Source organism: Pedobacter sp. WC2423 (assembly GCF_040822065.1).
GTDB lineage: Bacteria > Bacteroidota > Bacteroidia > Sphingobacteriales > Sphingobacteriaceae > Pedobacter.
In genome coordinates this window covers 1,153,433-1,211,103 of record NZ_CP162005.1, presented here as the reverse complement: position 1 = coordinate 1,211,103, position 57,671 = coordinate 1,153,433, and the positions used below count along the sequence as shown (strand labels likewise).

Here is a 57,671-nt window from a genome sequence, read left to right as displayed (position 1 = left end):
AATCAGAACCGATTTTCTGATTGATCCAAAAGAATACATCATTATGAATTAAAAATAAATATCCTTTTTTATCAGTCAGGTCAATTTTAATATTCTGGTATGGGTAAATGACGACGGCCTGATGGCAAAGCATTTCAAAATCAGTAAAGTCAATACTAAAAGTGATATTTCCTTCGATCTCCGTACTCCATAGCAGTTGATGGAAATTAAACCGCTGATAATGATCGAAAGTACCAGCACATAATTCCTCTAACCTAAATACCTCTATAAATGGGAATTGTGTTATAGGCTTATTTAAAATGTCATTTCTCAAACTACGCGATAGATTAATCGAGATAAATATAAGGTATTAGATAATAGCCCGCGCTGATATTATTATTAATATGTGATTACAATTAATGTAAGCACAATTGTTAATCAATTATTACATCATTTTCAATCCACTAAAAAAGCTTAAAAGTGGTATCGGGGGGGCCGACTGAAGCCTCCCCCAAAAGGGATCAGCGAGAGTAACGAGCTAATCCCCTCTTGGAGGATAAATCCTTGTAAACCTCCTTCCTGCAAATCTTAAATCAGAGTTCTTTTGTTTAATTCAAACCCAAATTACTCAGTAATAATTAATTATTTGCACGCTTTATGCAGCCATCTATATAACCAGAAACGCAATTTATTAAATAGAGTGATTAATCACTCCATCCCTTAATATCCCATTTCCTGGTATTGCTGTTGTAGGATTCTCTATTGAATTCGTCCATCAAATATTCTATTTCATATTCCTGAAATGTACTATCTGTCAAATAGGTTAGGCCACTTAATTCTATCTTGTTATTCAATTTACCCAAATTCGATGGATATGCTCCGTATTTACCTTTAAACTGCTCCAGACTTTCTGTAATTGATAATGCCTGCCGGTGTTTGTAAGCTCTAATACTGCCAGAGTAGCTTATAGCAACAATTATTGGTACTATAGGAATCAAATACCACATTTTAAACTTTCTATTAAATAAGCTAATTATCAGAAGTGTAACTGTAACTAGAATAAGTACAATTGACAAAATCATAAATAGAATAGCAGTAATCGGATTAGTATATTGAAAGTAAACCCCCAGGAGAATGGCAAGTAATAGCAATACTAACTGTTTGGTTTTAGATTTCATGCAACTTTACTCCGTTTATTTTGCATGCAAAGCTAACTTTTGAGGGTGATTTTTTTAACAGTTTATAAAAGAATAAGTCTGCAACCTTCCACCCTCGTCAAAATATAATGGAAATAGATGAGCTTATTATATGAAAAATAAGTCTGAACAATATAAGTGTACTTATTATATTTGCAATTATTATATGTAGCTATGTGGACAAAATCTTATTCTATCGTAACTAAGGAAGTTACAAAAGAACAAATGTGGAAACTTTTTGCTGACGTGAACAATTGGCACACTTGGGATAACGGAATTGAATTTGCTAAAATGGAAGGTAAATTTGAAAAAGGAAATCATTTTATTTTAAAGCCAAAAGGGGGACCAAATGTAAAAGTAAAACTACTTGAAACCATTGAAAACAAGCGTTTTCTTGATGTTACACATTTCCCGTTGGCCAAAATGTTTGATGAACACCTGTTTGAAGAGTCTGCAGATGGATTAAGAATAACCAATACGATAACGGTTAAAGGTTTTTTGGGCTTCCTTTGGATAAAAATAGTTGCTCAGAAAATTGTCGATCGATTGCCAGATGATATGCAGGATCAAATTAAAGCTGCTTCAAAATTATGAACACGGCAAAATATTGGATAGTAGTCATTTCAAAAGAACACACGCAGCTCGCTGTAAATGGAAACTTTATGCAAGCTTGCCACGGCAAGCAAGCACCCCTAAAAAGAATGAAAAAAGGCGATTATGTGATCATCTACTCTTCAAAATTTACAATGGATGGAAATGAAAAACTACAAGCATTTACTGCTTTTGGACAAGTTGCTGATAATGAAATATATCAATTTCAAATGACAGAGAATTTTAAACCGTTTAGACGCAATATTGAATTTTTAAAATCAGTGGAATGCTTTATTGCTCCATTAATCAATGACCTTGAATTTATACCAAACAAAAAAAAATGGGGTTATCCTTTTCGGTTTGGCTTCCTGGAAATCACAGAAAATGATTTCAATTTGATTACTTCTAAAATGCTGCAAAATGAATCCATCGGACAATACCTTTTGTTTTGATAAACCAGAAGAAAGTACTGGCTTTTTGTTATGGCAGGTTACTAATCTATGGCAGCGGGAGATAAAAAAAGCATTGATGCCCTACGATATCACCCATTCGCAGTTTGTACTTATGGCCAGCATACATTGGCTAACTCTGGAAAAACAGGAAGTGACACAAATTATTTTATCAGTGCATACTAAAATAGATCCTATGACTACCTCGACTGTACTAAGAACATTGCTGCAAAAGAATATGGTAAGCAGACAGGAACACCACACTGATACAAGAGCAAAAACTGTATCATTGACAGAAAATGGAAAAAAGATAATTAAAGATGCTGTTATCGCAGTTGAACAGTTTGACCATAATTTCTTTTCCACACTTGAAAACAAATTGACTGGATTTAATCAGAACCTATTGAAACTACTTACCTTAAAATAATAATAGGTTACAGAGCCAGGATTTTGAATTGTTAACTGTTTTTTAGTGCCCGGTTATTCATCTTTTTATCGAATAATTCTCAAACCGATATTTTCTACCCTATCATAACAATAACCTCTAATTTGGGGGAACTTAGGAGAATCAAAACCATTTAAATCCTGCAAATCGTAAGATTTCAGGGTATTAAATGGTTTTAATCTAGACATCTAATTCTCATTAAATCCCAGAAGAATGGAAGAGCGATTCTATGAGTAAATATATAGCCCAATTAACGCTTTAGTAAATGAGAGCATTAATTTAGATGAGCGGAAATGGTCGGATTGATCATTTCCGCTTTATTGTATAAAGATTCTTTGTTATTATCTTGAGACAAATAAAGGCTCAAAGAATGACAAAATTTCAGTTTTGCAACTAACATCTCAAAAAAATACCGGGATATAACCGTATTTACCTTTGAAATACGAATGTTCACATACAGAATACCTGCATTCACGTAATAAATAAAGCTAAATTATTAAGATAAATTAATAACATTTAATTTTAGATATAATAAATTTTATTAATTATTTGTATTTAAGTCAATTTAAGGTTGAATTTTATTTATTATGTTAATCTGGCCTCATTTATCAAGGCCAAATAAAAAATAAAATAAGTCTTCTTGATGATAATTCAAAAATTTATGAAAGAAGGCCTAATATGATTTATTAAAATCCCGATACTATAAGCCATAAGCAAGAGAAATCTGACCAATTTCATAATAGAAACAAGCTTCTATAGGTAAAATATTTACGCTTAAGCAATAATAGAGTACACTATAACAAATACATATTTTTCATACTATTCTTTAGTTTTTTAAATTATTTAAAAATCATCTAGGTTAATTATAAGCATATTATTACATAAAATGAAGAAACGCCTCCTCCTATTACCTTTTATTTTTCTGACAACAACATCTGCATTTGCCCAACAACTTCTAAAGGGAAAGGTTATCAATCAGGATAAGAACCCTGTATTATATATCAAGGCAATCCTATTAAAAAATGATACAACAATACTACAGCAAACCACTACAGATAGCTTAGGTCTATTCTCTATGAAGACGGAAAACGGCAATTATACCCTCCTGCTCAAACAATTCGGAACAACGTTGTTGAAGAAAGAGATTGCAGTTAATCAAAATACTGATCTCGGAGAAATCATCATTAACGAACCCATAACATTAGAAGGAGTAGTTATAACAGCAGATAAAAGAGTAATTGAACAAGTTGGAGATAAACTATATTTTAATGTGGAGAACAGCCCAATAGCCAAAGGAAACAACGGATTAGATGTTTTGCAAAAAAGTCCAAAACTCAACGTAAACTCTGATGGGGATGTATTGCTCAAGAACAAAAGTACATCAGTGCTGATCAATGGAAGAAAAGCTAATCTTACAGGAGCAAATTTAAGTTCTTATCTCTCATCACTGCATTCGGAAGACATTAAAAGAGTAGAAATACAGGATGTGGCTTCAGCTGATCAGGATGCTACTACTGATGGTGGGGTAGTTAACATTATTTTAAAGAAAAACACAATCGGGCTTAGAACTATTGCGTCTACAAATTACATATACCGAAAAGATAAATATGGAAGTTATAACGGAAACTTAAACCTAAATTATGGAACCAATGTATGGAATATGTATGCTAATATAGCTTATACCGAGAATAATGATCTTGGCATATACAACGGAAGCATAAACTATTTCACTGGCCAAAAAAACGTCAGGACAGGATCTTTCGACCAATTCAATAACAATTTATCATTTAGATTAGGAAGTAATGTTCAGATAAATAACAGGAATGAAATAGGAATTGAAGGATATCTGGACAAAAGCAAACTAAACTTTGATGATAATGGAGATTTCAACATCTTAACCAATAATAGTTCCTCTACCAGGCATAGCATAAATCATTCCCAGGCAAAAACTAAAGATAACTTATGGTATACTACTATTAATTACAATTTTAAAACAGACGATAAAGGTAGTCAGCTGAAATTTATCGGAGATGCAGGGGAAAAAGACTCGAAACCATTCAATGATGTTTTTTCACAGTATCCTGATGATAGTTCCCTTAACAGTAATTATTTATATAATACCAAAGCGCATTCAAAATATTATACTTTACAGTTAGATTTTATTCAAAAATTTGAAAATGATTGGGAGCTGAATGCTGGTGTCAAGTTCGGTGATGTAAAAAGAGATAATTTATTATTTGTTCAATATCTGCGGGACAATCAATGGATTGACGATTTGAATCAAAATCAAGATTTTAATAACAGAGAAAAAATATTGGCTGGATATGCCACTGTGAGCAAAAAAGCAGGTAAAAGCTATATTAAAGCAGGATTTAGAGTAGAGCAGACTGATATCAAAGGAATCAACCAAATAAATAATCAGGATCTATCACAAAATTACGGAAAAATTTTCCCTTCACTTTATTACCGGTATGACTTAGCAAAAGAAAAAAGTCTTGCATTTATGTATAAACGTAGTATTCTAAGACCTTTCTTCTCTGACCTTAATCCTTTTGTCGTGAAGCAAAATGACTATTTGTACCTGATTGGCAATCCAAATTTACAACCTTCATATATAGACCGGATTGAATTAAATTTTGACTACAAAAAAAGCTCATTCTCATTCTTTGGTAAGAAAACGAGTAATACTATCCAAGGAGCCTATACCGTAGATGAAAATCTGGTAAACTATTTTCAGCCCAAAAATTTTGGAAGGTTATACGATGCAGGACTTGATTATTCTTATAATACAAGGCTTACGAAATGGTTATATGGTAACCTCGGTACGGGAATTTTCTATAGCTATTTTGAGGCCGTTGATGGAATTACAACTAAGGGGACTTCCTTTTACAATAATATTTATTTACAGGTAAAGCTTCCAGATAATTGGCTGATTGAGTTAACTAACAATTACCAGCACCGGTATTATAGTAAAAATCTTCGTGGGGAACCTAAGTACAAAACAGATATTTCGGCAAGAAAATCTTTTGATAAAGGCAGATTGCTCGCCACGATGAAGGTGACAGATATTTTCAATACCAGGATAGATCAGAATCTTTCTTTTTATAAAGAATTCGAATCCGATTTTCGTCGAAAAATGCTGACCAGAGGTATAATGCTACAAATCCAATATACTCTTGATAGTAAACAAAAAATAAAATCCAATACTGTGAAATCAGAAAATGATAGCAGAGGCAGATTATAAAAGAAACGTTGCAACGGAGGAGAAAGCTGAAAATCCTTTAAAGAGTAGGCCTGAACAATAAAACTTTACAACATGAAAACTACAAAAAACATCATTTCAGAAGACAAAAAGTTGATTCCTTTAACTCAATCAGAAAAAGGAAAACTAAAAGGTGGTTTCTCTAAATTTTCAGCTGGTGAGAAACTTGAACCAATTACAAACGTGAATGTAGATGTTGCAAGTGAGCACACTTGTGCTTGCGCTTGTTAAGAGTATAGGATCTTTGTACTAAAACAAACAATTTTCACTAACCATTAAAATCCTAAGGCTGTTTTCAATATTGAAAACAGCCTTTTAAATCAAGCGCCATGAAATTGAGTAAATTTAATACAGAAGTAAATTATGATGATAGTATAATTTACCATAATTCCTTTACCAATAAATTTCTATTACTTGATCCTTTTTTATATGATTTAGTTCATAGTATTAAAGATCAGAGCGATGTTGAAATGCTATATGAAATTCATGAGGACTTTTACAATGCACTTCTTGAATTTGGCTTTTTATTAGAGGATGATGTAGATGAGATGCAAAATGTAAGAAACCTTATAGATTCTATTGACAATCAGGATACTTATTATCATTTGATCATAAACCCTACAATGAATTGCAATTTCAGTTGTTGGTATTGTTATGAAACGCATGAGAAAAAGTCTCAGATAACAGAGGAAACAATTGATAAAATTGACAGGCTTATCAAAAATATTTTCCAATCTAACCCGCAAATGAATACAATTGTTCTTTCATTTTTTGGAGGTGAGCCTTTGCTTTTCTACAACAGAATGAGTGAAATCATGAAGAAGACAAAGCTGATTACAGAATCATTAAATAAACGTTTGGAAATAGCAATAACTTCAAATGGTTTGTTAATTAATGAAAATGTAATTGAAGAATTAAAAACTTATAATATAGCGGGTTTCCAAATCACTCTTGACGGAAACAAAGAGAAACATGATCTGGTAAGATTTATATCTAAATCTAAGGGTTCCTATGAGCCAATCATGCAGAATATTAAAAATTTAGCAAGAAATGGTATTTCTATAACACTCAGAATCAACTTTACAAAGTTAAATCTTGTTGGTCTGGAAGAAGTCATAGATGATTTACAGGATTTAAGTGAGGAAGAAAAAAAATGTATTGAATTATCAATGCAGAAAGTATTCCAGGAAAAGCATAGTCAAGAATTAGCGAGTTCCGTAAATGCATTTAAAGCATATGCAAAAGAACACGGAATTTTACATCGAAGCAGTGTATTAGCAGACACAGTAAGAAATTCGTGCTACGCTGACAAAACCAATCAGATGGTAGTTAATTATAATGGAGATGTATATAAGTGCAACGCCAGAAACTTTAATCAAGCCAATAAAGAAGGTGTTCTTACTGAAGATGGTGAAGTAGTCTGGAATGAACAACATAATAAACGACTAATTCCAAAATTGACCAACAAACCTTGCTTAGAATGTAGTATTCTTCCTATATGCGGAGGGGGATGTAGTCAAATGATTGTAGAAAATATCGGTAAAGATTATTGTGTACATAATTTTGACGACGACAGTAAAAAAAGAGTTATACTAAACATGTTTCTTGATGAACAAATACAATTGACATAAAAATGATTTTTATTCCTCAAAAAGACCAAATGGACTGTGGGCCTGCATGTCTTGCGATGATTTCCTCGTATTATGGCAAAGACATTGGCATACAGTCCTTTCGTGAAAAATGTTACATTACCCGCGAAGGTGTTTCCGTATTGGGAATAGCTGATGCAGCAGAACATATTGGCTTTAAAACACTGGCAGCAAGATCAAGTATAGCAGATCTTCAGGATCAGTTATTACCCTGCATTTTATATTGGAATCAAAATCATTTTGTGGTACTTAACAAGATTGTCAAGAATAGGCTGACAGGAAAATTTACCTATAAAATAATAGATCCAGGGCATGGATTTATAACATTATCTGAAAATGAGTTTAAAAAATATTGGCTAATTGATGAAATTTATGGTATAGCCCTGTTTTTAGAGCCGACAGAACAATTTAATCATCTCACTGTTCCTAAGGAAGAGAAATTGTCTTTTAATTACTTATTTAAGTATTTAAAACCACATAAAAATCAAATGTTCAAGATGTTCCTGTTATTACTATTTGGGACACTAATTACACTGATCTTCCCTATACTTACACAAAAGTTAATCGACGAGGGTGTTAGCAAGAAAAACATATCTATCGTTGGTTACATTTTACTAGCACAACTAGCCTTCTTTCTAGGTAATATCGTGATCAATATATTCCGGAATTGGATAATGCTAAATGTTGGAACTAAAATTAATATCAGTATTATATCTGATTTTCTTAAAAAACTACTAAAGCTCCCAATCAAATACTTTGACACTAAATTGATGGGAGACTTTAACCAGCGCATCCAAGACCATGAGCGTATAGAACAGTTCCTTACCTCACAAAGCCTGATCACTTTATTTTCCTTAGTCACCTTCTCTGTATTCTTTGTTGTATTGTGGTATTACGATTACCGCATTGTAGTTATTTATATTATACTCACCATGTTATCAGTTACCTGGTCACTTTATTGGTTAAAAAAAAGGAAAGTCCTGGATTATTTTCGTTTTCAGCAAAGGAGCGAAAATCAAGAATCTATATATGAGATTATCAATGGTGTATCCGAAATGAAATTGAATCAGTTTGAAGATTTTAAACGGAACCAATGGGAAAAGATTCAACAGAAATTATTCCTTACCAATATTCGTATTTTAAAGCTTGACCAGATACAGTTATCAGGCTTTGAGTTTATTAATCAATTGAAAAATATTGTAGTAACCTTTCTCGCGGCAACTTATGTGGTACAAGGCCATATGACCTTAGGAGCGCTAATGAGCGTATCTTATATTATTGGTCAGATGAATTCGCCCATTAGTCAATTGATAAATTTCTTTCGCTCCATGCAGGATGCGAAACTTAGTCTTTCAAGACTTGACGAAGTCCAGAATCACCCACAGGAAGAGCAGGAAGAATTAAAAGCAATAAATTTAATCAAAAGCCATTATCAACAAGATGGCATAACTAAAGGTATTATTTTCAAACAAGTGGCATTTCAATATGAAGGTCCTACCTCTCCTTACATTCTAAGAAACATTAATTTACTGATTCCAGAAGGCAAGGTAACTGCTATTGTAGGAGCAAGTGGCAGCGGGAAGACTACCCTAATGAAATTGCTTCTCAGATTCTATGATCCCACGCAAGGTATCGTTAATTACAATGGAGATAATTTACTGGAGTTGTCACCACGGAATATTCGGGAAAATTGTGGTGTAGTAATGCAGGATGGATTTATTTTTTCCGACACCATTGAGCGTAATATTGCAACTGGCGATGAAAACATAGATAGAGATAAGCTGCTCAATGCGGTTAAAATCGCAAATATAAAATCATTTATTGAGGATTTACCTTTAGGTTATATGACAAAAATAGGTGCTGCTGGCAGTGGAATATCCGGAGGACAAAAACAACGTATTTTGATAGCCAGAGCAGTGTATAAAAATCCGCACTATTTGTTTTTTGATGAGGCAACATCAGCCCTGGATGCAGAGAATGAAAAAATAATTCACGACAATTTGCAATCCTTTTTTAAGGGTAAAACAGTTGTCATCATTGCCCACAGGCTCTCAACAGTAAAGAATGCAGATCAAATTATTGTGTTGAAAAATGGCCAGATTGTAGAGCATGGCAATCATCAGGAATTGGTTGCCATAAAAAATCAGTATTACAATTTGGTTAAAAATCAATTAGAGTTAGGAAGTTGACAAATCGATTTTCCCAGTTCTGCTTGTCTTGGAATTAATGGAAGTTTGAAATGGAAAGTTGACCCTTTTCCAAGTTCACTCTCTATTCCGACTTCACCACTATGTCGTTTTAAGATTTCAGAAGAAATAAATAAACCAAGGCCTAAACCTTCAAACCGCATAGCTGTACTATCTACCCGGAAATAACGATCAAATAGTTTATTGATATTTGAAGGAGCTATGCCAATACCAAAATCTTTGATAGAAACTGAAACATGGTCATGCGCTAAACTACTATTAACCAGTACAAATTTCCCATCAGGAGAATATTTCACTGCATTGGTCAGAAAATTGTTGATTACCTGTTCCAGCCTGAACTGATCTCCTGTAAATTCAAAATCACAACAAGTTTCCAGTATAATCTGATGAGAAGGAAATATATGCTGAGCACTCTCTATAGTATCAGTTAATAGTTTTTTAAAACTAAACGGAGCCATATTATACTCAATCTTTCCAGCATTTAATTTAGTTACATCAAGCAAATCAGCAATCAGTTTCTCAAGTCTGACAATATTATCAGAACACTTAATCACAAACGCATTTAACTTATTCTGATCTTTAGTCTTAACAATCAACTGATTGAAAGCCTTTATACTTGTGAGTGGAGTTTTTAACTCATGGCTGGCAATTGAGATAAATTCGTCCTTCAACTGCTCATTAGTTTTTTGCAAGTGAATATCTGTATTTGTACCAATCCATAAAATTATGCTGCCATTCTCTATCAAAGGAAGGGCTCTTGACAGATGCCACCTATAAGTACCATCATTAAATAACAAACGGAATTCGACTAAATACTCTTTACCATTTTTTAATGCATCTGCCCAATTAGTCAAAGCCGCCGGCAAATCATCAGCATGAATGAATTTTTGCCATCCATGACCAATAATCTCTTCATTTTCATAACCAAAATCACTGCACACTCTTTCATTCAAATAATTAAGGGCACCATCATGTGTAGCTGTCCAGACTTGCTGTGGGATAGAATTCAATAGAAATTTAAAGCGATTTTCACTCGCTCTGATCTTTAAAACCATCTGTTCTAACTGATCCTGAGTAGATAGCAATTCTTCATTAGTACTCAGTACTTGTTCATGTGAAGCTGCTATTTCCTCATTGATTGCTGCTAATTCTTCCATTGATGCCTGGAGTTCCTCGTTTGTTGATGCCAACTCTTCTGAAGAAGCTTGCAGCTCCTCTACGGTTGCCGCTAATTCTTCTGAAGATGCCTGTAATTCTTCATTTGTTGCAGCAATTTCTTCCAATGAAGCTTGAAGTTTAACTTCACTCCTTTCCAGCAATTGTCTTGCTGTCACCGTAGCTGTAATATCAATAACTGTGGCTAAAATTGATTCCACCTGGCCATTCTTGTTCTTCAGCGGATCGTAAGAAAAGTTTACATAAATCTCCTTAACTGATTCATCTGAAAGTACAATTTTTACCGGTACTTCAGGCATGGCCACACGAATCCCGGAATCAAATACATCCATCAATAATTGTGGGAACTGCTGTCCTTCCAGTTCCGGAAATACTTCTATCAGTTTCTTACCTAATACCTCTTCTTTCTGACGATGCCATGTATCGTAGAGCATAGCATGGTTTGCCTGTTCAATGATCAGATCTTTACCATTAAATAGTGCCATTGCAACCGGTGTAGTCATGATCATCTCATTCAGCCTGTGCTTACCTTCTTCTATTACAATCCTTAACTTAACCTTTTCTGTAACATCAGTTGCAATGACAATGATCTTTTCAGTTTGACCCGATTCATCTATCAGGCGCTTACAAATAAAATCCGTATATATTTCTTTTTTCCTGCCGTCAATATCTATCGTTCCTCTAACTTCATTACCCACGTAAGGATGGCCATTTGCCAGTACTTCAGCTAATGATGAAAAAAAGGATGACTCGTAAATCTCAGGAATAGCTTCATAAACGGTTTCCCCTATAATTTCACTTGATTTCCCCCACGTATTCAATAAATATTGATTAGCAGATTCAATAGTAAGATCCACCCCATTTAATACTCCAATAGCTACTGGAGCATCATTAATCAGATAACGCAGATTATTTTCACTGCTGGCCAGTTCTTTTGTCCTTTCCAGCACACGATCTTCTAACGCTGCATTAAGCCTGTAAAGATCTTGCTGACTATTATTTAATTCTTCATTAATCGTGTATAACTCTTCATATGCCGCAGATACTTTTTCATTTGCGGCAGTTAGTTCTTCATTTAAAGCTTGTTCATTTTCCAGATTAACAAGCAGTTGCTTCTCATTTTCTATTGCCTTTAATCCTAAAACACGCTCCGTTACATCTGTTGCATGGTGTAAAATACAATAGCTCTCACCCTGATCATTTTTTAAAGCTTTATATTCGTAATCATAATAGGTTGTTTTTAAAACACCACCCGATTCCAATAACGCAGGTACACCCTCTCCAGTATTCGTTATACCCGTTTTTAAGACGGTTTTTAACAGTTCAATAAAAGGCTGCCCTACTAATTCCGGAACTGCCTGGGCCAATGGCAAACCAATAATAGATCTGTCCTTTCCCCAAAAGCGAATCATAGCATCTGTTGCTGCTTCAATAATTAAATTGTCGGTGGTGTATATTGCAGTAGCAATATGCGATGCAGAAAATATATCAAGAAGTTGATTACAGCTCAACAAGGTTGTTTTATTCATTAGAATTAAAAAGAAACGCTAAAATAGATTTATTTTCAGAAACGTGTAAATTTAATTATTTGACCTATTAAAACATAGTAGTGAAGATTTATTTCCGAAATCCAAAAGCCTTTTTCACCTGATTTGAATCAATATTATGAGGATCAAGTCATAGACTTGTGGATTAGGGATTAAATTTCAAGTTTTGGGTTTGATACTTTTTGAGTTCAAAGCAGAAGGTTATGATTCTTTAATAAGCTAATTACTTCCTGATTTTTCCAGGCTGGCTACTTTGACGAAAGTGCTCTGATGCCTTTGGGTTTCCATTGCTTGTTTCCTTTTGCCCGGTACAGAACTTTTGAAACAACCTGTACGCCAAACTGCTGCTTTAAAAATGAAATCGCCCAGGATTCCCTTTGAAAATTTACCCGTTAAACTTACCATAATAAATAAATATCTTTCCACCAATGTAAGCTATTCGCGTTAAAGATTATCCTGATGCGTAAAAAATGTCCGCAATTGTCCGCAGCTGCCTGCAATTGTCCGCAGTTGTCCATGAGTTAGTCAAAGGGAAAATTATAATTTCATTAATCTTCAACTAGTTCTGGTTGGGTTGTGCCTGAGTGGTGGTCGGGATAACACCAGGTTGTAAACGGGCTGTAAGCATGCCAGGTCTAAGTCATTTCAACTAGTTGTTTTGACTTAGAGTTGCCATGCTCTCGCGTTACTTTAGCACTGCTCTTACCCTAACGAGTACTCAGGCAGTACTCGGACAGTACCCGGGCAGTACCCGGCCGGTATAGCTTTATGATTTAGCTATTTTGAATTTATTTACGAACAGCCCGGCCTTGTTTCTCCTGAGTCATTCCCAGGCAAATTGAAAGCTTTCAGCGCAACTTCCAGAGGCATAAGAGCATCCGTGACAGCAAAGACTTTCTGTTGAGCGTGTCAAAATTTATGCTTAAAAAAGAGCCTGCCCCACAAGTTTATAACTTGATCCTATTATTACAGCAAATGTCCTAAGAAATAATTTTTCATAATCTTTAAACCAAAGTACATGCGCTTTGTTCTGTACTACAAAACTGGACATATGAAAAACGAACTGAGTACTCAAATTATTGAAAAATTAACAGCTTTTGGCTTTCAGCCAACAGGAAAAGAAAATATCGACCGGGGTGAAAGAATTGTTTCGCTGATCGCCGGAACGTGGCTGGTTTATAAAAGTATAAAGAAAATCGGGAAGCATCCATTTCTGGGAATTCAGGGTGCAGCAGCAGGCGGACTGATGCTTTATCGCGGTGCTACAGGATTCTGCCCGGTTTACAAGCAGCTGGATAAAGATACGACAGATCCACAGGCAATTAATATTACTGAGCATATCACTGTCAATGCACCAAAAGAAGAAGTATATGCCTTTTGGCGCGACCTTTCCAACCTGCCAAAATTCATGAAACACCTCAAAAATGTAGTAGAAATAAACGATGAAGTATCTTTATGGGAGGCCAATACTCCGGGTGGGTTGCTGGATTTGACCTGGAATGCAGAAATCACCCGTGAAGAAGAAGGCGTATATCTGGGCTGGCAATCTCTTGAAGGCTCTATGATCGATAACGCAGGTAAAATAGAATTTAAAGATTCCTTAAACGGTACAGGCACTGAAATGCAAATTGAGATTGATTACTTCCCTCCCGCAGGCAGTGTAGGCAGAGGTATTACTTCTTTGTTTAATGGAATATTTGAACGTATGATCCGTCAGGACATTCAAAACTTCAAAGCCTATGCAGAAGCGGCCGACTTCAGAGCGTATGCAGGGCTTTCGGAACAGGAAAATTAAAAAAGAATATAATTTAAAGTAAAAGGTCTCCGTGCTATGGAGACCTTTTACTTTAAAACAGGGCAATTATAACATCTTATTGCTGTTTATCGGTATATTCAACTTAGGCTTATCATAATTTTCTGTAAATCTTTTGATAGAGACAATCTTGCCGTCTGGCAGTTCGATTTGAAAATCATCTTTCCTAAAAAGATTATCAATTGATAAACCCATTTTATTTTAACTTTGCACGGTGAAAAGCCCAGGCAGTAGTCAATTAACGAATCATCAAACAGCAATACGTGCAACATATTTCAGTATTATAAGTAATACTGTGCTTGCAATCCTCAAAGGAATCGCAGGGGTTTTCGGAAATTCTTATGCCCTGATAGCTGATGCCATAGAATCAACTGCCGATATCTTCTCTTCCCTGCTTGTCCTTTTTGGGCTTAAATATGCCAGCAGACCAGCAGATGAAAATCATCCTTACGGTCATGGAAGAGCAGAACCACTGGTGACCTTTCTGGTTGTCGGTTTTTTAATTACCTCTGCTACAATTATAGCCTATGAAAGTATTCAGAATATTGGAACACCACACGATCTGCCAAAACCATGGACATTAATTCTATTGGCTGCACTGATTGTATGGAAAGAAATCTCTTTTCGGAAGGTGATGAAAAAAGCGATGGAAACAAACAGCTCCTCATTAAAAGCAGATGCATGGCATCACCGCAGTGATGCAATTACCTCAATTGCCGCATTTATAGGGATCTCAATTGCGCTGATACTAGGTAAAGGATATGAATCAGCAGATGACATTGCAGCCCTTTTTGCTGCCGCTTTTATACTTTATAACAGCTATAAAATCTTCAGGCCTGCATTAGGAGAAATTATGGATGAGCATTTATACGATGACCTTGTGGTCAACATCAGACAGGTATCTTTAACTGTTAAAGGTGTTATCGATACCGAGAAATGTTACGTGCGTAAAGCAGGAATGCAGTACCATATTGACCTGCATGCCATTGTAGATGGAAATATTTCAGTAAGAGAAGGACACGACATCTCACATCGTCTGCAAGATACACTCCGTGCTAAACTTCCGGAATTAGCGAATGTCCTGATCCATATTGAGCCTAACTGATAAACTATAACCGATTCCTTAATCTTTAAATTATTTTCCAAAGTTGCGGAGACGCTGACCTTAGGTAAATATGCTGAAAGAGCTTCTTTAGCCTTCGCATCAGTACACCCTATGGCCAAAATTGGATTATGAAAATTAGAATTTTGAGAATAATATTAGTAATTAAGAAATTCCTTGTTAAAGCAGCCTGTGATCAGCAGGCTGCTTATTTAAGCATATTTTATAGTACTACATCGGCTTTATCATACAACAGCTCTTTTTCTCCAAAAAGACGCTCTGCAATCATATTACGCTCCCTGCAATAAGCGATCAGTTTATTCGACTGAACAATTGGATTAGACTCATCAGTATACTTAATACTGCTGATGAACTCTAACCAGGGCTCCTGTCCCATTGCATATACATAAACTTCTTTTGGTTTAAAGATATTGATCAGGGAAATTCCTTTCTCACTGTCCGAGCCCGATAAGCGACGGCTATTATCCTGTTCTCTGGATAACTTTTTGGTCAGTAATGGCCCATAAAGCCAGGATAAAGGAGCACCATCGCATTCCATTCCTAAAAACATGACATCAGGACTTCCAACTATACTATGGATCCTTTTATATAACGCTGATTCCACAATCCTTGAATCTGCAAGAAATACTAATTTAAAATTACCGATCTGTACAAAAAAACAAGCTTTAGTCAGGATATTCAGATCACTATGTTCCCCCGTAAAAGGTAACCCCGTAATCACTGCATCAGAAAAGCGGATAGTTTCCATTTCATCAATAGCAGTAACATTATCAAAACCAATATGATTAAACATCAGCTTAAGTCCCGGATCTTCCAGCTTACCACTATTCGTGTGCGGGACAATAATATTTCTGATTTTATGACGCAAAGGCAGTAAGGTTTCAAATAAAATATGATCCTGATGATTATGAGTAATCAGTACATAATCAATCACATCCGGTAAATCTCCATCAGAAAAATGTGCCACCTCAAAATCATATCCATAATAGCTGATCAGCGGATCTACAAGAATACTAATATCTTTTGTTTCAACCAGGATACATGCATGCCCAAAATAACGCATCCTTACCTTATCACCAGTATATTTTTGATAAACAGGAGGAGGAGTTTCTGTGAAAAAAGTTTCAAACAATGGAGAATCACTATCAGAAATGCCTAATAATGCCTTGATATATTCTAAAGACTGTGGTGTACGTTTCATTCTTGCCAGTTCATCAATTCCAGTATGATCAAAAGGAATCTGCAAGTGTAAAACATCCGGGTCATTCAATCTTGGGGTACTTAAACAGAAAGGACGATGATCATTATTGGTTACCCAGAGCGCAATACTTTGTGATTGCTTATTATAAAACTCACTCGCATACAATAAAGGTTCAAAAAACCTGAAGCCTGGATTGTTCTGGCGGTCATAATATAATTCTACTAAACCTTTCAATTGCTCAGGTACTTTTACGTACAATGATTCCAGGGAAAAACCTTTCCCCTCTTCCTGTAATAATTTATCAAGCTCCCTGATAGACTTTGCAAGTGTGATTAATGGCTGTTGATTAGCCAGGGTATCTTCCTGAATTGCCTTTACTTCATCTGCCCTTTCTACCGGGATATCCATAAATGGACCTCCACGCAGCTTAGGGTTCAATACGGCCTGCGCATGTAATTCTGGTGCCATCAAATAAGACTCCATGATAGTCATATGTCTTCCGGTGATATTCATCGCAGCAGTAGCTGGAGAGATCAGATGACTCCATGCATACCAGCGGTCTACAAGCGGCTCCATCACTAAATTAGGTTTCAGATACAATAGTGTTTTATTCATAAGATGTTTGTTTATTAACTATAATGAGTTATTTTTCTTTGATCAGTGCGCCAGATTCCATTCGGTATAAAGAATCGGCCCTTTCATAATATTTATCATCATGGGTAATTGCCAGAATAGTAAAACCTTCTGCTTTTAATACCGGGATAATCTCCAGGTAGAACTTCATTCTAAAAACAGGGTCCTGATCGGCTGCCCATTCATCCAATAACAGAATTGGCCGGTTCTCCAGTAAAATAGCGATGAATGCCAGGCGCTTTCTTTGTCCTGTAGAAAGTTTTAACGAAGAAAACCGATCCGTCCCGATTGAAATTTTATCTTCCAGTTCGAATAAATGCAAATAGCGGTTAGCCCTTTCTCTGTCAATTATATCAATACCATATAAACGATCGAACAGATGAAAATCGGAAAATACCGGTGCAAACAAGCTATTGGGAATTTCACCTGAGCTCAGCTCTTTCCCATTCAGTAATAGTTTTCCTTCCTGCGCCTGTAACAGACCTAATACGAGGTGTAACAAAGTGGTTTTCCCTGCTCCATTACCTCCATAAATAAAAACAACTTCTCCCTTCCTCAATTGAAAATCTATCGGGCCAAGAGAAAATGCTGTTTCAGAAGCAGGATATTTAAAACGCAAAGATTGGTAGGTCAAATCCTGTAATGGAGGTAATACCTGCATATTCACTGATTTTTCATTTTCTCCAAATGAGCGAAGCAAATCATCCAAACGTACAGCTGCTATATTCCCTGCGCCCAGATCAGGCATTAAACTTGCAACAGATTCTAATGGCCCTAACAAATAAAGCGTTACAATAATGCAATTCATGAGCACAGCAGCCGGAATCTTAAACGACGTTCCACCAAGAAAAAGTAAGGCGATCAAAGCTGTATAAAATAGAAACTGGCTGATCAGATTATTATTATAATAGCCCGTAAATCCCTTGCTGGCATAATTATAATTGTCCATAGAGGATTCAAATAACGGTCCCTCCACCAATGCTTCGCCTTTAGCAGGATTAATCTTTACTTCGCGGAAACCATCAATAACCTGCCTGATATGGTGAAACAATACATCTTCACTTTCCCTCGCCTTTTGCAGGAATTTAAGGTTGGTATCAGAGCCTAAAGAATAAATGCCAACACCACAACAGGCCACCACTGCTATAAAAATAAGTACAACAAATGATAAGTAAGCCAAGTAAATCAGGCAACCCGCCACGGTAACCACAGCAGTTACCAATACTATGGAAGATAAAGCTGCATGCGAAACAGCGGTTACATCTTTTGTGATCGCTGCATCAAGCAATTCCTGTTTATCTTTCATATCCTGATAACCAGACCGCAATGCGGAACGAATTAATTGCATCCTGATATCATGCACAATCTGTTGAGAAAAACGTATCGTAATCCCCGACAATATCCTGTTAAATACCACGTAGACCGATAACAATCCAATTGCGCTGAGAAAGAAGGCAAGATCCGCCTCCTTTCCCGCAATTAACCCATTTAATGTTTGATTGATCATCACCAATAACCAGACGTGAATACCTCCGGAAATCAGCCCTAACAAAACCAGCATTACAAAAATCCTGACTCTACTTTTAAATACAAGTTTTAATAACTGCATATTAATCTTTATTATTTTCAACAATTCCAGTAACTATTGCGGCTTCATCTTCCAGGATATTAGCATGATGTACAGTATTTATGCTGATTACTTTCAGCTGATCCATATTTGTTAATACCTGATCCACATTATTAAAAGGCAGCGCTAGTAAATAGTCCTGTACTTCAAATTTGTCAGCTGGTATGGTCTGATCTGCCAGAGTCGCTTTAAATAGCACAACGTTTGTAGTTTCCAGCTTGCGGGAAATCAGCTGATCTCTTAATGCATATTCTGCCAGCAGGAAAGCCCTGACCTGTTCAGCCGTAGCTTCTATTTCCAGGCCATCCACTGCGCGCTGTACATCGGCTGCTGTGGGAGGTGTTCTGTAAGCCATTAGTTTTTCGTCACCATCACTGAGCGCTGTGTCCAGCAGGTAAACAGTGATATCCCGTATACCTTTCGCTTCCAGCAACGCTGCAGTTTCAAGCGCAATTTGTCCGCCTAAAGACCAGCCAAGCAAAGCATAAGATGTTTGTCCAGTTAGCCTTTGTACTCCCTCAATATAGTCCAGATAATGATCAGCCAGTTCCGAAAGATCACTTATTTTGACTGCATTATACAGGTTATAAGAATCTACACCATAACAACTATGCGTAACGCTTAGCTTTTCGGCCAGTGAAGTATATACCTCACTGCCCCCACCTCCGGGATGGATCATGAATAGATTAGGTTTATCTGTGGTGCTGTTTAATTTAACAATGATCTTATTCGTGTTTTCCAGCATTACAGCTAGCAAACTAACTGATCTTGCCATAAATATATCTGAGATCTTTATTCCGGATCGGAAAGCTTTATTGACTCTTTGCATCAGCCGGACAGCAGAAATACTATTTCCCCCTAAACTGAAAAAATCATCATCAATGCTGATCTTTTCTGCCTCAAGCTGTAATACTTCTGCGTAAATCCGGCATAGCTCTTCCTGTGTTTCATTCTCCGGTGCCTGGTACTGCCTGCTGCCTGTAAATGAGGGGTCTGGCAAAGCTTTTTTGTCCAGCTTACCATTGATCGTCAGCGGTAACTGTGCAATATATACCAAAACAGCCGGCACCATATATTCAGGTAAATGAGCTGCCAGATGCTGCAGGATACTTTCATGATCCAGCGGAGCTGACGATACATAATAAGCTGCCAGGTATTTCTGTGCCCCTTCTTTAGCCAGGACCACCGATTGACGGATACCCGGATAAGCGGATAACCTCGATTGAATCTCACCCAGCTCAATCCGGTAACCACGGATCTTTACCTGGAAATCGTTACGGCCAATATATTCCAGGCTGCCATCAGCAAGCGAACGCACTAAATCCCCTGTTTGATATAACCTGCCATAAGAAGTTTCCAGGAAGCGTTCCCTGGTCAGTTCAGGCTGGTTCAGGTAACCGCGTGACAAACCTGCCCCGCCTACATACAGCTCACCTACAGCCCCTAACGGAACCGGCTTCAGGTAATTGTTGAATACATAAGCCTGCTGATCAGGGATTGTTACCCCAATCAGAGAGCCGCTATCCAGTGCCGAAGGACTAATCAGTTTATAGGTTACATGGACCGTAGTTTCAGTGATGCCGTACATGTTGACCAGCTGAGGACTCTGCGCACTGTAACGGCTGTACCAGGGTTTCAGCTGGGATAAATTAAGCGCTTCCCCGCCAAAGATCACATAGCGTAAGCTACCCAGCAGTTCTGCCTTTTCAATGGCAATCGCACTGAACTGGTAGAAAGCATTCGGGGTCTGGTTTAAGACCGTTACCCCTTCCAGGGCACATAAACCGTAGAACTGTTCCAGGTCACGGGTCTGTTCATGGGTAGGAATAACCAGTTTGCCGCCATACAATAAAGCGCCCCACAACTCCCAGACACTGAAATCAAAGACATAAGAATGGAATAATGTCCATACATCCTGTTCATTGAAACCATACCAGTCATCGGTGGCCTTCAGCAACCGGACCACATTCCCATGTTCCTGCATCACCCCTTTGGGCTGACCGGTCGTACCACTGGTGTAAATCACGTAAGCCAGATGACCAGAACCCGTAGCAGTGACAGGATTCGAAACCCCATAAGCTGCAATCTCTGCCATTAAAGCCTCCGTAATTACAACTTTGGCCTTGATATCTGCTAAAATATAATTGACCCTTTCCGAAGGATAACCCGGATCAACCGGTACATAAGCAGCACCTGCTTTCAGCACGCCTAAAATAGCGACGACCATAAACGAAGAGCGTTCCAGGCAAAGTCCGATCAGATCGTCAGGCTGGATCTGATAACGGTCAATCAGGTAAGCTGCCAGTTGATTGGCCTGTGCATTCAGTTCCTGGTAAGTGAGGCTAATCCCTGCAAACACGGTAGCGACGCGATCCGGTGTTTGAATCACCTGTGCCTCAAACAGCGATTGAATCGTATCAGCTGAAGGATAGCTTAAGGCTGTAAACTTCATTTCATCTGCATAACGAAGATCAGTTGTTTTTAATCCCGGTTCAGTAGTTATTTGAAGAAGCAAAGATGAAATACCTTCCAGCACCTGTTGAATCATTGCATGCTCAAAGAGTTCACCTGCATATTGCAGCCTTAATACAACCTCATTTCCAGCTTCATAAGCAATAATACCCAACGGGTAATCCATTTTTTCTACAGCATGCCTGAATTCCAGTACTAATGTTTCATCTTCATCAGGTGTTTCAGCAACAGGATAGTTTTCATACACAAACAGACTGTTAAACAAACGAGTACCATTTTTCTGTAGGTTAGACAGATTAATATCACTGCGGTTATTGACCTCATTAATCTGTTCCTGTAATTTCCTGATTTCAACCAGAACAGCACCTTCAGTATGTTCCATAATTACCGGAAGTGTATTTATAAATAAGCCAACGGCTTGTTCAATATGATCAATTGGAAGATTACGACCAGAAACAGTCATACCCACAACTGTTGTATCACTAAACCCATAAACACTTAATTGTTTATGCCAGCAATACTGTAATACAGCATTGATCGTAAAACCTTGATCCAGACAGAATTGCTTCAATTGGATGTACTGCTTATCTTTCAAAATAAGCTGTTCCTCTGCTGATTGTTTGATATGCCTGTAATCTGATAATACCAGCTGCCTTTGAGAAGGCTTCATCAGGCTGCTGAGATCTTCCTGATCTTCCAGCGAACCAATGTAGTTTTCCCAGTAAGCCGCGTTATCTTTTTGATGCAGCTGTAAATATTGCTGCGCAGCTACATAGCTCTTATCAGCCTCCACATGGAACTTTTCTCCCTTGAGCAATTGCAGATAAATCGTATGAACTGTTTCCATCAATACAGGAGAACTCCAGCCATCCAGAATAGCATGATGACTGCTAAAAATGCAGGTATAATGATTTTCGCTGTGTTTCAGCAGGTAAACTCTGAACAGGTTTCCTGCCCGCAGATCATAAACCGATGCCCTGTCTTCGGCGAGAATTCGTTCCAGTTGCTGCTCATCATCCAGCTTCTGGTAACGCCAATCCAATACCCCTTCTTTATCTATAACCTGCACCAGCTCCTGTTCCCAGCTAAACCTTAACCTTAAAGCAGCATATTTTTGCTGGGCATACTTCCATGCCAATTGCAGTTTTTCCGGCTCTAAATGATTATGATAATCCCAGATTTGCTGCACACGGTAAGCATCATCTATATCTCCCTGATTCAAAGCATGGTAAATAAATCCTTCCTGCAAACTGCTGGTCAGATAAACACCCGCTATCTCACGTTTTCTCTGCAAATGATCCAGATAATCTTTTGATACGATATAATTGACATCAAATGGTGTAAGATAAGTCCGGTCCGACTGGCTTAAATAAACAATCAGCTCTTCCAGTTTCTGCTGGTAAACTGTGGCCAGCGCTGTTAATGTTTCTTCAGGAAGACTTCCTGTAATAGCAAACTGCAACTGACCAGCTGTAATACCGCCATTGATACTCATCATTCCTTCAGTTCTGTTTTCAGGAGCAGCTGTTAAACCACTGCTGTCTCCGGAAATAGTCCAGAGTGCTCCGGGTTCACTTTCCATCTGATCAAACTGACCCAGATAATTGAAGCTGATATAGGGCAGCTCATGCGTCGTATACCCGATCAGTGCACCATAGCCAATACCGTCTCCAGGTATTTTTCTAAGCATTTCTTTAACAGATACGATATTGGTCTCCAGTGAACCGGCAACAGTTTCCAGCATTACCGGGTACATGGTAGTGAACCAGCCCGCTGTTCCGGTAATATCCAGTTCAGTTGATAAAGATGTTCTTCCATGTCCTTCCAGCAGGATATAGTTCTTGTGACTGCCCGTCAGCTTAGCTAAAGCCATTCCTAAAGCAGTCAGTAATAAGTCATTGATCTGCGTTTGATAAACAGCGCTGCTTTTACGCAATAATAATGCGGTAAGCGTACTATCCAATGTGATACTGGCCTGGTTCAGGCCATCAACATATTTTTTACGGAGAATCGCATTGTTCGCACTTACTCCTGCAATAACCTGCTCCCAGTAATCCTTTTCACCTTCCTGAGCATAAGCAGTAACTGCATTTACCCATTGGCGGTAACTACTTCCTTTTATTCCCGGAACAGCAGTTGTCAGCTGTTTTGATAAGCGCTCATAAATCATTTGAAGATCGTCGCTGATTATCCGCCAGCTCACAGCATCTATAATCAGGTGATGAAAAGCAAAATAGATTTTTGCCCTTCCATCAGCATAGCCGTCCAGATAGCCCATCTGGAAAGTCTTACCACCAAAAATCTCAAAATCAGACTGCCAGCTGGTGAGCAATTCCTCTAATCCAATTGATGTATAGGTACTGACATCTGCATAATTAAGCTGAAATTCTGGTAATTCAGAGCTGTAAAATTGCGTATAATCCTTACGGTAACTTAACCTGAAAGCATCATGGTGCTTTAGCAATTCTACTATACTCTGTTTCAGTAATACCTGATCCAATAGCGGTACATCCAGCATAAACGACTGATTCCAATGATTGTATACTGGAAATAATCCTTTGTCAATATGATGGAAAAACCATTGCTGAATAGGTAATAAGGCTACTTCTCCGGTTAAAATACCTTGTTCCGCTACAATTGTTGCACGATTTGCACCGGCAATCACATGACGGTTAAGTGCAGCTATCGTTTTATGCGTAAAGATGTCTTTTACATTAATATGAATATTCAGCCTTTGTCTTAACCTGCTAACAAGCTGGATACTTACAATACTATCACCCCCCAGTTTAAAGAAGTCATCATGAATACCCACTTTTGAAACCTCGGTATTCAGCACCTCAGCATAAATGGCGCATAATTTTTCCTCAATTTCATTCTGCGGTGCCTGGTAGTTTTCATTGCCTGTAAATTCAGGATCAGGCAATGCTTTTCTATCAGGCTTTCCATTGATGGTTAACGGAATTTTATCAATAGGTACCAATATGGCCGGCACCATATAATCCGGTAATAATCCGGCTATATAAGTCAGTAAAGCTTGTTGGTCAAGTATTGTTTCTGACACGTAATATCCAACCAGGTACTTACTGGTGCCTTTGTCCTTAGCCAGTACCAGCGATTGCTGAACACCAGGATAAGAAGACAGTGCAGATTCAACTTCACCTGTTTCAATACGGTATCCCCTGATTTTTACCTGGAAGTCATTACGTCCGGCATATTCAAGGCTGCCGTCTGGCAAGTAACGTACCAGATCACCAGTCTTATAAAGTCTTCCATAACTCGTGTTCACAAACTTTTCTCTGGTTAGTCCATCCAGATTAAGATAGCCCCTTGCAACACCAGCTCCACCAACATACAACTCTCCTGTAGTTCCGGCAGGAACAGGAAGAAGACTGTTATTCAGTACATAAGTAGTCATATTGATCCCCGGACGACCTATATTTCTGCTGCCGCTTCCTTTGATATAATGATGTAACGTTGCACAGACTGTCGTTTCTGTAGGGCCATAAGCATTAACCAGATGAATGCCCTGATCATGATACAGTTCCATTAACCTTGGATCCGTCACATCTCCCGCTACGATTAATATTTCCAGCGGAAGAATATATTCCTTATTCAATAAAGCAGGAGGAATAGTTGCCATATGAATCTTATTGGCCTGAATGAAATCATATAACAATTCCAGATCAGTTCTGGTCTGACCGGCCGCAATGTAAAGCGTATTCCCATAAATCAGGGTGGCATAAACTTCCCATACATGCGCATCAAACACATAATTAGCATACCATAAACATTTTTTATTGCCGGCTGATAATCCTAATTCGAGTCCCTGCATCGTTACCAGATTTAATACTCCGCGATGTTCGATCATTACTCCTTTTGGCTGTCCTGTAGTTCCGCTGGTATAAATAACGTAAGCCAGGTTTTCTGCTTTTGCAGTTGTTACCGGATTTGTAACCGGATAATTCACTATTTCTTTTGCAGTCTGGTCCGTAATAACAACTTTTGCATGCGTATCAGCCAGGATGTAATTAATTCTATCTGCCGGATATCCAGGATCAACCGGTACATAAGCTGCACCAGATTTTAATACACCCAACATGGCGACCAGCATAAAAACAGAACGTTCCAGGCAAAGTGCAATCAGATCATCCGGTTGAACAGTATAATTTTCCAGCAGGTATGCTGCCAGCTGATTTGCACGTTCATTTAATTCCTCATATGTCAATTCCTCTCCCTCACATACTACTGCCACCTGATCAGGCGCCGTGAGTACCCGTGCTTCAAACATTTCCTGAATGGTTTGATGATCAGGATATTGGTGTGCAGTTGCATTCCACTGGCTAATGATCTGGTTATAGTCTTCATCAAGCAAACTATTCAATACAGGCTTATTTTCCAGAAGATTGTATAGGTTTTGCGTATAATAACGCATAAAATAATCCAGATAAGACTGATCCGCCATCTGGTCATGCGCGGTCATTGAAACGTGAAACCCTGTATCTCCTTGCTGAGAAACATTCAGGACAAACGGGATGTTAGATCTCTCATAACCAGAGCCTTCTTCTATACTATCTACACTTTCTTCAAAGATGTGGAAGTGCACAAAATTAAAAGCAAACTGATAGAGCTCCTGTCCGAACAAGGATTTAATTTTACCATATGGATACCCCTTGTAATTGTATAATTCAAGTTTCTGCTGGAATATACCTGTGATCTCATCATCTTTGCGAACCTGGTAACGGAAAGGAATTGTATTCAGGAACAGACCGAATAACTGGTCACCACCTTCTTTTTCCAGCCGGTTGTTCACCACAAGGCCAATCGTAATATCATCCTGATTTAAGAACATGGAAAGGGTATGCAGATAAACATAAATAAATAACGTGTCTGCACTTACATTTAATGACTGCGCCATTGCAAGCAGAGATTTACTCTGCTCTTTTTCCAGTTGCAGTATAGCAGAATAAAGTCCATTAGCCGAAGGAGCCGGATCATACTTCCACGATGCGGTAGTCAGGTTTACATCAGCAAGATAATTCTTCCAGAATGTTTGTGCCTCAACATCATTAATTACATTTTGTTCCCTCGCCACAAACTCTCCATAGTGCAAATCTATCCGGTTACTGATGGGTTCATCCCTTGTATAAGCATTTATAAATTCATTAACCAATGATGCGATACTCCAGCCATCTGTAATCGCATGATGGAAAGAGAAGATAAAATCGTATTGATTATCCAGCTTATTGATAATGACCCTGAACAGTCCTGCTTTTGCAAAATCAAAATCATGCTGACGCTCTTCCTCTATAAGTACTTCTGGATCCTGATACTCAATTACTTTAATATCCAGCTCGGCAGTATGCTGAATGATACAATCATAACCATGGTCAGACAAGACAAATCTGGCCCTTAACAATTCATGTTTCTGTATAAGTTGCTGGAAAATTCGTACCAGCTTATCATAATCAAATACATGAGCTATTCTATACCTGAAAACATCATGGTAAGTACCTTCTCTGCCCTGTTCAGATTCAAACAGCATACCTATCTGCAAATAACTTGCAGGATAGCTATCTGCCACCTCATCCGGATTGAATAGCTTTCGGTCTGTTAAACTGAAGGGCTGATACACTGCTGCTATATCCCCCTGCTCCTGTTGTAAAAGAAACTGGCTGATTCCCCGGATGTGTTTAAGCATAAATATATCCTTCACCCGGATTTGACTCTGCAGCCTGGTGTTAAGCTTACTCACCAAACGAATCGCAATAATACTGTCTCCCCCTAACCTGAAAAAATCATCATCAATGCTGATCTTTTCTGCTTCAAGCTGTAATACTTCTGCGTAAATCCGGCACAGCTCTTCCTGTGTTTCATTCTCCGGTGCCTGGTACTGCCTGCTGCCTGTAAATGAGGGGTCTGGCAAAGCTTTCTTGTCCAGCTTACCATTGATCGTCAGCGGCAACTGTGCAAGATGTACCAAAACAGCCGGCACCATATATTCAGGTAAATGAGCTGCCAGATGCTGCAGGATACTTTCATGATCCAGCGGAGCTGACGATACATAATAAGCTGCAAGGTATTTCTGTGCCCCTTCTTTAGCCAGGACCACCGATTGACGGATACCCGGATAAGAAGATAACCGCGACTCAATCTCACCCAGCTCAATCCGGTAACCACGGATCTTTACCTGGAAATCGTTACGGCCAATATATTCCAGGCTGCCATCAGCCAGCGACCGCACTAAATCCCCTGTTTGATATAACCTGCCATAAGAAGTTTCCAGGAAGCGTTCCCTGGTCAGTTCAGGCTGGTTCAGGTAACCGCGTGACAAACCTGCCCCGCCTACATACAGCTCACCTACAGCCCCTAACGGAACCGGCTTCAGGTAATTGTTGAATACATAAGCCTGCTGATCAGGGATTGTTACCCCAATCAGAGAGCCGCTATCCAGTGCCGAAGGACTAATCAGTTTATAGGTTACATGGACCGTAGTTTCAGTGATGCCGTACATGTTGACCAGCTGAGGACTCTGCGCACTGTAACGGCTGTACCAGGGTTTCAGCTGTGTTAAATTAAGTGCTTCCCCGCCAAAGATCACGTAGCGTAAACTGTCCAGCAGTTCTGCCTTTTCAATGGCAATCGCACTGAACTGGTAGAAAGCATTCGGGGTCTGGTTTAAGACCGTTACCCCTTCCAGGGCACATAAACCGTAGAACTGCTCCAGGTCACGGGTCTGTTCATGGGTAGGAATAACCAGTTTGCCGCCATACAATAAAGCGCCCCACAACTCCCAGACACTGAAGTCAAAGACATAAGAATGGAATAACGTCCAGACATCCTGTTCATTGAAACTATACCAGTCATCGGTGGCCTTCAGCAAACGGACCACATTCCCATGTTCCTGCATCACCCCTTTGGGCTGACCGGTCGTACCACTGGTGTAAATTACGTAAGCCAGATGGCCAGAGCCCGTAGCAGTAACAGGATTGGCTGTTCCATAAGCTGCAATCTCTGCCATTAAAGCCTCCGTAATTACAACTTTGGCCTTGATATCTGCTAAAATATAATTGACCCTTTCCGAAGGATAACCCGGATCAACCGGTACATAAGCAGCACCTGCTTTCAGCACACCTAAAATAGCTACGACCATAAACGAAGAGCGTTCCAGGCAAAGCCCGATCAGATCGTCAGGCTGGATCTGATAACGGTCAATCAGGTAAGCTGCCAGTTGATTGGCCTGTGCATTCAGTTCCTGGTAAGTGAGGCTATGCCCTGCAAACACGGTAGCGATGCGATCCGGTGTTTGAATCACCTGTGCCTCAAACAGCGATTGAATCGTATCAGCTGAAGGATAGCTTAAGGCTGCGAACTTCATTTCATCGGCATAATGGAGTTCTTTGATCGCAACTTCACTCTGCTGGGCAAGTTGTTTTAAAATCCGCTGGTAAGTATCGATATACCCCTCAATGGTAGCCTGATCAAATAAACTGGTCGCATAATTGAATGTACCCGCTATCTCCATATGACTATCATCCAACATTGTTGTCAGGTCAAATTTGGCTACTTGTGTACCGATATTTCCCTCATAAATTTCCAGCAATTCGTTAATTGCCGTGTTTTGTTCTCCGCCAAACTGTTCCATTCCGAACAGCACCTGGAATACAGGATGACGGGAACTATCCTGCGGAATTTCCAGTTCACTGACCAGCTTTTCAAAAGGCAGATCCTGGTAGCTTTGTGCCTCTTTCACTGCTTCACCTACCTGTTTAATAAACGCAGCAACTGTTTGCTCAGGATGTATCACTTCGCGCAATACCAGTGTATTGACAAAGAACCCGATCACTTCTTCGATCTGACTATGGTGCCGGTTTGCAATCGGAGTACCCAATACAATATCCTGCTGATTACTATAGCTACCCAATAACAGGTAATAGCCACTCAATAATAAACTGTATAAACTAACTTCCAGCTCTTTCGCTTTAGCTCTTAAAGCATTACTGGTCATTGCATCTATTTTAAAATTAAGATTTGCCCCCACATAGCTCAATTGCGCTGGTCTTGGCCGGTCTAAGGGCAGGTTCAACGTTTCATAACCCGATAACCTCATTTTCCAATAAGCCAGCTGTTTTTCCAATACTGCGCCTGTCAGATAACTTCTCTGCCATAACGCAAAATCTTTATATTGGATAGCCAGAGCAGGCAGTGACTCCTTATCCGTATAATAATTAATTAATTCGCGGATCAGCAGATCAGTCGACCAGCCATCAAAAGCAATATGGTGTAATACAATGCTCACATAAGCTGTTTCATGCAACTGGTAAACTTTTACCTTTACCGGGTACTCCCTGTCCAGCTGGAATACATGGTTTACCGCCTCACTCATCATTTGCTCCAAAACCTCTTCAGTTTCAACAACGATTCTTTCTACCGGCAAAGCATCTTTCATGACCAGTTGATATCCACGGCCTTCACTACTGGTTTTGATCAGGGTACGCAACACTTCATGCCGCTGTACTACCGCTTCAAGTCCGGCAATTATTTTCTCCGTAGCTGTGGTATGATGCAGTTTAAACAGCAATGGAATGTTATACGCATTGCTACCCCCCTCGTAAGTCTCAATGAACCATAAACGCTCCTGTGCGAAAGACAATGCCTGATCTTCCAGTTGATCAATAACAGGAGCAACAATCCTGAGCTCCTCATGAGTACCGTTCATTAATTGTGCTGCCAGCCTTCTTATGCTGGTATGGCCGAACAAAGTGGCCACACTAATCTCCGTAAGCAGTAATTTATTCAACTTACTGACCAGCTTAATCGCCAGAATACTATTTCCCCCTAAGCGGAAGAAATCATCATCAATGCTAATTTGATTCTCTTTTAATGCTAATACCTCCGCATAAAGTGAACACAGTTGTACTTGCAGTTCATTTTCTGGTGCATGATACGTATCGGTAACAGGGTCGGGTAAAGCATTTCTATTCAGCTTACCATTAGCCGTTAACGGCAAATCAATAAGATGAATCAATAAAGCTGGTACCATATACACTGGCAACTGATTATGCAGCCATGAAAATAACTGCTGTTCATCCAACGCAGTCTCTGCTACATAATAACCTATCAGATTCTTTAAACCAGAATTTACTTCTTTAGCCAATACAACTGCTTGTTTAATACCCGGATATGCAGAAAGCTTCGCTTCTATCTCCCCCGGTTCAATACGGTACCCTTGTATCTTTACCTGGGAATCGTTCCTTCCCATATATTCAAGATTACCATCTGCCAGATAACGAACCAGATCGCCTGTTCTATACAAGCTGCCCGTTTCAGTGAAATGATCATCGATAAACCTTTCCGAAGTTAATTCCGGCAAATGCAGGTAACCTCTTGCTACACCAGCACCACCTATATAAAGCTCTCCGGCCGCACCTGCAGGAACAGGACGCAGCTCATTATCCAGCACATACAAATTATAATTCGCATAAGCCTTTCCGATAGAAAAATCCTTTACTGTTTCATCAATTGTAAAATAAGAAGCACCCACCGTAGTTTCAGTAGGCCCGTATTCATCAATAATTTGCGAAGCATATTTTAAGATACTGCTGATATGATTACTTAAGAGTTTCTCTCCCCCAACAATGGCCAGTCTGACCGGCAAATCAGGAGAATTCAGCAGTGATAAATAACCTGGCGTAGATTTCACTAATTCTATCCTGTTGTCCAGCAGATGCCGCTCATAATCAACCACATTTATAATATCACGTCCAAATACATAGACTGTTTTACCAAAGCAAAGCGGAAATAATGTAGTCGTGACCGATAAATCAAAAGCAAGATTACTGGAAAAATCAACTTTTTTAATGTCTTCAGCAATCACCTCAGCCAGGTTAAATAGATAATTCACCACATTCCGGTGTTCTACCATTACCCCTTTAGGTTTTCCTGTCGTCCCACTGGTGTAAATCACATAGGCAAGGTGATTCATTTTATTTACCTGCTCAGGGTTTGCTTTTGAATAAGTGATCTCCAGAGTCAATTGCAATAGCGCATCATCCAGATTCAGTACAGCTACCACGCCCAGTGAGGCTAACCTTTCTGAATGCTGATCGTTACTCAATACCACTTTAGTACCGGTATCAGACAGCATATAACTGATTCGTTCATCAGGATAGCCAGGATCAACCGGTACGTAAGCACCACCAGATTTCAGCACCGCAAGAATAGCGATCAGCATATAGTCAGAACGATCCATGCCAATGGCAATCAGCTCATCAGGCTGAATCTCATAAGTCTTTTTCAGATAAGCGGCCAGCTGATTAGCCTTTTCATTTAATTCCCGGTAAGTGAGTGTTTGTCCTGCATACACTACCGCCGCATGAGCTGGTAAAAGTGCCGCCTGAGCTTCAAATAAAGATTGAACCGATAAGGTCTCCGGATATTCCCGATGACCAGCATTGCTATCATAAACAAGCTCCTGATATTGCTTTTCATCCACATAACGCAGCTCTTTAATTCTCAACCCGCGATTTTGCACCTTTATCAAGGTGGCAAACTGCTTCAAAATTTCTTTATAAGTGGTAATATATCCGTTGATTGTAGCTGGTTTAAACAAACTGGTCGCATAATTGAATAATCCGATGATTTCCTTTCCACTATCATCCATCAATGCGGAGAGATCAAACCGGGCAATTTTGTAGCTCGTTTCCTCCTCTCCTTTATAGAAATCCAGCAGTTCGTTTACTGCACTCTGCTGTTCCTCGCCAAACTGTTCTATTCCAAACAATACCTGGAACACAGGATGTCTTGAACTATCCTGTAATACAGCCAGTTCTCCTACCAGTTTCTCAAAAGGCAGATCCTGATGCAGCTGTGCTTGCCGGCCGGTATCTCCTACCTGGCGGATAAAGTTTACCAGTTGCTGTTCCGGATTCAGCTCCTGCCTCAAAGCCAGTGTATTGACAAAGAATCCGATCACTTCCTGAATTTCTTCATGATGGCGGTTGGCTACAGGACTACCTATCACAATATCCTGCTGATTACTATAGCCAGCCAGCAGCAGATAATAACCGCTAAGCAGTAAGCTGTACATACTGACTTCCAGTTCACGTGCAACGGTTTTTAAATCGTCACTTGTAGACTCATCGATACTGAAAAATAAATCTGCCCCAGCATAGCTGACCCTGGAAGGTCTTAAAAAGTCAGTTGATAAATTCAGGGTTTCATAACCCGATAACCTATTTTTCCAGTAATTCAGCTGTTTGTCTAATACTGCGCCAGTTAAATAATTCCGCTGCCATAGTGCAAAATCTTTATACTGTATATTTAAAGCAGGCAGTGGCTCCTTACTATAATAATTATGCAATAATTCCCGGATCAGCAGATCAGTTGACCAGCCATCAAAAGCAATATGATGAATCACAATGCTTACAAAAGTATTTTCCTGATAATTATACACATTTACCAGCATAGGATATTCATCAGCTAACTGGAATATATGATTCACTGATTTTACAATTCCTGCTGTCAGTTCCTCCTCAGTACTCACTTTGAGACGTGTGATTTGCAAAGGCATAAGATTCTGATCCATGACCAGTTGATAGCCATTACCTTTGCTATTTGTTTTGATCAGACTATGTAGTACTTCATGTCTGTTGACCACAGCTATTAAACTCTTCAGTAAATTTTCAAGATGAGTTGATTCCTTCAGTTTAAATACTACAGGAATATTATAAGCATGACTGCCACCTTCATAAGATTCAATAAACCACAGACGTTCCTGTGCAAATGATAACAACTGGTCTGCTGCATCAGAAACCAGCGGCGCTATGATTTTCACTGCCGTCGATTCCGCATCAGCCAATTGTACAGCCAGCTTGCGGATTGTAGAATGGGTAAGGATGGTAACTACAGGCAACCGGGTATTCAATAGTTTGTTTACTTTACTCACCAACTTAATCGCCCTTATACTGTCCCCGCCTAACCTGAAAAAGTCCTCATCAATTCCAATCTTTGAACTATCCAGTCCCAGCACTTCTCCATACAACATACCTAGTTTTTTCTGCAAGTCATTTTCAGGCGCATGATATAAGCGGAGCGTCTTGAATTCGGCTTCAGGTAATGCTTTTCTATCCAGTTTTCCATTGACAGTCAGCGGGAAAGCAGTCAGATGAATAAACATTGCCGGCACCATGTATTCAGGTAACTGGTTATGGAGTTCAGCAGATAAACCGGCACTATCAAGCGCTGTATCCGATACATAATAGGCCACCAGGTATTTACTTTGATCAGAAACCTGCGTTTTTGCCAATACAACAGCCTGTTTGATCGCCGGATATTCAAGCATCCGGGATACGATCTCCTCTAACTCTATCCGGTGTCCTCTTATTTTTACCTGAAAATCATTTCTTCCCAGGTATTCCAGAGAACCATCCTGTAAATAACGAACCAGATCACCAGTTTTATAAAGTTTATTGTTTTTTTCTGCTGAAGCCGGAAAAGGATTAGTTATAAAGCGTTCTTCCGTTAACTCCGGCAGATTTAAATATCCCCTGGCAACTCCTGCACCACCAATATATAATTCACCAATAGCCCCTATAGGTAACAGTGTATGTTTATTGTCCAGTACATAAGCTGTTGTATTCGCTATAGGATGACCAATATCCGTACTGAAATTCTCCCGGGTATTCAACTGATTTAATGACCATATCGTTGTTTCTGTAGGGCCATATACATTCAGCAAATAAGCGATATCATGTTTGGAAAGTATTTCATTCAGCAGTTCCAGGTGAATTGCTTCCCCGCCAATAAATAACTTTAACTGCGGATTGTTAAACAGAAATACTTCGTATTTAGCCGACAATAATCCCGGGGTCATTTGAATAAAGCTGTATTTAGCCGCATCTATCAGGTCCACTTTACTGTCTGATAACTCAATACAACCACCACTGATCAGTGGTAATCCGTATTCCAGGCCCCAGATATCAAAAACATAGCTGGTCACAGATAAAGTACTGATCTGCTCCTGTGCATCAAAGTAAGTATCCCGGTAATAGGTAATCAGGTTCACGTAGGAATGCTGCGCGATCATTACACCTTTAGGCATTCCGGTTGTACCACTTGTATAAATTACATAGGCCAGATCATCTGGCCTGCTTAAATGAACAGGTTTTTCACCAGCATAAGTAATAGCCAGCTGTCTGTATAAAGAATCGTCATCTATGTGCTCTTTTGAAATCCCTGAATCCACGGTTAACAATTCAAGTCCTGCAGGGTAAGATTTATTGGTCAATACGATACGTGCCCTGGTATCCGAAAGGATATAACCGATTCTTTCCAGTGGAAGTTCCGGATCTACAGGAACATATGCACCACCGGATTTTAATACGGCCAGGATAGCAATCAGCATATATGCTGAACGTTCAAGACAAAGAACCACCAGATCATCAGGCTGTATCTGGTAAACATCCTGAAGATATATTGCCAGCAAATCCGCTTTTTCATTCAGCTCTTGGTAAGAAAGATGCCTGTTTTCATAGACCACAGCAACGTTATCAGGCGTGCGGGCTACCTGTGCCTCAAATAATTCCCTGATGGTCTGATCATCCGGGTAACTGCGCGAAGTATTATTCCATTGACAAATTTGATTATAATCAGCTTCAGGTAAGGTATTAAAATCGGGCTGGCCATTAATCACAGTTTCCAGATTTCGCTCATAGTACCGCATAAATTGTGCAAGAGATGCGGAATCAGCCACATTTTCGTGTGCTGTTAATCTTGCTTCAAAAGCAGTCTGTCCAATTTGGGAAACGTTTAAAACAAATGGAATATTTGTTTTCTCATAACCAATACTGGAGGGTACATCATCCTGCTGATCGTTCAGGATATGAAAGTTTACGAAATTAAAGGCGAACTGATAGGCATCCTGCCCCAATATCGATTTAATCATTCCATAAGGGTAACCTCTGTAAGGATATAATGCCAGTTTCTGCTCAAATACAGCCCTGATCTGATCATTTTCTGCGTTAACTTTATACCGGAAAGGAATCGTATTTAAGAACAGCCCAAACAACTCATCCCCACCTTCTTTTTCCATCCGGTTATTCACGACCAGACCAATCGTAATATCATCCTGATTCAGGAATCTGGCTAATGTATGCAGGTATACATAAATAAATATACTGTCTGCGCTGATATCCAGAGATCGGGCAAGTGCTAATACACCCCGGCTCTTCTCTTCCGTTAATTCAAATACAGCATCAGCACAGGTATCATTTTTCTGACCTGCTGCGTTCACATGCTTCCATTTTACCTCGGTAGTCTGAAAATCTTTCAGGTAATCTTTCCAGTATATTTCAGTTGCCGGATCATTAATTATACTTTGTTCTTTAGCTATGAACTCACCATAATGTAAATCAATATGGCCTGCTACAGGGTTACCTGTGGTATAAGCCGTGATAAATTCATGAGAAAGAGAGGCTATACTCCAACCATCTTCTATCGCATGATGAATAGAAAAAATAAGATCATAAGTATCCTCATATTGATTAATAATAATCCTGAAAAGTCCAGCTTTCGTAAAATCAAAAGGATGTGCATGCTCATTATCCATGATAGCTGTTGTACTTCCATGGTCAATTACCGATATATCCAGTTCAATTTTATGCTGAATAATACAGTCATAACCATGGTCTGAGACTATAAATTTTGCTCTTAACAACTCATGCTTCTGTACAAGCTGTTCCCATATTGCGATGAACTTATCCTCATGGAAAGCATGATTGATCGTGTAGGCAGATATATTATGATACGTACCTTCGCTGCCCTGTTCAGATTCAAACAGCATACCTATCTGTAAATAACTTGCAGGATAGCTATCTGCCACCTCATCCGGATTGAATAGTTTCCGGTCTGTTAAACTGAATGGCTCATACACCGCTGCTATATCCCCCTGCTCCTGTTGTAAAAGAAACTGGCTGATTCCCCGGATGTGTTTAAGCATAAATATATCCTTCACCCGGATTTGACTCTGCAGCCTGGTGTTAAGCTTACTGACCAAACGAATCGCAATAATACTGTCTCCCCCTAACCTGAAGAAATCATCATCAATGCTGATCTTTTCTGCTTCAAGCTGTAATACTTCTGCGTAAATCCGGCACAGCTCTTCCTGTGTTTCATTCTCCGGTGCCTGGTACTGCCTGCTGCCTGTAAATGAGGGGTCTGGTAAAGCTTTCTTGTCCAGCTTACCATTGATCGTCAGCGGCAACTGTGCAAGATGTACCAAAACAGCCGGCACCATATATTCAGGTAAATGAGCAGCCAGGTGCTGCAGGATACTTTCATGATCCAGCGGAGCTGACGATACATAATAAGCTGCCAGGTATTTCTGTGCACCTTCTTTAGCCAGCACCACCGATTGACGGATACCCGGATAAGCGGATAACCGCGATTCAATCTCACCCAGCTCAATCCGGTAACCACGGATCTTTACCTGGAAATCGTTACGGCCAATATATTCCAGGCTGCCATCAGCCAGCGACCGCACTAAATCCCCTGTTTGATATAACCTGCCATAAGAAGTTTCCAGGAAGCGTTCCCCGGTCAGTTCAGGCTGGTTCAGGTAACCTCGTGACAAACCTGCCCCGCCTACATACAGCTCACCTACAGCCCCTAACGGAACCGGCTTCAGGTAATTGTTGAATACATAAGCCTGCTGATCAGGGATCGTTACCCCAATCAGAGAGCCGCTATCCAGTGCCGAAGGACTAATCAGTTTATAGGTCACATGGACCGTAGTTTCAGTGATGCCGTACATGTTGACCAGCTGCGGACTCTGCGCACTGTAACGGCTGTACCAGGGTTTCAGCTGGGATAAATTAAGTGCTTCCCCGCCAAAGATCACGTAGCGTAAACTGTCCAGCAGTTCTGCCTTTTCAATGGCAATCGCACTGAACTGGTAGAAAGCATTCGGGGTCTGGTTTAAGACCGTTACCCCTTCCAGGGCACATAAACCGTAGAACTGTTCCAGGTCACGGGTCTGTTCATGGGTAGGAATAACCAGCTTGCCGCCATACAATAAAGCGCCCCACAACTCCCAGACACTGAAGTCAAAGACATAAGAATGGAATAACGTCCATACATCCTGTTCATTGAAACCATACCAGTCATCGGTGGCCTTCAGCAACCGGACCACATTCCCATGTTCCTGCATCACCCCTTTGGGCTGACCGGTCGTACCACTGGTGTAAATCACGTAAGCCAGATGACCAGAACCCGTAGCAGTAACAGGATTGGCTGTTCCATAAGCTGCAATCTCTGCCCTTAAGGCCTCCGTAATTACAACTTTGGCCTTGATCTCTGCTAAAATATAATTGACCCTTTCCGAAGGATAACCCGGATCAACCGGTACATAAGCAGCACCTGCTTTCAGCACACCTAAAATAGCGACGACCATAAACGAAGAGCGTTCCAGGCAAAGTCCGATCAGATCGTCAGGCTGGATCTGATAATGCTCAATCAGGTAAGCTGCCAGTTGATTGGCCTGTGCATTCAGTTCCTGGTAAGTGAGGCTATGCCCTGCAAACACGGTAGCGACGCGATCCGGTGTTTGGCTCACCTGTGCCTCAAACAGCGATTGAATCGTATCAGCTGAAGGATAGCTTAAGGCTGCGAACTTCATTTCATCTGCATAATGGAGTTCTTTGATCGCAACTTCACTCTGCTGGGCAAATTGTTTTAAAATCCGCTGGTAAGTATCGATATACCCCTCAATGGTAGCCTGATCAAATAAACTGGTCGCATAATTGAACGATCCTGTAAGCTCTGCACTGCTATCGTCGAGCATTACTGATAAATCAAATTTTGCTACCTGATAATTTTCACCCTCATTATATGCTTCTAATAAAGCACTTACTTCACTCTTTTGCGCTCCGCCAAACTGGGCTACACCGAACAGCACCTGGAATACAGGATGACGGGAACTATCCTGCGGAATTTCCAGTTCACTGACCAGCTTTTCAAAAGGCAGATCCTGATAGCTTTGTGCCTCTTTCACTGCCTCACCTACCTGTTTAATAAATGCAGCAACTGTTTGCTCAGGGTCAAGCACTTCACGCAATACCAGCGTATTCACAAAGAACCCGATCACTTCTTCAATTTCTTTATAATGACGGTTTGCAACAGGACTGCCAATTACAATATCCTGCTGATTACTATAGCTACCCAATAACAGATAATAGCCACTCATTAACAGACTATACATACTTACACCCAGCTCTTTCGCTTTAGTTCTTAAAGCATCACTGGTCATTGCGTCGATGCTAAAATCAATAGTTGCACCCACATAGCTCAATTGCGCTGGCCTTGGCCGGTCTAAGGGCAGGTTCAACGTTTCATAACCCGATAACCTCGTTTTCCAATAAGCCAGCTGTTTCTCCAATACTGCGCCTGTCAGATAACTTCTCTGCCATAACGCAAAGTCTTTATATTGGATAGCCAGAGCAGGCAATGAATCCTTATCCGTATAATGATGCAATAATTCGCGGATCAGCAGATCAGTTGACCAGCCATCAAAAGCAATATGGTGTAATACAATGCTTACATAAGCTGTTTCATGCAACTGGTACACCTTTACTTTTACCGGATACTCTCTATCCAGCTGGAATACATGGTTTACCGCCTCACTCATCATTTGCTCCAAAACCTCTTCAGTTTCAACAACGATTCTTTCTACCGGCAAAGCATCTTTCATGACCAGTTGATATCCACGGCCTTCGCTATTGGTTTTGATCAGCGTACGTAATACTTCATGACGTTGCACTAACGCTTCAAATCCGGCGATTATTTTCTCTGTAGCTGTGGAATGATGCAGTTTAAACAGCAAAGGAATGTTATAGGCATTACTACCCCCCTCATAAGCCTCAATGAACCATAACCGTTCCTGTGCGAAAGACAATGCCTGATCTTCCAGTTGATCAATAACAGGCGCGATCATCTTGATTTCTTCCTGAGTACTATCTTCCAGTTGATCAGCTAACTGACTGATTGTAGTGTAACTAAAAATATCTGCTACACTGAGTTGTGTATCCAGTAATTTATTCAACCGGCTAACCAGCCGGATTGCCAGTATACTATCTCCTCCCAGCGCAAAGAAATCATCATGAATACTGATTTGATCCTCCTCTAGTTCTAATATTTCTGCATAAACTGCGCACAATTTTTCCTGCACTTCATTCTCAGGAGCACGGTAACCATTGACAGCGGTAAAAGCCGCATCGGGTAATGCTTTTTTGTCGAGCTTACCATTCACCGTCAAAGGCATAAAATCTATAGGTACTATCGCAGCCGGAACCATATATTCAGGTAACTGCTGTGCCAGAAAAGCTTGTAAAACAGCAGTATCAATCAGTTGCGCTGAAACATAATAGCCTGCCAGGCTTTTCACCCCGTCGCTTAGCGATCTGGCAATCACTACCGCTTGTTTGATACCAGGATAAGCAGCCAGTCTGTTTTGAATTTCTTCCAGCTCGATCCTGTACCCCCTTATTTTCACCTGCGAATCATTCCGGCCAATATATTCTATATTTCCATCCAGCAGGTATCTTACCTGGTCACCTGTTTTATAAAGTCTGCCCTGACCTGTAAAAGGATTTTCAACAAAGCGTTCTTCCGTTAATTCCGGAAGATGCAGATATCCTCTCGCTACACCTGCACCTCCAACATATAATTCACCAATAGCTCCTGCCGGAACCGGCTGCATATAGCTATTCAATATATAAGCCGTTGTATTGGCGAGAGGATGGCCAATATTCCTATTGCTGCTACCAGTGCTATACTGATGAAGCGTAGCGCATACAGTAGTTTCTGTAGGCCCGTAAGCATTAATTACGTTTGTACCGGATTGCTTGTACAACTCCATTAACTGATTACTTGTAACATCTCCGGCTACAACCAGCGTTTCCAGTGACAATACCTCTTCCTTATCGAGCAAAGCAGGAGGAATAGTGGCAATCTGGATCTGATGATCAGTTATATAATTTTTTAATAAAAAGATATCTTTCCTGTGTCTGTCATCCACAATATACAAGCGATGCCCATTGAGCAATGCGGTAAATAACTCAGAAACATGCGCATCAAACACATAATTAGCATACCATAAACAATGTTTATAGCCATCAGATAATCCGAAGGCAGCACCTTGTATCAACGCAAGGTTTACTACACCACCATGTTCTACCATTACTCCTTTAGGTTTACCGGTAGTTCCACTGGTATAGATCACGTAGGCAAGATTTTCAGCTCCCGCAGTGGTAACGGGGTTTGTGACCGGATAAGCACTAAGCTCAGGCTGATAGTCATCAGTAATTACAACTTTTGCGCTCGTATCTGCTACCATATAAGCTATCCGCTCCTTTGGATAGCCAGGATCTATGGGTACATAAGCAGCTCCTGATTTCAAGACCGCCAGAATCGTGACGATTAACTGTTCAGATCTTTCCATGCAAATTGCAATCAGGTCATCAGGTTTTATCGCGTAAGTTGCCTTCAGATAAGCCGACAACTGATTACTGCGTTCATTGAGTTCAAGATAACTAAGCTGCTGATCATTAAATACTAATGCTATCTGATCTGGTATTAATACAGCCTGTTTTTCAAACAGAGCATGGATAGTCTGATGAACAGGATAATCCATGCGAACAGTATTCAGGTCCTGAACAATCTGCTTAAAAGATATACTATTCAGATAATGAAGATCTTTGATCCGCTGTCCCTGTTTCAATTTTGACAACTGTAACAGTATTTCTTTATAAGTAGTGATATATCCTTCAATGGTAGAAGCCGTAAACAAGCTTGTAGCATAATTAAGTGTACCCATGATCTCATGACCACTATCGTCCATTGCCATAGACAGATCCAGCTTTGCTACATTAAAAGCAGCTGTGCCTTCGTACACTTCCAATAATTCAGCGACCTCTTCTTTTTCAATGCCGCCAAATTGTTCCAAACCAAAAAGTACCTGGAAGATCGGATGCCGTGAGCTGTCCGGTAAAACTCCAAGTTCTCCTACTAATTTTTCAAATGGCAGATCCTGATATAATTGTGCCTCCCTGACAGCGTTTCCGACCTGCTTTATAAAAGCCGTCAATTCCTGTTCTGCATCCAGCTGCTCCCGCAAAACCATCGTATTCACAAAAAAACCGATCACCTCTTCCAGCTCAGTATAATGGCGGTTAGCTATAGGACTACCCACAACAATATCCTGTTGATTACTGTAAGTACTTAATACTAAATAATAGCCACTCAACAGTAAGGTATACATACTTACTTCCAGTTCCCGGGCTACTGCTCTCAGTGAATTACTGGTTGTCTCGTCCAGGCTGAAATCCAGATCAGCCCCTTCGTAATTTAATTGTGCAGGCCTTGGCAGGTCAGTTATCAAATTCAGTGTTTCATAACCCGATAACTTATCTTTCCAATAGCTTAACTGTTTCTCCAGGATTTCTCCTGTCAGGTAACTACGCTGCCACAGTGCATAATCTTTGTATTGAAGATTTAAGGGCGGTAATAAAGCTGTTGTATTGTAATTGTGCAACAGCTCACGAATAAAAATATCAGTTGACCAGCCATCAAAAGCAATGTGATGCAATACCACACTGATATACTGCTCACCGTTAAAATTATAGGTTGTTACCCGGACCGGATACTCCTCAGCTAACCTGAATATATGATTGACTGCTTTGTCAATACCAGCCGATAATTCTTCCACCGAATCTACCCGGAGCTGTTCTATCTTTAATGGCATGATTTCATCATCCATAACGAGTTGATATCCCTCTCCTTCACTACCAGTTTTAATTAAACTGCGCAAAACTTCATGGCGATTTACAATGGCCTTTAATGCACTTAAAATTCGTTCCGGGTCTGTTGTATCCCGCAGCTTAAATACCATAGGAACATTATATACATTACTTGCACCTTCATAGGCCTGGACAAACCATAAACGTTCCTGAGCAAAGGATAACAACTGTTCTTCCGGATGGGTAATAAAAGGAACTGTAATTTTCAGCGCAGCAGCTTCCTTACCGTATAATTGTGCCGCCATTTTCCGGATAGTAGGATAGCTGAAGATGCCCGATACATTCATCCTGATCTCCATTACTCCGTTTATTTTACTCATTAGTCTGATGGCAGAAATACTGTCTCCCCCTAACCTGAAAAAATCATCATCAATGCTGATCTTTTCTGCTTCAAGCTGTAATACTTCTGCGTAAATCCGGCACAGCTCTTCCTGTGTTTCATTCTCCGGTGCCTGGTACTGCCTGCTGCCTGTAAATGAGGGGTCTGGCAAAGCTTTCTTGTCCAGCTTACCATTGATCGTCAGCGGCAACTGTGCAAGATGTACCAAAACAGCCGGCACCATATATTCAGGTAAATGAGCTGCCAGATGCTGCAGGATACTTTCATGATCCAGCGGAGCTGACGATACATAATAAGCTGCAAGGTATTTCTGTGCCCCTTCTTTAGCCAGGACCACCGATTGACGGATACCCGGATAAGAAGATAACCGCGACTCAATCTCACCCAGCTCAATCCGGTAACCACGGATCTTTACCTGGAAATCGTTACGGCCAATATATTCCAGGCTGCCATCAGCCAGCGACCGCACTAAATCCCCTGTTTGATATAACCTGCCATAAGAAGTTTCCAGGAAGCGTTCCCTGGTCAGTTCAGGCTGGTTCAGGTAACCGCGTGACAAACCTGCCCCGCCTACATACAGCTCACCTACAGCCCCTAACGGAACCGGCTTCAGGTAATTGTTGAATACATAAGCCTGCTGATCAGGGATTGTTACCCCAATCAGAGAGCCGCTATCCAGTGCCGAAGGACTAATCAGTTTATAGGTTACATGGACCGTAGTTTCAGTGATGCCGTACATGTTGACCAGCTGAGGACTCTGCGCACTGTAACGGCTGTACCAGGGTTTCAGCTGTGTTAAATTAAGTGCTTCCCCGCCAAAGATCACGTAGCGTAAACTGTCCAGCAGTTCTGCCTTTTCAATGGCAATCGCACTGAACTGGTAGAAAGCATTCGGGGTCTGGTTTAAGACCGTTACCCCTTCCAGGGCACATAAACCGTAGAACTGCTCCAGGTCACGGGTCTGTTCATGGGTAGGAATAACCAGCTTGCCGCCATACAATAAAGCGCCCCACAACTCCCAGACACTGAAGTCAAAGACATAAGAATGGAATAACGTCCAGACATCCTGTTCATTGAAACCATACCAGTCATCGGTGGCCTTCAGCAAACGGACCACATTCCCATGTTCCTGCATCACCCCTTTGGGCTGACCGGTCGTACCACTGGTGTAAATCACGTAAGCCAGATGACCAGAGCCCGTAGCAGTAACAGGATTGGCCGTTCCATAAGCTGCAATCTCTGCCCTTAAGGCCTCCGTAATTACAACTTTAGCCTTGATATCTGCTAAAATATAATTGACCCTTTCCGAAGGATAACCCGGATCAACCGGTACATAAGCAGCACCTGCTTTCAACACACCTAAAATAGCGACGACCATAAACGAAGAGCGTTCCAGGCAAAGCCCGATCAGATCGTCAGGCTGGATCTGGTAACGGTCAATCAGGTAAGCTGCCAGTTGATTGGCCTGTGCATTCAGTTCCTGGTAAGTGAGGCTATGCCCTGCAAACACGGTAGCGATGCGATCTGGTGTTTGAATCACCTGTGCCTCAAACAGCGATTGAATCGTATCAGCTGAAGGATAGCTTAAGGCTGCGAACTTCATTTCATCTGCATAATGCAGTTCTTTGATCGCAACTTCACTCTGCTGGGCAAATTGTTTTAAAATCCGCTGGTAAGTATCGATATACCCCTCAATGGTAGCCTGATCAAATAAACTGGTCGCATAATTGAATGATCCTGTAAGCTCTGCCCCACTATCATCCACCATAGTTGTGATATCAAATTTAGCTGCTGCATGATTTTCGGCACCAGCATATGTTTCCAGCAATTCGTTAATTGCCGTGTTTTGTTCTCCACCAAACTGTTCCATTCCAAACAGCACCTGGAATACAGGATGACGGGAAGTATCCTGCGGAATTTCCAGTTCACTGACCAGCTTTTCAAAAGGCAGATCCTGATAACCTTGCGCTTCTTTGACTTCTTCGCCCACCTGTTTAATAAACGCAGCAACTGTTTGTTCGGGGTTTAGCTCTTGCCGTAAGGCTAATGTATTGACAAAGAACCCGATCACTTCTTCGATCTGACTATGGTGCCGGTTTGCAATCGGAGTACCCAATACAATATCCTGCTGATTACTGTAAGTACCCAATAACAGGTAATAACCACTCAATAATAAACTGTATAAACTAACTTCCAGCTCTTTCGCTTTAGCTCTCAAAGCATCACTGGTCATTGCATCGATACTAAAATTTAAATCTGCACCAGCATAATTCAACCGGGCTGGTCTTGGTTTGTCTGTTAATAAATTAAGTGTCTCATAACCTGATAACTTTGTTTTCCAATAGGTCAGCTGTTTCTCCAATACTGCGCCTATCAGATAACTTCTCTGCCATAACGCAAAGTCTTTGTATTGAATATCCAAAGCTGGCAATGGTTGTTCGCCAGCATAATGCGCTAATAATTCACGGATTAAAATGTCAGCCGACCAGCCATCAAAAGCAATATGGTGTAACACAATGCTCACAAAATTCGTTGCATTGAATTCATAAACCTTTACCTGTACCGGATACTCACTGTCCAGTCTGAACACATGGTTTACCGCTTCATTAATTCTTGTTTCCAGCATCTCCTGCGCAAAAACAACGATTCTTTCTATAGGCAGAGCATCGTCCATGACCAGTTGATACCCACGGCCCTCACTACTCATTTTAACCACACTTCTCAGCACCTCGTGCCGCTGTACAATGGCTTTCAAGCCAGAAAGAAACCTATTCAGATCTGTTGTAGAATGCAGTTTTAAGACTAACGGAATATTATAAGTACTGCTGCCGTTTTCATACGCTTCAATAAACCATACCCGCTCCTGCGCAAACGACAATAGCTGGTCTTCCGCCTGATGAACTTCAGTAGCTTTTATCGTCACCTTACTGGTATCCGCAAGCTGTAAGGACAGTTTCCGGATCGTGGTTTCATTAAACAATGTGGCCACACTCAAATTCGTATTCAGCTGTTTATTCAGCTTACTAATTAACTTAATGGCAAGAATACTATTCCCGCCCAGACGGAAAAAATCAGCATCAATACTGATTTGATCAGCAGCTGATTCCAGTACATCCGCATAAAGCTCACATAACTGTTGCTGCGTCTCATTTTCAGGTGCACAATAGGTATCTTCATGCTGCAGTGTATTAGCCAATAAAGCCTTCCGGTCTACCTTTCCATTAACCGTTAAAGGCAATTGCGTTAACTGTACCAGTATAGCAGGTACCATATAAGCAGGTAAGACACCATTTAAATAGGCGATGACGCTATCCTGATTTTGCTCAGTTGCAGCTACATAATAGCCCACCAGATTTTTTACCCCGCCACTAACTTCTCTTGCCAGCACAACAGCCTGACTGATCCCAGGATACGCAGACAGTCTGGTTTCAATTTCTCCTAACTCAATCCGATGCCCTTGTATCTTTACCTGGAAGTCATTTCTGCCAATATATTCGAGATTACCATTAGCCTGAAAACGAACCCGGTCACCTGTTTTATACAAGCTGCCCGTTTCAGTGAAATGATCATCAATAAACCTTTCCGCCGTTAATTCCGGCAAATGCAGGTAACCTCTTGCTACACCAGCACCACCTATATAAAGCTCTCCGGCCGCACCTGCAGGAACAGGACGCAGCTCATTATCCAGCACATACAAATTATAATTCGCATAAGCCTTTCCGATAGAGAAATCCTTTATTGTTTCATCAATTGTAAAATAAGAAGCACCCACCGTAGTTTCAGTAGGCCCGTATTCATCAATAATTTGCGAAGCATATTTTAAGATACTGCTGATATGATTACTTAAGAGTTTCTCTCCCCCAACAATGGCCAGTCTGACCGGCAAATCAGGAGAATTCAGCAGTGATAAATAACCTGGCGTAGATTTCACTAATTCTATCCTGTTGTCCAGCAGATGCCGCTCATAATCAACCACATTTATAATATCACGTCCAAATACATAGACTGTTTTACCAAAGCAAAGCGGAAATAATGTAGTCGTGACCGATAAATCAAAAGCAAGATTACTGGAAAAATCAACTTTTTTAATGTCTTCAGCAATCACCTCAGCCAGGTTAAATAAATAATTCACCACATTCCGGTGTTCTACCATTACCCCTTTAGGTTTTCCGGTCGTCCCACTGGTGTAAATCACATAGGCAAGGTGATTCATTTTATTTACCTGCTCAGGGTTTGCTTTTGAATAAGTGATCTCCAGAGTCAATTGCAATAGCGCATCATCCAGATTCAGTACAGCTACCACGCCCAGTGAGGCTAACCTTTCTGAATGCTGATCGTTACTCAATACCACTTTAGTACCGGTATCAGACAGCATATAACTGATCCGTTCATCCGGATAGCCAGGGTCAACCGGTACATAAGCACCACCAGATTTCAGCACCGCAAGAATAGCGATCAGCATATAGTCAGAACGATCCATGCCAATGGCAATCAGCTCATCAGGCTGAATCTCATAAGTCTTTTTCAGATAAGCGGCCAGCTGATTAGCCTTTTCATTTAATTCCCGGTAAGTGAGTGTTTGTCCTGCATACACTACCGCCGCATGAGCTGGTAAAAGTGCCGCCTGAGCTTCAAATAAAGATTGAACCGATAAGGTCTCCGGATATTCCCGATGACCAGCGGTAAACTGACGCTGTACAAGCGCTTCATACTCACTGGCGCTTAAATAACGCAATTCATGAGTCTGTATTTGCGGACGGTTCAACAACTGCTCCAGTAAAACAACTATGCCATCCAGCATTTCGCAGATTCTTTTTGTAGTGAACAGCTCTTTTGCATACTGTATTCTAAATGCAATTGTCTCCTGTTGCTCATAAGCAGTGACGCTTAACGGGTAATCCAGTTTCTCAATCACATCTTTAAATTCCAGCACAAGTTCTCCTTCCAGATCTTTTGGCATCGGATAATTCTCGTAAGCAAATAAGGTATTAAATAGCCTTTCACCACCAGTCTGCAATTTGGCCAGGTTCACATCACTGCGGTTATTTACCTCATGCACCAATTCCTGCAATCTCCTGATCTCTTCTATCACCAGCGCATCTTTATGTTCCATAATAACCGGAAGGGTATTGATGTATAACCCTACAGAGTGTTCTATATCATTCACCGGTAAATTACGGCCAGATACTGTCAGCCCCAGAATAGTGGTAGCTGTGTCACCATATAAGCTCAGTTGCTTATGCCATAAATATTGTATAATTGCATTCAGAGTTAGACTGTTAGCCATGCTGAATGCTTTCAATTGTTTATATTGAGCTCCGGATATAGTTAATACCTGTTCCGTATGCTCTTTAATCAATCTGTAGTCAGAAAGAACAAGATGTTGCAGCTCATCTTTGAGTAAACAACGCAGGTCTTCCCGGTTCTCCAATGTATTGATATAAGTTTCCCAATACTGCTGATTGCCGGACCGGTGTTCCTGGAGATACTGTTGTGCGGCCCCGTAACTATAGTCAGTCACCAGATCTACCTGTTCATTTTTCAGTAGTTTAAGGTATACTTCATGGATGTACTCTAATAAAACAGGCATACTCCAGCCATCAAGAATTACATGATGACTGCTGAAAATACAGGTATAATGCTGCGCACTCTTTTGAATAAGATACACCCTGAACAGATTACCTGCTGCAAGGTCATATCCTTTCACCTGATCTTGTACCAGCAGCTCATCCACACTGTCAGTTGCTGTATAATACCAGTCAAAGTTGCCTGTCTTATCAATTACCTGCACCAACTCTTCTTCCCAGTCGAAACGAAGTCTTAGCGATGGATATTTAGCCTGCGCAAATCTCCACGCCTTTTCTAATTGATCCGCATCTAAAACACTGTAATAATCCCAGGTATGCTGTACCCGGTAAGCATCATCGATATCTCCCTGTTTTAAAGCATGATAAATAAAACCTTCCTGTAAACTATTGGCCAGATAAACCCCTTCAATTTCTTTTTCCTTTTGCAATTTGTCCAGCAGGGAGGCAGAAATTACAGCGCTGATATCGCTTTGTGTTAAATAGCTTCTCTGTTGAGTATTCAAATATTCAGCTATCCCTGTCAGTTGCTCCTTATAATCATTTGCCAGTCCGGTCAATAGTTCCGCAGGTAAGCTCCCGGTAAAGGTAAAACGAAGTTCTCCACCAATTGCTACCCCATTAATATCAATAATCAGTGCCTCCTTGTTCAGTTCCGAAATTTGCGTTCCACTATCCTCGTCAGTAACAGACCATAGCGTATCTGCTTCCTGATCAAACTGTCCGAGGTAGTTAAATCCTATCGCGGGCAATTCCTGAGCTATATAACCTATCAGAGCTCCATAGCCAATACCATTGGCAGGTATTTGTCTCAATGTCTCTTTTACAGCTATAATATGTTGTGCCGGATCAGCTGAATTTGTAGAAAGCTGTACCGGAAACATAGAAGTAAACCAGCCTACTGTATTGGTGATATCCAGTTCAGGAGATAAGGCTTCTCTACCATGACCTTCCAGCAAGATGTGATGGGTAGACTTTCCAGTCAAACCAGTTAAGGTGTAAGCCAGTGCACTGAGTAAAAGATCATTGATCCGACTATAATAAACCACATGACCACTGCGCAATAATAAGTTGGTATGCATTGCATCAAGGCGAATACTTACTTTACTTAAAGTATTCACTGATTTGATTTTCAATAATTTATTTTCATCACCTATACCTTCAACAACCTGCTTCCAGTAACTTTTTTCTGCGGCATGCTCTTTCTTATAAGCAGACAATGCATCAATCCATTGGCGGTAACTTGTACCTTTTTTTACTGGCACATAGGCTTTTCTGTCTGCCAGGTGTGTATAAATCTGATGCAGGTCTTCCGTAAGAATCCGCCAGCTCACCGCATCTACAATTAAATGATGCAGCGCAAACCAGATCCTGGCACTACCATCAGCATAACCATCCAGATACGCTATTTTGAATAAATTACCAGACGAAAGATCAAAATCGCTTTGCCAGTCAGTTAAAACTGATGGTAATTCAATTCCATTTACAGCTGAATAATTAAGTTGAAAAGGTGCAATTTTCTCGTTATACTGCTGCGTATGCCCGTCATAACTGATTCTTAATGCATCGTGATAGTCAATTAGCAGGGCTATACTCTTTTCCAGAACAGCTTTGTCCAATACAGGTACACGCACCATAAAAGATTGGTTCCAGTGACCAGGGGCAGGAAAAGATCCATGATCAGCATGATAAAAGAACCATTCCTGGATTGGCAATAAACCCATTGTCCCTTTCAGTACTCCCTGTTCTGCCTGCACCGCGATCACATGAGCTCCCGCTTTTGCGATCACATGTTTATATAAAGAGGCAATTGTTTTATGCGTAAAAATATCCTTTACACTTACCTGGATATCCAGACGCTGACGTATTCTGCTCACCACCTGTATACTGACAATACTATCTCCGCCCAATCTGAAAAAGTCATCATCCACACCTACCATTGCTGCATCCATACCGAGTATTTCTGCATAGATCCGGCACAACTGTGCTTCAGTTTCATTTTGCGGGGCCTGGTAATGCGTACTGCCTTTAAATTCAGGATCGGGTAACGCATTTCTATCCAGCTTTCCATTGATCGTCAATGGTAATGCTGTAAGATGTACCAGTACTGCCGGCACCATATATTCCGGTAATTGATCCTGAAGATATTCCATTAAGGCATGCTGATCCAATTCAACATCAGCTATATAATATCCAGCGAGGTATTTAGAAGTTCCGGTTGTTTGTTCTTTTGCCAGCACTACTGCCTGCGTGATCTGTGGATAAGCAGTCAGACGGCTCTCAATCTCTCCCAGTTCAATACGATGACCACGTATCTTTACCTGGAAATCATTTCTTCCGATATAGGATAAATTACCATCCGGCAGATAACGGACAAGATCTCCCGTTTTATAAAGTCTGCCATAAGGGGTAAAAACAAAACGTTCACTGGTCAGCTCCGGCATATTCAGATATCCGCGTGTTACTCCGGCGCCACCTATGTACAATTCGCCAATTGCACCAACAGGAACAGGTTGCCTGTTTTTATTCAGTACATAAGCTGTTGTATTTGCTATAGGCCGGCCAATGCCTCCGGAACTGCTATTCATATTCACAATGGAAGTAACCGTAGTTTCAGTAGGTCCGTAAGAATTAATCAGTGCATAATTACCTTTACTCAGTCTGTTTAGCAAGTCTGCATTTAAGTGTTCACCACCCGAATTCAACCTGCGTAAAGTTGGGATATTCCCCACAGGCAGCTGTTCTAAAAATGAGGGTGTCATTTCTAAATAGGTTACCTGGTGGTCTGTCAGCGTTTTGATAAAAGCAGTTTCATCTCCCCAGCTGTGATCGCTGATCACCAGCAAGGTATGTCCGTTGAGTAAGGCCAGCAAAGTTTGCTCTACTGAAGCATCAAATACGTAATTTGCAAACTGCAGCAGAACTTCCTGCGCACTGAAACCATATTTTACATGCAAATCAGTAACCAGATTAATTACACCGCGATGCTCAACCATTACCCCTTTTGGCTGTCCGGTGGTACCGCTGGTATAAATAACATAAGCAAGATGGTGTGCCTGAGTAGCTGTGACAGGGTCAGCAGTGGAATAAATACTCAGATCTGCATTAAATGTATCGTTGATAACAACTCTTGCTTTTGTATCTGACAGGATATAGTTTACCCGTTCCTGCGGATAAGCAGGATCCATTGGCACATAAGCAGCTCCTGATTTCAATACCGCCAGTATGGCGATGACCAGAAATTCTGACCGTTTCAAATGGAGTGCGATCAGCTCATCGGGCTGAATATTATAATTGGTGATCAGATAAGCTGCCAGCTGATTCGCACGCTCATTCAGCTCCCTGTAACTTAACTGTATGTCTTCGTAAATAACCGCTGCATGATCAGGAGTTAGTGCCGCCTGTGTTTCAAATAATTGCTGGATTGTCTGATCAGCTGGAAAAGGTTTTTCCGTTTGATTCCATTCCTGAATAAGTTGATGGTGTTGTTCTTCATTCAAATAGTGTAATGCCGAAGTATTCAATGCAGCATCATTAACCAGCTGATCCAGCAAAGCAGCTATACCATCCAATACTTGCTGTATCCGTTCCTGATCAAATAGCTCTACTGCATATTGTAAAACAAATGCTAATTCATCATCTTTTTCTATAACAGTAACACCTAAAGGATAATCCAGTTTTTCAACTGAATGCCTGAATTCAAGCACCAGTTCACCCGTATCAATATTTGCAGGCATCGGATAATTCTCATAGACAAATAAGGTATTAAATAGCCGTTCCCCATTTTGCTGTAACTTCGCCAGGTTCACATCACTCCTGTTATTGACCTCGTTAATCTGTTCCTGCAAAGCCTGAATATTTTCAAGAATACGGCCAGCCTGATGTTCAAAAATTACAGGAACAGTATTGATATATAATCCGACAGATTGCTCAATAGCATTTACAGGCAGATGACGTCCGGATACCGTCATTCCGACTACAGTCCTGTCCGTATTTCCATAAATACTCAATTGCTTATGCCAGCAATATTGTAACACTGTATTTAAAGTAAGCCCGTTTTCCGTGCAAAAGGCTTTCAATTGCGCATAGCGTTGCTCCTTTATCATTAGGGTCTGCTCTTCCGCTTGCTTAATGTGCCTGTAATCTGAAAGTATAATATGCTGTTGTTCTTCTTTCAGCAGGCTGCGTAAGTCTTCCCGGTCTTCCACCTGTGCTATATAATCAGCCCAGTAAAGCTGGTTATCCAGGCGGTGACTTTGCAAATATTGTTGTGCTGTTTCATAACTGCGGTCATTACTGATGGTTACAGTTATCCCCTTAAGCAGCTGCAGATAAGTTTCATGAATATAACTCAGCAGTACAGGTGTACTCCAGCCGTCAAGTATAGCATGGTGGCTACTAAAAATACAGCTATAGCTTTTATCGTTCCAACGGATCAGGTATACCCTTAACAGGTTGCCACCAGCTAAATTATAAGCCTGAGAGCGGTCTACTGTTAATATTTTGCTGAGGAATATTTCTTTGACTTCGTTGCCGCCATCAATATAGCGCCAGTCCAGTACGGTTGTTTTGTCAATTACCTGTACCAGTTCATTCTCCCAGCCAAATCTTAAGCGCAATGCACTATATTTTTGCTGCGCATATTCCCATGCCCGGCGAAGTTTCGCCACATCAAGGGTATTATAATAATCCCATGCCAGCTGTACCCGGTAGGCATCATCTATATCACCCTGACTTAAAGCATGATAAATAAATCCTTCCTGTAAGCTATTCGCCAAATAAACACCTTCAATCTCCTGATTTTCCTGCAATTGGTTCAGGTAATCAACAGCAATCACATTGTTTACATCAGATGGAGTCAGATAACTGCGTCTGGTTTGACTTAATACGGTAATTACTTCGATCAGTTTTTCCTGATAAAAAGCCGCAAAATTCTCTAATATGTCTTTCGGTATGGCACCCGTGATTTCAAATTGTAAAATGTTATCTGCTATTCCACCATTAATATCGATAAGATGATAATTCCGGTTGAGAGATGCTATCGTCTGACCACTATTTTCCCTGGTAATGGACCATTTCCCTCCTTCTTCTGTATCAAACTGCCCGAGATAATTAAAACTGATCCTTGGCAAAGCTTGCGTTATATACCCAATAAGTGCACCGTAACCAATGCCATTTTGTGGTACTTTTCTCAGTGTTTCTTTGACTGCTGCCAGGTTAGTACCTAAATCAGCTGAATCAGTTGATAAGGTAACGGGAAACATGGTAGTAAACCAACCCACTGTACTGTTGACATCTATATCAGCAGCTAAGGCTTCTCTTCCATGTCCTTCCAGTAATACATAATTCTTTGTCATTCCGGTTATCCCGGAGATTGCCATTCCCAGCACACCAAGCAGAATGTCATTGATACCCGTTTGGTAAATCTGGTTAATTTCCCTTAATAACAATCCCGTATGATGACTGTCCAATAAAACAACAGCATGGCTTACAACCTCAATTTCCAGCTTTTCAAGAACCTTGTTGTTTTCTTTTACACCAGCCGCAATCTCCTGCCAGTAATCAATTTCCTCTTGTCCTGAAATAAGTTCGTCTTTTTTATAGTTGCCCGCTATTGCAGCCCATTGGCGGTAACTCGTTGCCTTTTTACCTATAATGTCTGCTGCATCAGCAGGTATAACAGTTGATTTTAAAAGGTATTCATAAATGCGCTGCAAATCATCACTAACAATACGCCAGCTCACACTATCCATCACCAGGTGATGAAATGCAAACCATATACGGGCACTGCCGTCTTGATAACCCTCCAGATAACCCACACTGAATAATTTGCCTGCTGAAAGGTCAAAGTCACTTTGCCAGGTGGTTAGCAGGTCTGACAAAGCTGTATCTGATAAAGCTCGTACATCTGCTGTCAGCAGTTGTATAGCAGGTAATTCTTCCCGGTATTGCTGAATTTTTTCCTGATAAAAGATACGGAGCACATCATGATGCTGTACTAATAATTTCAGGCTCTCTTCCAGTAATTCCGGATCTAAAACCGGAACTTTCAACATAAAAGCCTGGTTCCAATGCTGGTGAGCCTGAAACAATCCCTTATCTGCCTGATCAAAGAACCATTGCTGAACAGGTAACAATTCCAGTTTACCTTTTAATAAGCCCTGCTCCGCTTGGATTTCTACGGCGGCTGCATTTGCTTTTATCAGCAAATGCGTATAAAGCAGGGCAATTGTTTTATAAGTAAAAAGATCTTTTACAGTAACTTGTATCTGCAAACGCAGTCTGATCCTGCTCACTACCTGTATACTGGCAATACTATCTCCCCCTAATCTGAAAAAGTCGTCTGTTATACTGATATTTGCAGCATCCAGCCCCAGTACTTCTGCATAAATTGCACACAATTGGCGCTGTATTTCATTTTCTGGTGCCAGATATTCGCGGGTATCTGTAAAATGAGGATCAGGTAATGCTTTCCGGTCTAGCTTTCCATTGACTGTCAGCGGTAAGGCGTTCAGTTGAATGAATACAGCAGGTACCATATATTCAGGCAGCATACTTGACAGGTATTCCGACAAAATGAGCTGACTGAAAGGTGAGGTTGCAACATAATAACCCACAAGGTATTGTGGTGCTCCTTTTCGCTTTTCTCTGGCCAGTACTACTGCTTGCTGAATACCCGGATAACCAGAAAGTCTGGATTCTATTTCACCTAATTCAATCCTGTAACCTCTGATTTTTACCTGAAAATCGTTCCTGCCAATATATTCCAGATGACCATCAGCTAAATAACGCACCAGGTCACCGGTTTTATAAATCCTGTCATTTCCGGCAGTGAATGGATTTGTAATAAACCTTTCTCTGGTCAGCTCTTCCATCCCAAGGTAGCCCCGGGCAACCCCATCACCACCGATATATAATTCTCCGGTTGCACCCACCGGAACGGGTTGCAGCGAACTGTTCAGTACATAAGTAGTGGTATTGGCAATAGGACGTCCAATGTTGTTCGTCCTGCTGTCTGTATTCACAATAGAGGTTACAGTGGTTTCGGTAGGCCCATAAGAGTTGACAAGAAAATAACCTCCCTGACTTAATTTTTGTAACAGCTCTTTACTTAAATGCTCTCCCCCTGAGTTTAAGGTACGCAATGTAGGTATGGAAGAAACAGGTAATTGCTGTAAAAAAGAAGGAGTCATCTCCATATAAGTGACCTTATTTTTTACAAGCGTTTGAATAAAAGCTTCCTCATCTCCCCAGCTATGATTTTTTATGACGAGTAGCGTGTGTCCGTTTAACAGTGCAAGTAATAGTTGTTCTACAGATGCATCAAATACATAATTAGCAAACAGCAATAAAACTTCATCTTCACTGAATTTATATTGCTGGTGCAGGTCAGTGACCAGGTTCACCACTCCCTTATGTTCTATCATCACTCCTTTAGGAGTTCCGGTGGTTCCGCTGGTATAAATAACATAGGCCAGATGATGTGCACGGGAAGCCGTAGCAGGATTTGTGACAGGATAATCAGCGGTTAACCTGATCAGAAAATCGGCACGATCAATTACTTCAATAGCAGCCCCTGTCCCTTGCAATCTATCCAGATATGCAGCACTGGTCAATACAACCTTTGCTTTGGTGTGGTTAACCACATAAGTTATTCTTTCTTCCGGGTATTCAGGGTCCATCGGTACATAAGCACCACCAGTTTTCAAAACAGCCAGTATACAAATTACCATATGTGGTGATCTGTCCAGACAAAGTGCAATCAGCTCATCGGGACAAATTTCATAAGTCTCTTTCAGATAAGCTGCCAGTCTGTTAGCCTGATTATTCAGTTCACGGTAAGTGAGCTGCTGATCTTCAAAAACTACAGCAATATGATCTGGTGTTTGCTCTGCCTGCGCTTCAAATAACTCCTGAATTGTTTTAGCAGAAGGATAAATTTTACTGGTTTCATTCCATTGCGTAATAATCTTTTCATATTGCTGATCATTCAGTAATTGATAATCCGCTACAGACGAGGTAAGATCTTGCTGTAAGAGCTCTTTGAATAACTTCTGATAAGTATCAATAAAATCAGCTACGAGGTCTTTATCCAGTTCATTGTTATTGTAGCGAACCCTGTAATTCAGTTGATTACCCCGCAACTCTTGTTCAAATACTATTTTATCGGATAAATCAACATGCAGTTCATCTCTGACTTCAACATTTTCTATACCCTGATAATTAACAATCAGGTTACGCAGGTTCGTTTGTATAAACCCCATTTCCAGCATAGCTGTGTTAGCTGCGTAACTTACAATTTCAGCTATCGGGAGATATTTGGCCTTACTGGCTTTTTGTTCTGCAAAATAGGCCAGCGTCTGGCTGATCAGTTCTCCGGCAGTTGTTTCTCTGGTAAATCTGTAATCAATAATCACGGTGTTCACATGCGCACCATAAATCAGCTCCTTTCCTTCAAGAATTGCTACAGGATAATTAACGCCAATAATTTCCTGTCCTGTAATTTTATGCAGTAAAACAGCAAATACAAGCTGTCCGTATATGTAGGGGGTAATTTTATGCTGGCGGGTAAATTTACGGACAAGGGCAAGATCAGTATCGCTCACACTGAAATGATATTCGCTAACCTGGTTCTGCGTAATCTCGTTTAGGGTGTGGCCCGACTTTTTCAAAAAGGACAGATCAGTTCCGGAAACACCTTCCATATGTTTTTCCCAGAAAGCATGCATGGGTTGTTTATACTTTTCGAGTACATGGTTCAGTTTTACAGACAACTCCTGATGTTGGATAAGCTGCTGTTCAGGTTTAATGGCAGCCTGATATTTACTGTCATTATAAAAATGGCTGAGTTCAGTAATAATATGATCATAACTTAATCCATCTATCAGAATATGGGGCATCGAGTACAACAGACGATAATAGCCATCACTCAATTTGATCACATGAAATCTGATCAGGAGGTCATGCTCCAGATCAAATGGCTTTAAAGCGAGCTGAAGGATCTCTTCTTCCGTCAGCTTATCCGGGTAATAGTCAATGATGTTAACCTGCTGAGTTAATTCAGGACGTTTTATCCAATATAAATTATCCAGGATATAACTGATATTACTGCTGATCAGCAGGTAATTATTTACAAAGCTGATCAGACTTTTGTTTAGCCGCTCCAGATCAAGGTGACCAGACATATACTGGTCTAATACCATGTTATAATCACTGCGGGCCGGATTCAGTAACCATTCATTATAAAATATTTTCTGATACGGTGTTAACTTTACTATAAGTTGATCAATAGCGATTTTTTTGCCAAAATTGGCATTAATAGTTGAATCTTCTTTTTTCATAGGGTAGATGAGGAAAAATGATTACTTACTCTGTTTGCATAAGTGCATCAGGCAATTGAATACAAGGGCGTCATAAGTATGAATTAATAAATTATTTAATCAGTTTTTATACGGGTATTCCGGATTGTCTAAATGTATAGAACAGGAATAAATAAAAGAAATTAATTTCCTAATTTAACATTACAT

The 57,671-nt window shown here is 40.3% G+C and carries 16 protein-coding genes (1 of these 16 cut by a window edge); 9 read left to right on the top strand and 7 right to left on the bottom strand.

The window, feature by feature from the left end; genetic code table 11:
- Both AB3G38_RS04515 and AB3G38_RS04510 read right to left on the bottom strand, forming a co-directional pair.
- On the bottom strand, positions 1-313 hold the start of the coding sequence (locus tag AB3G38_RS04515) for a helix-turn-helix domain-containing protein (protein ID WP_367867306.1). 512 nt of this gene lie to the left of the window's left edge; 313 of the gene's 825 nt are visible here — the first part of the coding sequence; it begins with the start codon at positions 311-313; the stop codon falls past the left edge of the window.
- A 370-nt stretch (positions 314-683) separates the two neighbouring features.
- A complete protein-coding gene (locus AB3G38_RS04510) occupies positions 684-977 on the bottom strand; it encodes a hypothetical protein (protein ID WP_367867305.1) in 294 nt (97 codons plus the stop codon).
- 372 nt (positions 978-1,349) lie between these two features.
- Here AB3G38_RS04510 and AB3G38_RS04505 point away from each other — a divergent pair, with 372 nt between their 5' ends.
- From AB3G38_RS04505 to AB3G38_RS04475, 7 genes are all read left to right on the top strand, one after another.
- Positions 1,350-1,769 (top strand): SRPBCC family protein, encoded by a 420-nt coding sequence (locus tag AB3G38_RS04505; RefSeq protein WP_367867304.1) that lies wholly within the window; start codon positions 1,350-1,352, stop codon positions 1,767-1,769.
- The gene (locus tag AB3G38_RS04500) at positions 1,766-2,218 is read left to right on the top strand and encodes an EVE domain-containing protein (RefSeq protein ID WP_367867303.1); all 453 of its coding nucleotides are present in this window, start codon (positions 1,766-1,768) and stop codon (positions 2,216-2,218) included. The genes AB3G38_RS04505 and AB3G38_RS04500 overlap by 4 nt, the downstream gene beginning before the upstream one ends.
- Entirely contained in the window at positions 2,187-2,642 is a 456-nt protein-coding gene (locus AB3G38_RS04495; RefSeq protein WP_367867302.1) for a MarR family winged helix-turn-helix transcriptional regulator, read from the top strand. The genes AB3G38_RS04500 and AB3G38_RS04495 overlap by 32 nt, the downstream gene beginning before the upstream one ends.
- Positions 2,643-3,546: 904 nt before the next feature.
- Positions 3,547-5,904 carry an outer membrane beta-barrel protein gene (locus AB3G38_RS04490; RefSeq protein WP_367867301.1) on the top strand — a complete coding sequence of 786 codons (2,358 nt, stop codon included), beginning with the start codon at positions 3,547-3,549 and terminating at the stop codon, positions 5,902-5,904.
- Between the two features lie 72 nt (positions 5,905-5,976).
- Entirely contained in the window at positions 5,977-6,153 is a 177-nt protein-coding gene (locus AB3G38_RS04485; protein WP_367867300.1) for a hypothetical protein, read from the top strand.
- Positions 6,154-6,251: 98 nt separating this feature from the next.
- Positions 6,252-7,553 carry a radical SAM protein gene (locus AB3G38_RS04480; protein ID WP_367867299.1) on the top strand — a complete coding sequence of 434 codons (1,302 nt, stop codon included), beginning with the start codon at positions 6,252-6,254 and terminating at the stop codon, positions 7,551-7,553.
- A 2-nt stretch (positions 7,554-7,555) separates the two neighbouring features.
- Positions 7,556-9,760: a peptidase domain-containing ABC transporter gene (locus tag AB3G38_RS04475; RefSeq protein WP_367867298.1), complete on the top strand. Its 2,205-nt coding sequence runs from the start codon at positions 7,556-7,558 to the stop codon at positions 9,758-9,760.
- Here AB3G38_RS04475 and AB3G38_RS04470 read toward each other — a convergent pair.
- Both AB3G38_RS04470 and AB3G38_RS04465 read right to left on the bottom strand, forming a co-directional pair.
- Positions 9,739-12,483 (bottom strand): PAS domain-containing protein, encoded by a 2,745-nt coding sequence (locus AB3G38_RS04470; protein WP_367867297.1) that lies wholly within the window; start codon positions 12,481-12,483, stop codon positions 9,739-9,741. The two genes, AB3G38_RS04475 and AB3G38_RS04470, sit on opposite strands and share 22 nt — an antisense overlap.
- A gap of 237 nt (positions 12,484-12,720) precedes the next feature.
- Positions 12,721-12,906 (bottom strand): hypothetical protein, encoded by a 186-nt coding sequence (locus AB3G38_RS04465; RefSeq protein WP_367867296.1) that lies wholly within the window; start codon positions 12,904-12,906, stop codon positions 12,721-12,723.
- Positions 12,907-13,552: 646 nt separating this feature from the next.
- Between AB3G38_RS04465 and AB3G38_RS04460 the strand changes: the two genes are divergently transcribed.
- The gene (locus tag AB3G38_RS04460) at positions 13,553-14,296 is read left to right on the top strand and encodes an SRPBCC family protein (RefSeq protein WP_367867295.1); all 744 of its coding nucleotides are present in this window, start codon (positions 13,553-13,555) and stop codon (positions 14,294-14,296) included.
- A gap of 232 nt (positions 14,297-14,528) precedes the next feature.
- On the top strand, positions 14,529-15,419 hold the full coding sequence (locus AB3G38_RS04455) for a cation diffusion facilitator family transporter (protein WP_367867294.1): 891 nt from the start codon (positions 14,529-14,531) through the stop codon (positions 15,417-15,419).
- A 220-nt stretch (positions 15,420-15,639) separates the two neighbouring features.
- On the opposite strand, the gene AB3G38_RS04450 is transcribed toward AB3G38_RS04455, so the two are convergent.
- From AB3G38_RS04450 to AB3G38_RS04440, 3 genes are read right to left on the bottom strand one after another with little or no spacing between them, the layout of a single operon-like run.
- Positions 15,640-17,253 (bottom strand): MBL fold metallo-hydrolase, encoded by a 1,614-nt coding sequence (locus AB3G38_RS04450; protein WP_367867293.1) that lies wholly within the window; start codon positions 17,251-17,253, stop codon positions 15,640-15,642.
- A 28-nt stretch (positions 17,254-17,281) separates the two neighbouring features.
- Entirely contained in the window at positions 17,282-18,880 is a 1,599-nt protein-coding gene (locus AB3G38_RS04445; protein ID WP_367867292.1) for a cyclic peptide export ABC transporter, read from the bottom strand.
- Position 18,881: 1 nt separating this feature from the next.
- A complete protein-coding gene (locus AB3G38_RS04440) occupies positions 18,882-57,485 on the bottom strand; it encodes a non-ribosomal peptide synthase/polyketide synthase (protein WP_367867291.1) in 38,604 nt (12,867 codons plus the stop codon).
- Between the last annotated feature and the right edge of the window lie 186 nt (positions 57,486-57,671).

What these genes read in the sequence shown, in the direction of transcription:
- AB3G38_RS04505 (WP_367867304.1), top strand. Translation starts at nt 1,350, where the DNA reads ATGTGGACAAAATCTTATTCTATCGTAACTAAGGAAGTTACAAAAGAA.
- AB3G38_RS04500 (WP_367867303.1), top strand. Translation starts at nt 1,766, where the DNA reads ATGAACACGGCAAAATATTGGATAGTAGTCATTTCAAAAGAACACACG.
- AB3G38_RS04495 (WP_367867302.1), top strand. Translation starts at nt 2,187, where the DNA reads ATGAATCCATCGGACAATACCTTTTGTTTTGATAAACCAGAAGAAAGT.
- AB3G38_RS04490 (WP_367867301.1), top strand. Translation starts at nt 3,547, where the DNA reads ATGAAGAAACGCCTCCTCCTATTACCTTTTATTTTTCTGACAACAACA.
- AB3G38_RS04485 (WP_367867300.1), top strand. Translation starts at nt 5,977, where the DNA reads ATGAAAACTACAAAAAACATCATTTCAGAAGACAAAAAGTTGATTCCT.
- AB3G38_RS04480 (WP_367867299.1), top strand. Translation starts at nt 6,252, where the DNA reads ATGAAATTGAGTAAATTTAATACAGAAGTAAATTATGATGATAGTATA.
- AB3G38_RS04475 (WP_367867298.1), top strand. Translation starts at nt 7,556, where the DNA reads ATGATTTTTATTCCTCAAAAAGACCAAATGGACTGTGGGCCTGCATGT.
- AB3G38_RS04470 (WP_367867297.1), bottom strand. Translation starts at nt 12,483, where the DNA reads ATGAATAAAACAACCTTGTTGAGCTGTAATCAACTTCTTGATATATTT.
- AB3G38_RS04465 (WP_367867296.1), bottom strand. Translation starts at nt 12,906, where the DNA reads ATGGTAAGTTTAACGGGTAAATTTTCAAAGGGAATCCTGGGCGATTTC.
- AB3G38_RS04460 (WP_367867295.1), top strand. Translation starts at nt 13,553, where the DNA reads ATGAAAAACGAACTGAGTACTCAAATTATTGAAAAATTAACAGCTTTT.
- AB3G38_RS04450 (WP_367867293.1), bottom strand. Translation starts at nt 17,253, where the DNA reads ATGAATAAAACACTATTGTATCTGAAACCTAATTTAGTGATGGAGCCG.
- AB3G38_RS04445 (WP_367867292.1), bottom strand. Translation starts at nt 18,880, where the DNA reads ATGCAGTTATTAAAACTTGTATTTAAAAGTAGAGTCAGGATTTTTGTA.
- AB3G38_RS04440 (WP_367867291.1), bottom strand. Translation starts at nt 57,485, where the DNA reads ATGAAAAAAGAAGATTCAACTATTAATGCCAATTTTGGCAAAAAAATC.